This is a genomic window from Vibrio sp. L3-7 (assembly GCF_963898195.1).
In the GTDB taxonomy this organism is placed as follows: domain Bacteria; phylum Pseudomonadota; class Gammaproteobacteria; order Enterobacterales; family Vibrionaceae; genus Vibrio; species Vibrio echinoideorum.
Genome location: NZ_CAWQUW010000021.1, coordinates 1 through 46,601, shown reverse-complemented (window position 1 = coordinate 46,601; position 46,601 = coordinate 1). Strand labels below are relative to the sequence as shown.

Here is a 46,601-nt window from a genome sequence, read left to right as displayed (position 1 = left end):
GAGAGCTTAAACAACTAGTAAAAGAGTCTATAAGTACCTATAACAACATGAGGCCGCACCTTAGTCTCAGAATGAAAACTCCAAATGAGGTGCATGAAAAAAGCCAACAGCTGACGCTGTTGACTTAGTAGAAATACTGTCAACGTATTTTAGGACGAGACAACGGTAATTGCCATCTTTTTAAAGGCGTTTGGTGAAGTAGTGTCTTTCTGAGTTTTCAGGGAACTGCTCTAACGTAAATTGCAGTTGATAGCCGCGTTTGATGTAAAAAGGTTTGGCTTGAAAGCTGAATGTATCTAAGAAGCACGAATGGCAGCCTTTGGTTTTTGCGAAGTTTTCGGCTTCTAGCAGCAACTGACTGCCAAGCCCTTGTCCTTTATGCCCTGGTGACACCCATAGATATTTGACGATCAACCAATTTCCCCATATCTCCCCAACTAAACCACCTGTTTTAGCCCCATTGATATCTTTGGTGAAACACACGACATCACTATGGAATACGTTTTCCAGGTAGGGGGTGTTGTAGTTACGAAGCCCAGACCGAATTTCATCTATATCGGATTGAGTTGGGTTTGTGGTCAGTTCGATTTTCATGAGAATCCTTGTCTCGGGTTTCAGACGTGAGAGTAAGCGCTCTAGTTGAGTTAAGCGAAAGCGTAAAGGTTGTTTTTTATCTAAGCAACTCATAGATGCCTCACTTTTCTCACAATACATAATTGAACGAGTGTTCAGGTTTGTTATACTCAGTGGCAATACAAGGTGACCGTTTTATATACGGCCTGTTTTCAACTAGATTTTGGTATGACTATGAGCAATAAAATTCAACTCGATATTATTTCTGACGTAATGTGCCCATGGTGCGTTGTCGGTTACAAAAACTTAGAACAAGCGATAACCGAACTTGGCTTAGCTGAGCAGGTTGAACTTGAGTGGCAGCCGTTTGAGTTGAATCCAGATATGCCGCAAGAAGGTGAAAACCTGCGCGACCACATCATGAGAAAATACGGCTCTAGTGCAGAAGAGAGCCAAAGTTCCCGTGAGCAATTGGTTGCCCGTGGCCAAGCTGTAGGGTTCGATTTCAATTTCTACGACAGCATGAGAATGGTCAATTCACGTCACCTGCATGTGCTTCTCGATTTCGCGCTGGCGTATGGCAAACAGACTGAGTTAAAGCTACGTTTCTTTAATGCCCACTTTACGGAAGAGAAAGATCTTGCTGATTTAGAGGTCATCGCACAAGAACTTGAAGCGGTTGGTTTGGATTCTAACAAAGCGTTGAAGCGCTTAAAGAACGCCGATAACGTAAAGAAAATCGAAGCCCAAGAGTTTGAATGGCAACGCATGGGGATCTCAGCGGTTCCTACTGTGGTATTCAATCGTAAAAGTGCGGTAACCGGCGCTCAGACGGTGGAAACGTACAAGCAAATCCTTCAAGAGCTTATTGCGGAATCATAAGCCGATCATTGGTATCAATTAGAGTCTGAATTTCATGGAATCACTGTCACTCGCTCAAGCGCAAAAAATGGTACTGCTTTCGCAAAAATTGCCACCTAAGAAGCTACCACCTAAAAAACAACGCAATGGGGGCGCTTTGGCGAACACGCTGTTTGCGATTGAAAACCTTGGGTATGTTCAAATTGATACCATCTCTGTGATTCAGCGAGCTCACCATCATACGCTGTGGAATCGCAATCAAGACTACCAACTCAATCATCTTGATAAGCTGCTAGAGCGTCGAGAAGTGTTTGAGTATTGGTCGCACGCCGCCGCGTATTTACCCATGCGTGACTACCGTTTCAGCTTGCATCGAAAGAACGGGTTTGCGAGCGGTAAGCTTAAGCATTGGTATAAAAAGGATGATGCACTGATGGCGCATGTTCTCAAACGTATTGAGAGCGAAGGGCCATTAATGGCGAAAGACTTTGCAGGGGATAGACCAAACCCCGGCGGATGGGGCGGTAAACCTGCCAAACAGGCACTAGAGACTTTGTTTATGCAAGGTGACTTAATGGTACCGAGCCGAGTGAACTTCCATAAGGTGTATGACCTAACCGAACGAGTTTTGCCGAGTGGCATTGATACCTCTGAACCAACGGAACAAGAGTACATCGAGCATCTGATCATACGTTATCTCGAAGCCAATGGAGTAGGGATTGTGACGGAAATGAGCTATCTCCTCAAGAACACGAAACCATTGATACAGAAAACACTCCAACAGATGCTTGAAGACAAGCGATTGATAAAGGTCGATGTTCATGGTTGTGATTATTATGCCTTACCCGCTGCTTTTGAGCTGCTGAATCAGCCCCTTTCTAGAACCAAGCTTAAGATACTCTCGCCATTTGATAACCTGCTGATTCAACGTAAGCGAATGCAATCATTGTTCAACTTTGATTACCTTCTTGAGTGCTATGTTCCTGAAGCCAAGCGCCAGTTTGGTTACTTTAGTTTGCCGATTCTGTGGCAAGGTGAGTTGGTGGCACGAATGGATTGTAAAGTTGATAGGAAGAGTCGTTTGCTCAATATCCGTAATTTGGTTGTGGAAGCACGAATTAAAAACTATGAGTCGCTGGTTCATGCTTTATGCGATGAGCTAAAACACTTCATGGTGTTCAACCAATGCGATGAGATGATAGTCCATAACACCACACCTTCTGATCTTGGCAAGCGCTTAATGAGCCATTGGCAAACGGTTTAGCGGTTTTGTTGTTTAGAAAACGCTTCGTTACTTAGAAGCCTCTTTGCTAATTCGTCAGCGCTTAGTTACTCAGAAAGAGTGGCTAACAAGAATTCGACAAAGGTTCGGTTCTTCAACGACAGTTGCTTGGTCTTGTACAGTAAGTGAATCGGTTTTGGTAACGGTGCCATGCCGGGTAAGATCTCCAATAGCATCCCACGCTCAATTTCTTCTGCGACTAAGATAGTTGGTTGCAACAAAACGCCTACGCCTTGTAGGGCGGCATATCGCAATACATCCCCATTATTTGACATCAAACGCGCACACCCTTTATTCGGTGCGGTTTGAGTTGCTTGGTGATTCTGAGGTTCTCCGAGTTGAGGTTCACTATTTTGGATATGGCGGATGTGAGTATCACGTCCAATCACATCACGACGACTGCTATAGCTGAACCCAAGCGACGGGTGTTGTGCAAGGTCTTCCAACATGCTGATCTCAGCATGTTGGTTAAGGTATTCAGGAGCTGCGCAATAACACATCTCATAATCCCCTAAGTATCTTGCGACCAAGCTAGAGTCAGACAGGTCACCAATTCGCACAATCAAATCAATGTCGGAAGAATAAGGATCGACAAGGTCGTTGTTCAACACGAGTTCGACGTTGATTGTTGGGTGATTCGCGAGAAACTTCGCCACTATCGGGGCAAGTACCTTGTTTCCATAGGTGACAGGGCAGTTTATTTTTACCGTGCCTTGGGGCTGATTTTCCAAGGTTTGAATCAGATTCTCTGCATTGCTGATGTCTTCGATAATTCGCTTACATTCCCGATAGTAAAGCTGACCAGAATCGGTTAATGATTGCTTACGCGTGGTGCGGTGGATCAACTGAGAGTTGAGGCTTGTTTCAAGATAGTGAACATGTTTACTGATCATGGTCGCCGACAGGTTGAAGTGGTTTGCGGCGCTGCGAAAGCTGCCTTGCTCGACCACGTAAACGAAGACCTTCATGCTGGTTAACTTATCCATTAAACACTCTCAGTTGATAAATAATAAACAAAAGGTGAGTTTATCAATTATTAGGGGTTAATTATATTAATGGCAAACCGATAATTAACTAAAATAAGAGCGTGAAATGCCTCAAATGAACGAAACCATCTTTGTCACTGCCGAACTTAAGATAAAAACAAACATTGAACGTGATGCTGCAGTTGAAGCCATCGAACAGTTTTGCTTAGACATGCAAAGCGAACCTGGCTGCCTACAAGCAATTGCAACCTATGATCAAAGCCAAAGCGATCGTGTGATTTTGCTTGAGCAATACGCAAACCGTGAAGCAATTAACCAGCATTTTGTTATGCCTCATACCCAAGCGTTTATTGAGCGTGATATTGCTGAGTTGGTTCAAGCGTTCGAAACGCAACTTGAATCAGCTGAAACAAAAAAGCAGGAGCAGTAAGCCATGAAATGGGGAATATTAGGAACAAGCTTTATCTCAGGCGTAATGGCTGATGCGATCAAAGGCGATGCACAAAGTGAACTGTATGCCGTCGCAGGGCGCACAGAAAAAACACTCAATGAGTTTGCTGCGCAGTATCAGCCAACACTGACCTTCAACAGCTATGAAGCTTTGATTGAAGATGAGTCAGTCGACATCATCTACATCGCTCTGCCAAACCACGTTCACCACGAGTACGTGATTAAAGCCGCTCAAAAAGGCAAAGCGATTTTGTGTGAAAAGTCGTTATCGGTTGATATGGAAAAAACCGAGCAAGCTCTGCAAGCGGTCAAAGCGTCTGGTGTGTTCTTCGCTGAAGGTTTGATGTATCTAAACCACCCATTGATTGCCAAGCTTCATCAAGAGTTAGCTACAGGTGAGATTGGAGACGTGCGTTCAATTCAAGGGTCTTATGTAGCGGCGATTGATCAGTTTGTGAATCCTGCGAGTAAAGGCGCACTGTACAACTTGGGTTGTTATCCAATGTCGCTGATTCACTCTGTTGCGCAGCAGCAATTTGGCGAGAGCGTGTTCGATGAGATGCAAATTTCAGCAATCGGTCGACGAGGCCAAGATGGCAATATTTGTGAATCGTCGGCGATGATGCATTTTAATGACCGCTTTACCGCACAAATCCATACCGCAGAAGACCACGGCTTAAAGCATGGCTTCACGATTTTAGGTAGCAAAGGCTGTATCACACTCGAAACTAACCCATGGTTACCGACCGAAGAAAACTCGTTCACTGTTGAGATCTATGAAACGTCGACCCGTGAAGTGAAAGTCGAAGCGCAAGGCGATGGCTTCCATTATCAAGTGCGTAATATCCGCCAAGCGGTTGAGCGAGGCGACACACAACTGGCTGCGCCAATGGCTAGTCACCAAGACTCGCGCGTAATCATGAGGTTATTGACTGATTGGGAACAAGCGGTGAGCTAGTATCTTAGTAAAAGAAATACGACTCATATTGTTCTGTATGACTTGATAACAAAATCACGTAGAGATATATGAGCCGTATTGTTGGTTCTACTTACTTTTTGGGCGAGCTTACTTAAGCTACAGACGCTTTAAAGGCGGTATTGAATGCTTTTGCATTGGCACGAATCTCGTCGTCAGATAAGCCAGGCTTGTACAGTGACGCCCCTAAACCAAAGCCTTTTGCACCGATGTCTAAGTACGGTTTCATGCTCTCGACGGTAGGGTTGATTCCTCCTACAGGTAAGCAGATTGCCTCGGGAGGCAGTACGGAATTCAACGCTTTAAAGCCATCAAGGCCAAGCACTGAAACTGGGAATAGCTTTAACCCTGTCGCACCGGCAGCAAGTGCAGCGAACGCCTCTGTTGGCGTAACAACACCAGGGAAGCTGACGCAACCTGCAGCCGCTGACATTTTCACGACCTGTTCGTTGAAGTTCGGCGTTACCACTAAGTTTGCACCTGTATCAATCACAGCTTGTGCTTTTTCTGGTGTGGTAACGGTACCCGCGCCAATTAAATATTGATCACCGAAATGTTCGACTAGCATTTTAATGCTGGTCAATGCATCTGGTGAGTTCAATGGCACTTCAATCATTGAGAAGCCTTCCTCAATCAAAATCTGCGTCACACGAATACAATCTTCCGGTTCTACACCACGGATAATGGCAACGAGTGGTAAGTGATCACTTAGGTTAAAGTCTTTATTTGTCATTGTTCATTGCCTCTTTAATTTTTAACATTCCAGCGATGAAAGTGTCGTCGCCATTCACGTATTCGGTTGTTCTCTTTAGCTGACGACAGGCTTGGTCATAGCGTTCTGATAGAGCTTTTCCGCCCACCAAGTAGATGCTCTCTTGATGCAATTCTCGTACTTCGTTGCCGATTAACAGCCCTGATAAGTAATCAAACACTTCACTCTCTTCTAGATTGCCGAATAGACGATGCGTTCTGGCTTTGAAGAGCTGATTGGTGATTGACGGGTTCGAGCTTTCCTCTACCCCTTTTACAAAAGCAGCGTTGGAGCTGGCTTGTTTAGGTAAGCCACGCCCTAGGATTGTGTGTGTCGACAGTGCAGAAAAAAGTTCGCCAGTCATGTAGGTTGAAAACGAGACTAACTTACCCGCTTCAATATTTGCGTGTTTGCTGTGAGTACCCGGAAAGGCTGCTTCAAGCGTCGGTTTGCCTGCTAACTCAAGAAGTCCAAATAACTGAACCTCTTCACCACGCATGACGTCGTAGTGGCCATGCTCATCACAATGGCTGACACCCGGAATGATGGTGGCTGTTGCCCCCCAAGGGAGGTCGAATTGATGGGTGTTTTGAGCCAAGGACTCCACATTAGTTGGCGTGGAAACATAAGGGACGTTGACCCAGCCCTGTGCAGAACCAACCATACCTGCCATGTAAATGGGTAAGTGTTGATATTCGCCGAGCCACTCACTCAGTAATGATTCAAGCTCGGTTGCAAAGGCACCATCTTCAACCTGAAGCAGCCCCATTTTGCGTTCTGTTTTATCAACGACCTGTCCTTGTTCATCCATGGCAAAGGCACGAAAGTTTGTCGTTCCCCAATCCAGAATTAGCCAACTGATTTTGTTTTTTTGATTCATAATTACAGCTCACAGACGCGCCCTAAGGCGCGCAGTTTTAGGTTTAGTTGATGTACTTTTTATCGGTTTACTTTGTCGAACCGTTAACGTTTCGGGTCTAGCTAACTCTGTTTATTTAGTTAACTTTGCTTCTTTAGTTAACCTTGCCTCTTTAGTTAACTTTGCCTCTTTAGTTAACTTTGTATTGCTTGATGATGTCGGTCTTCACATCGACACCGATGCCCGGTTTGGTAGAGATTTGTACCTTGCCGTTTTCCATCTTGATGCCATCGCAAATGAGATCTTTGCGGAATGGGTGTGAAGATTGGTCAAACTCAAGCATTGGCTCGATAGGGTTAAGTGATAAGGGTGAACTTGGTAGTGAAGCAATAAACTGCAAAGAGGCCGCAATACCAATACCAGAACCCCACACGTGTGGAATCATCATGGTGTGGTTTGCTTGTGCCATTGCTGCAATCTTCTTACATTCCGTGATACCACCTGAAGAACATAGATCAGGTTGAATCACGTCTAACGCTCTCTGTTCAAGCCAAGGGCGGTAGCCCATTTTTCCGAACAGTTGCTCACCTGCGGCGATATAAGTCGTAGAAAGGTTCTTGATTTCTTGATAGCCAGCAATGTCTTCTGGAGCCAACAGCTCCTCTAAGAAGTACAGGTTGAACTCTTCTGTTTCTTTGATTATGCGACGTGCAGCAGCAGCGTTGTACGCCCCATTAGCATCAGCCATGATCTTCACATTATTACCAACGGCTTCACGAATTGAACGAATGAAGGCGATGTCTTCATCTACGCCAAATCCAATTTTGAGTTTGAACGCTTCAAAGCCACCATCGACATAGCGATGTGCTTCTTCAATAGCTGCTTCTGGATATTTCGCGTCTGCGACACGATAGAAGCCAGTAGCGTACGGGGTGACTTCCTTGCGGAAAGCACCGCCGATCAGTGAGTGAATCGGCTTATTGAGAGCCTTACCAATGACATCCCACAGTGCAATATCAACACCGCTGATCGCGTTCACCGCAGAACCACCTTGACCGTATGGGCGAGTCACGTTGTACATCTCTTCCCAAAGCACTTCCACGTCGAACGGGCTACGTCCGATCAGTAGCGGCTTAAAGGTATGTTCAATAAATGCCGCCGCAATGTGTGGGCTCTGTAGGCCGTGACACAGAGCTTCACCAAAACCAACAACTCCTTCATCAGTAACAATTTCGATGATCATTGAGCTACGGCTATGAACCCAGCCTTGTGCGAAATAAAATGGCGTCTCTAGTGGAACTGAGATTGCGTGTGGAATGACATCAATAATTTTCACAATAAATACCTTACTTAAATCAGAATCAGAGATATCTGAGGAATAAATACAATCAGCGTTAACGCGAACATCATGGCTAAGAAGAACGGGATAATGGCTTTAGAAAGTTTCTCAACAGAGACCCCTGAAACGCTCGAGCCAACAAATAAGTTTAGACCCAGAGGAGGAGTGATAAACCCGATAGCCAATGTCACCACCATGATGATGCCGACGTGTACTGGGTTGAAACCGAATAGCATGGCCACTGGAACCAAGATTGGCGTCAGAATAATGATTGCCGCAACGGTCTCCATGAAACAGCCGACGACGAGCAGTAGAGCTACCATCAAGATAATGAAGATCACCTTGCTATCAGAGAACTCAAGCATCGCGTTAGCAATTTGTGTTGGAATTTGCTCAAGTGCTAAGTACTTACCAAAGGCAGTTGCGGTACCCACAATCAACAACACAATCACGGAAGTAATCACCGATTTAGTGAAGATTTTTGGTAAGTCTTTAAAGGTAATTTCTTTGTAGGCGAATAGGCTCACAATAAGGCCATAAACCACCGCTACTACACTTGCTTCTGTTGGGGTGAAAATACCGCCGTAGATACCACCAAGAATGATTACTGGGATAAGCAGCGCGAGTTGAGCGTGTTTAAATTGAGCCCACACCTCTTTCCAGCTAAATGGTTCGTCTGATCCTTTGTAGCCTTTTTTCTTAGAGTAGATGTATGCCCAAGCCATCAAACAAAGCGATACCAAGATACCTGGGATGATGCCTGCAATGAATAAGTCGCCAATTGATACGCCTGCAGATACGCCGTACATCACCATTGGGATGCTTGGTGGAATCATGACACCAATCGCACCTGCTGCTGTGACAACCGCGGTTGCAAAGCCCTTATCGTAGCCGTACTTGATCATCGCTGGAATCATGATGCCGCCAACCGCCGCTACCGTAGCTGGGCCAGAGCCCGAGATAGCAGCGAAGAACATACATGTAATGATTGAAGCAATCGCGAAGCCACCCGTGATGTTTTTCACTAATGAGTTAGCAAAGTTCACCAAACGTTGCGAGATACCACCGCTGCCCATGATGTCACCCGCTAGGATGAAAAATGGTACTGCCATAATTGGGAAAGAATCGACAGAGGTGATTAAGGTACTCACAAGAAAATCAACGCTTAAGGTGCCGGTTGAAATAATGGTGAGTAGCGTTGCCATACCCAATGAGATAGCAATGGGCACAGAGGCAATAACGAGTAGTGCGAAAGTCGCAAACAAAATAAATACTGACATGATTACCTCCTATTTCGCTGTTTTGATGTCATCAGTGGTGGATACCATCTGTTGAATCAACCTGATTGATGTAAGTGCAAAGCCTACTGGGCCTGCTAGATAAACGATCCACATTGGCAACCCAAGTGCTGGTGATGTTTGACCTAAGTAATATAGGTTCGCCACCATCTGCGTTGATTTAAATAAAATAACAACAGAGAATGCTAAGAAGACGAAGTCCGAAAATAGGCTTAGGTACTTTTTTTCCTTCTCATCAATTAACATTGCGATGGCTTCTATTTTTATGTGGCTCTTTTTCGCGACAGCAAAGCTGATGCCGATATAAACTAACCAAATGAAACAATAGCGAGCTAACTCTTCAGTCCAAGCAATTGAATAATCGAATGTTCTGGATACTACTTGTAAGAATATTGCCGCCGTCATAACAACGAGCAGTATTACGGCTATCGTATTTTCAAAATACTTATCTAACCAATTCAACATAATAAGGTTCCTTGTTCACTTATTACTTAGACCTATTACTTGTTTATTATTTATTAATGATAGTTATTGAGGGTTAATCATCAAAATAGTCAGTATTAATAATGTAATGGTCTAAATGTTAAGTGATGGCTTAAGTTACTGAGCGGCTAATTCGTTTTCAGCTTTTTTAATTTGTTCTTGGAAAGCGGAGACAACATCTTTGCCAATGATTGGTGTGTATTTCTCAATAACGGGCTTAGTCGCTTCTTGGAAGCCAACCAGTGCTTCAGGTGTTAGCGTTACTACTTCCATGTTTTGTTTAATAACATCCAAGCTTTCAAGATTGACTCGACGGTTAACTTGACGCTCGTAGTCGCCAGCATCAATAGCGGCTTGGCGCAGAACCCTTTGATCGTGACGGCTTAGTTTGTTCCATGTCGCTTGGCTAACAATTAAAGCCAATGGTGTGTATACATGGCCTGTGTTTGATAAGGTTTCTTGTACTTCGAACAAGTTGTTCAGTGCGATATTCGGGTAAGGGTTTTCTTGCCCGTCAACCGTGCCTTGCTGCAGTGCTGTGAACAGTTCGTTGAAGGCCATCGGCGTTGGGGTTGCGCCCATCGCTTTCCATGCGTCTAGGTGAAGTGGGCTCTCCATAGTACGGATCTTTAGGCCTTTCACATCTTCAATCGATTTCACAGCACGACGTGAATTAGTTACATGACGGAAGCCATTTTCCCAGAAATCCAGGCCGACTAAGCCTTTTGACTCTAGTCTTTTCAGCATGTCGTCGCCAAATTCGCTGCGTAGCACTTTATCTGCGACATCTTCACTGGTGATCATAAAGGGAAGGTCGAACACATTGTATTCAGGGTAGAAGTTAGCCAGTGGACCCGTCGATGGAATAGATACGTCAAGTGTTCCTAATTGCAGCATTTCAATCGCCGCACGGTCATCACCTAATTGCGCTGAAGGGTATATATTCACCTTCAGTTCAGTAAATTTCTCAACAATTTCTTTAAACTTAGCAGCACCATCATAGATAGGGTGTTTATTATTAGAGCTCATGCTGAAACGTAATGTTTGAACTTGAGATTCACCTGCTGCAATACTCGATTGGTTATTTCCTTGAGAATTTGTAGCAATAGCTGCACCAATGATTGAGGCGACAAACACCCCACCAATGGCTAGAATTTTTCCGGTTCTAGACATAGTCGTACCTGATTAATTTATTATTTATATAAAGTGTACGTTACATACACCTGTAGGGTTAATTAAGTTGCTTGGATATTTTCTGACAATATTCAGTAATAACAGGAATTAACTCCGTCATTCTTTCGTCAGACATATATTCTTTGATACTGGTTACTGATATAGCCGCAATAATATTGTTATATTTATTTCTTATTGGTACAGCAACGCAACGTACAAGGTCTTCGTTATCTTCTAAGTCATAGCTATAGTCATGCTTAGAATATTCATTCATTCTTTTTAGCATCGACTCGAGGTCATGATTAGTTTGCGATGAAATAAGTCGAATCCATTCCATCTTTGGCATATCAATCATTAACGCTTTTCCAATCCCCGTTGCAGACATTGGCAGTCGGTCTCCCACTTGAGATCGCAGTTGAATTGCACGCTCTCCCGGGATTTTATCTAGGTAGAAGATTTGATCCTCATCTTTTATACCTAGATGGACAGTATCTTTAGTTTGAGCAGCAAGTTTGCGAATAAAGGGTTTCGCAATTTCTTTGAGAGGCATGTCTTGTTGGGCGCGGATACCAAGTTGAATCATTTTAGTACCTAGCACTAGACCAATCCCTTTCACTTCTCGGATATAGCGAGCTTCAATAAGGCCTTGGATAATTCTGTGCACCGTAGATTTCGGCAGCTGCAAATGTTCACACACATCTTTCAGTTGTCGATTGCCTTCAGCGATCGAGTCGATGACCGCGATTGCTTTTACCAATGCTTGATTACCTTGTAACTTGCTCATAAAGCCGCCTCTCGTTGTATGAGAGAAATATAGCGGTAGTTTGCTATTGATAATGTGACAACTATCAATATTCCACCTTGTGAAACAAGAGTCCCACATTGTGGAATTTATCAGTGGGAGTATAAATACTTTGCATTTGAAACCGCCACAGTGTCCAATGTCGGGTAATACGAAATTGACCGAAAAACCTTATTTTTTAAGGTGTTAAATAGGAAGGTTGCTTCATGCGCAAATCAGATAAGAAGACCGAAAATCAAATCAGAGACGTATTAACTGACGTTTGTGAAGATACATTGAAAAGCTACGATGGTTTTCTTTGGGTGACTCACGCCGTTAACTTCTCTTCTTTTCCACAAAGTTTGAAAATTGTCTGTGTATTCGATACGAATCAGGATAGAACGAACTTTTTGAATGGCGAAGGTCAACAGAATGTCTCTTCGTCTATCCAAAAAGCGTTCAATCAGGTTGGAATTCAATTGAAAAATATCGATAAGCATATTAGCTACGATACACAAGAAAACTGCGACCGTGACCATCAAGGGAAGTGGAATAAAAGGCTGTAAATGATTTTGATAGCCACCAGTTTGTTGGCCAGTTGGTATGACGTTCAGCTGTTTTTTCGTTTTTCGTTTCCCACTTTTAAGTTGTCTAGCTTTTAGTAAGCAGAGCATTGCGCCAATACTCGAGCGCTTTTCGGTGAGCATGACGCAGTGACTCGTTACTGGCAAATTGCTTCCTGTCTTGTGCTGTGACAAGTGGAGCATGTCTATTGAACGTGTGCGAATCGAAGTAAAAGCTCTCTGAGATTATAATAGAGCCTTATATTGAGCGAGTGGAATTACGGTAAGAACTCACGACGTTCAAATTGAGAGTGTGATATCGACTACTTAATTTCAACTCTGAACCTCGTTATAGTTACTGATTCAAATCACCCTCACCTAAATTGCGAAATTCTCATTATGAGAAAATGACACGCAGATTCCTGCCTGATCCCCTAACTTGTTTCACCATCAAAATTAAAATCATAAAAATTTAGTTTTCTCTCAATATTCTGATTTTTAATGGGTATTCACAGTCTTTTGTTATTGCGAATGAAACGGAGCCGTTTGGCGCTTGAACATTAAACCTTTCTAGCCGATACTTTTCTCGTATTTTGATTCCTAAATTGACACGTAAGTTGGCTGACTTCTCGTTTCGTACTTTGAGTAACGATTGTATCGATTAGGAAATTTAAATGATGAAAACCTACATTCTATGGTTACTAGCACTCATTCCTTCATATCTCTTTGCTAGTGGCTCTTTCGCTGCAGGTACCGCGATCGTGTTACCCGGATTACATGAACAAGGTGTTGATCTAAGCGACTCTCCAATGTCTGAACGTGATGTCATTGACTGGGAAATTACAAACAGTGACATCGTTTTTGGTACTTATTCAGACAAAGCTGACAACGAACAAATCACCGCGATCGGTTACATGTATAACCAGAAGTTGGAGATGAACTCGGGCTGGCTCGAAAATGACCTCCGTAACAGCACCGAATTAAACGGTACCAATTTTGAAGATTTCTTTCTTCACTTCTCTGAAGATTCTGTGATTGCAGAAGTAGATGAAACGCACGGTGAAAATACCCTTCTTAATCGCAAACCTATGATCGTTGGTTACACCGCGAGTGAAGACCATGCCGGTTTCTGGCTCTATCAAGCACCGCCTTGGGACGCCGATGTGTTTGAAAATTTTGATAACGGCGGAGCGCTTTATGTGTATCACTCCGAACCGTTCGATAGGCTGACGCTAAAATTCTCTCAATTTGCTACTGGCGGTAATTTTTGGCTTGAATATCCAACAGCAATCGATGCTCGTGGCCAGGTATCACAATGGGCAAAGTTGGACTTAAAGAAAGATAAAACGCTCAACATGAGTAAGAATCAGGCTGTGATTTGGACCCCTCCATCGGATTGGGTGAGAGCGACAACACATGATGGCAGCGGTGCAAGCTATGGTGGTGGTCAGCACTTTGGTTCTACCTTTGTGCTTGATGGTGGACGTTTGTATGTGGTGAGAATTCGTTGGCAAGGCGACAATGCTGAAGACAGACCTCGTCTCAAAGAGGTTAAGCTGAAAAACAGTTTTCCAGTCGTCCAGTTAACCGACGCCCCCGTTACAACACTCGATGGTAAGGCGATAAGTCAGTGGCGTAAGATCCGCGGCTTTGATGTGTCAGCTGATCTCAACCAAGACAATTATTTGTCACAGAGTGAATATAAAAATCGTACTAAAAAAAATGCGACCGCTCGCTTTCGTTGGGAGTCACGCGTCATTCCGTTTGGTCGAATGTGGAGTCAAAACTCTTCATGGGCGTTAACCAATGTTGCTAACTCTGACTATTTATCTGCGATGCACGTTTACCATCAAAAAAGTTGGGCAGAACAAGGCCTCAATGGCGCTTATAATGATGACACTAATAAACTGCTCGGCGAAAACCAGTTCTATGTTCACTCTGGCGGTAATATTCAGGAACTTGGTTCAATTGCAGGGTCAACGCAAGCCGATGAACTCTACAAAACGCAGTTTTCTAACTTCTTGAAAAATCTCTCATCTCTAAATAGTGATGCATTGATTGCTTTGAACATTGGAACCGCCAATCTACTTGGTCGAAATGGTCAATCTCATCTTGTTGAGGCTGGGTCCTTGTACCTCAGAGAGCATTATTTGTTCCCGTCTACAGGCTTTAGTGGCTATTCAGGTATCTCTAAATCTTGGGATAACTCTGCGCTAGCGTACGTTGACCAAAGTGTTATTTTTCAAGCAACCACACGCTTTGGTAAGGTGCAGTTTTTTGGTAACAGTGAGCCAAATTGGAAACACGACCAATACTCAGCCCTAGCGATTTACTATCTCAACCACCACACGCAGCACAGTTATTTCAATCAATGGAACAATGGTTATGTCTATGGCAGCGAAAATACTACGTCAGATAACTTTTGGAAGAGTGGGGTGCCAAAGAATATGGCTTACCAACCAAGCTCGTTGTTGGCGGTCAATTTAGGAGAGCCGGGCAATGTAATCCCTGATGGCTATGAGGCCATTCCGTTGATGCTGTCGACAAGCACACCAGTAGCTGCGGATTACACGATTGTGGGTGATTCATCGATGAATGAAGTGGTGCATGCTGATTTACCGAATGGATTGACTCACTTGTCGCCAACGTACACCTATTTCTTATATCAGTCCGAACGTTTAGTCGTTGCTGGTGGCCCTGAAGATATGGTACTTGCACGAGAGTTTGACAAGGGGCGAGTGCTGTATCGCACCGATTTCAATGGTAAGAATGTGAGTTTTTATGATACGTCAAAACTGACTATTACTCTGGATGTTCCAATGAAGCCTGTAGATGCAAACGGCAACATCGGGGAATATGTGAATGAAATAGAGATTGGTGGTTATGAAGGGCTGTTCTTGCTCTATTAGGTAAGTTTAAGCGAGTGGAATGGAACAACGATATTTGGATAAAACGAATGAGTGACAGAAGGAAGAAAGCCTACGCGAGGTAGGCTTTCTTTTTGGTTACTTAATTGCAGTGCAGAAGCTGACGTCTGAATGATGAGTTTGTGGATCGTAGCTATGGTAAAGCTCGAAACAAGGGCGGTCTTCAGTTTCAATACCAGATTCAATGACTTTGCTCATTAGGTCATCCCACGCTTTGGCGTATTGGCCGATTTCGGTAATCGTTTGTCTCATCACGGCATATTGACCACCGGGAAAACCCTTCAACTCGATACCGTTAGGTACTTCGACATCCTCTGGCACCATTAAGCAAATGTCTGTACGGCACTTATCTGTCGGTGTTATTTCTGGATTGTCATGATAAATAAAGATACAGCTATTGCTCGCCAATCCTTTCATTCCTGCCCACTGATAAAGACGACCGCTTGGTTCTTCATAACCGACACCATAAGGGCCTGTGACTCGTACATAAGCAAGTTTTGATGGTTCGAAATGTTGCGTTTTCATTGTCATACTCCATGTTGAAAGTTCGGAGTTAGTATATGAATTGCTCCCGGTTATTGCGTTTCCATTCTTGCGCAATGAGTGTCCAATCTTGCTACTTCGTGTTAGCTCTGAAAATGCTTGGTAATCCACACAATCCCGAAATGCGGTAGGGGTAAAACCAAAGTGTTGTTTGAATGCTTTGGCAAAGCTTTGAGACGATGAAAAACCATAATTCAATGCAATGTTGATTACGGGTTGTTTGGTCTTAAAAAGATCATTAGCTGCAGCTTCTAATCTCAGGCGCCGTATAAAGTCAGCGAGTGTTTCGCCTTGTAACGCTTTAAATGTACGGTGGAAATGGTAAGGCGAAAAGTTAGCTAATGTCGCTACTTCTGGCAGGTTCAACGGTTCGTTAAAGTGTTGTTCAAGATAACGAGTCACCGGAATTAAGCGTTTACGATAGTCAACTTTCATTGGTTTACTCAATGTCTTTCGGTCTATTAATTAGAGCAGAGCGTAACTTATCTCAATCAAGTTTAAAAACTGCGATGTTGAATTTGAGATTGAGTACGGAAATGACGAACGTTGGAAATATCGGCAAGCTGTAGACGGAATACAGTCATGGAATGAACCGAAAGCGACCACAGTAAATGAAGCACTAAAGTGTAGCGTTATTTTTACAATAACACCGTGTTCTATAAGATTTTTATTGCCCATTTCGTTGCGCTAAGTTGTTGAAAGCTTAGAATACTCGTTGAGTATCAATTGATAAAAAATAATATACCATCGTGTTGTTGGCGATATTTTCGGTGGTGGCCTATTTCAGGCTTTAAATCAATAATGGAGTGACGATTGAAAGGTTTTTCTTTGGTTGTTAAATGGCCTGGTTGGGGCTGTGTGTTAAGGGAAACCTTAAGGTTAGGTTTACATGCATTGATAGGCATCGCTGGTGTGATCGTTTCATTTCTGTGGATTTTGACGATCTCGCCTTTTGATGATCCTTATTTATCCCAAACTGATTATCAGCGCCTCGGGGAACAAGAAGATTTGATGTTGGCGTTGCTTGGTTGGGCGGGGGGGATATATTTCTTGTCAGTGGTTTTGCTTTATTTAGCCCGTTTGTTTGTTCGCAAAAGTAAATCCTGAAATGAACTGATGGCTTATTGTATGGTTTTCATTTAGTTAGTGCGTGATTTTTAGTTATAGATCTTTGATTTTTATAAGTAAGTGAATTCTATTTATAGCTGCGTGATGTCGATGGATTGATACGTGAAGCCTATGGAATTTGCTGCGTTGAGCAGTGCCATTTTTGTCTTGAACATCCTGGGTTGCATCTTTCTATCTGATTCTAAGAAACTGTTTACTCCCCACTTACTGCTTCGAACCATTAGATAATAACCATCATTATTGGGAGAGTTAACGGCGACGGCTGATTCTAGGTCACCACGTTTGAAGTGATGTTTAAATTCACGCAACAACATAAAAATTCCATTTTAGTTAGATAAAGAAAAGGGAGCTCATGCTCCCTTTTTTGTTGGCTGTTTAATTACAAGAATGCGCGGTATGGCAGTTCTGGGTCATTTTTGAAGATATCAGCAAAGCCACGGAAGTGCTGGTAGTGCATACGGCCTTTGTCTGTTGGGTAAGTGTATCGACCACCGACTTGCCAGAAGAAAGGTGCGAAGCCATATTGCAGACGCTCTTTCTTCATGTTCCAAAGCATTTCAATTTCACGTGGGTCGTTTTGGAAGTTAGCCCAGATATCGTGGTGGAAAGGAACCACGACTTCACAATCCAAAGATTCAGCGGCACGTAAAATGTCTGAAGACGTCATTTTGTCAGTCACGCCACGTGGGTTCTCACCGTAAGAAAGCAGAGCCACATCGATCTTGTGGTCGTTACCGTGTTTAGCGTAGTAGTTTGAGTAGTGTGAATCACCAGAGTGGTAAACAGAACCGCCGGTAGTTTCTACTAAGTAGTTCACTGCACGGTCGTCCATGCCGCCTAAGATCTCGGTATCTAAAGAAGAAGTGCCTTCAGGCAGTGTCACAAGTGCAGTACGGTCGAATGCGTCTAGAACTTTGATGTTCACGTCTTTGATCTTAATCTCGTCGCCAACTTTCGCGATAACACAACGATCTTCTGGCACACCCCATTTCATCCATAAATCAACACACGCTTTAGGACCAATGAATTTAACGTGATCGCCACAGTTTTGTAGAACGGCTGCCGCAACGTTGATATCAATATGATCGCCGTGATCGTGAGATGCCATAACTGCATCGATCTCTTTAATAGCGAAAGGGTCCAATGGGAAGATTGCAGTTCGTAGGTTAGGTTGAAGTGCCTCAACGCCACCCATTCGCATCATTTGGTGCTGGTTTTTCATTTTTTGAACTGCTTGAGTTTTTTTACCAGTACCACACCAGAAGTCCATTGATAGGTTTGCGCCACCTTCTGATTTTAGCCAAATACCTGTACAACCAAGCCACCACATAGAAAACGTATTAGGTTGCACGACTGTTTGTTCAATCTCTTCATTTAACCATGTACCCCACTCAGGGAATGTATTTAGGATCCAAGACTCGCGAGTGATTTCGTTTACATTGCTCATGATAATACCTTTTATTTCACTAATTTGATTAATTTTGGATGTAGGGAGCCGAGCGCCTTAATTTGGATTAAGGCACTGAGCTGAATTTATTATTATTTGTGGGCTAGTCTGCCCTGTGATTTAAACTAGGATGACTTGCGTCCCTTGAGCTTCAATCTGTTTTACGACTTCTGGATTAGCGTTTTTGCCTGTGATGACTATGTCTATTTGTTTGGTGTTGCAAAATAGCATTCCAGTACGTTGGCCAACTTTTGAACTGTCGACTACGACAACAAGCTTATCGACCTGTTCTAGCATTTGTTGTTCAGCCACAGCCGTTAACATGTCAGCTTTATACAGCCCGGCGTCAGTTAAACCCTTGCCTGAGGTAAACATCCAGTTTCCAGCGTAGCCACCTAATGAATTAGGGGATGGGTTTAGAAAGATGTTCTGTGCTTTGTTGTATTGACCGCCAATGATGATGACATCGTCATGATCTTCGTTGATCAAATAGCTTGCGAGTGGGAAGTAGTTTGTTACGATTTGAACGTCATCGCCACATAATTGCTGGCCCAGTAGAAAAGCAGTAGAGCCGCAGTTGATCACGATCGTATCGCCAGCGTCACACAGCCCAGCGGCTGCTTGTGCAATCTCCGCTTTCTCTTCATAGAACTCAGTGCTGTTGATATTGAGTGGTGACCATTTTCTCTTTTGAGTCTCTACTCGTTCTGCACCATTTCGAATTTTTCTCAGCCTGCCAACTTCATCTAGTTTAGCGATATCACGTCTTGCGGTAGCAGGTGAAACACTAAATCTATCAATGATATGTGAGACGTTGATCGTCTGCATATCTTCTAATAGCGACAAGATGCCGTTATGTCTTTGTACTTCATTCATTTTTATCACTCTTTATGTCGTTGTGACAATTTGATGATTACTTTTGATTTGTTTTGATTCTAATAATCACCATCGTGATTGTCAAACTACATCGCTATAAAAATCAGACTTCAATCACAATGTTTTATAAGTTGTTGATTTTATTGATATTGATGTTTTTGTGTGTGATCCCAAGCTCAATTAGGCACATTCTGGGTGTGGTTAATTGATATAAATCAAAGTAATCACAAGTGAGCATTGAATGATTACTTTTGATTGGTAAAGTCTAGTTCGTGAGCAAAACTAGACATCATCACATCCTACATACCATTAAAATTAAAAATTAATCAGGGGTAAAGATATGGAATTCTTATATGATATTTTCTATATTTTTTACAGTCAGGTAATGACCAAAGCACCATTGCTACTCGGTCTTGTTACTTGTCTGGGTTACATTCTACTCAAGCGTGACGCAACAACTATTATCTCCGGCTCTATTAAAACCATCGTTGGTTTCATGATAGTGCAGGTAGGTGCAGGAACATTGGTAGCAGGTTTCAAACCGGTTATTGAGAAAATGAGTGAGATTCATGGTTTGACGGGGTCTGTTATTGACCCGTACACCTCTATGATGTCGACTATGGAAACCATGGGTGACAATTACTCTTGGGTTGGATATGCCGTATTGCTGGCACTTGGGTTAAACATTCTTCTTGTTGCCTTCCGTCGTGTCACTGGTATCAGAACCATCATGCTTACGGGACATATCATGTTCCAACAAGCTGGCCTCATTGCCGTTTTCTACTTCGTGCTTGGTGCAGGTATGTGGGAAACCATCATTTATTCAGCAATATTGATGGCATTGTACTGGGGTATTTCGTCGAACATTATGTTCAAACCTACCCAAGAAGTTACGGGTGGGGCGGGTTTCTCTATTGGTCACCAACAACAGTTTGCGTCATGGGTAGCGACTAAAGTTGCACCAAAGCTTGGCGACAAAAATGACAGTGTTGATCACATCAAACTGCCTAAATGGTTACACATTTTCCACGATAGCATTGCAGCAACAACGTTAGTAATGACTGCTTTCTTCGGCATTATCCTTCTTTCATTTGGTCTTGATAACCTTCAAGACATGGCAGGCAAAACGCACTGGTTTATCTACATTTTCGAAACTGGTTTGAAATTCGCAGTGGCTATTCAAGTTATCGTGACGGGCGTTCGTATGTTCGTAGCGGAGTTATCTGAAGCCTTTAACGGTATTTCTCAACGTCTTATTCCTAATGCTGTTTTAGCAATCGATTGTGCAGCTATCTACGCATACTCTCCAAATGCAATGGTATTCGGTTTCATGTGGGGCGCTGTTGGTCAATTCACAGCGGTTCTTGCGATGTTAGCGTTTGATGCTCCTATCATGATCATTCCTGGCTTCATCCCAATGTTCTTCTCGAATGCCACTATCGGTGTATTTGCGAACCACTTCGGTGGCTGGAAAGCCGTCATGAAGATCTGTTTCGTGATGGGCATTATCGAAGTTGTCGGTTCAGCTTGGGCAATCAACATCTTTGCTCAATCGGGTACTGAGTTTAATGGCTGGATGGGCATGGCTGATTGGGCTCTGGTATTCCCACCTATTATGCAAGGTATCTCTAGTTCTAATATGTTCTTCTTCGGGATTTTAGCTTTGGCTGGTGTCTACATGTTCTTCGCTTCTAAACAGCTACGAGCAGAAGAAGACGCGGAAAAACAAGCTGAAACAATGACAGCAGTAACGCCAGAAGGCATTGAGATTGAAATTGCAGCACCACAACAATCGACAGCAACCGCTGAAGCGCCATCGGTTTCCACAACCACAGAATCTAGAGTATCGGTGGCTGACCAGAAACCGGTTCGTGTCTTAGTGTGCTGTGGTTCAGGACAAGGTTCTTCAATGATGTGCTCTAAGAAAATCAAAGAGTACTTGGACAAGAAAGGCATCCCAAGTTCGACATTTAACAGCGCCATTACTGATTACAAATCTCACCTTGGTTCATTTGACATCATCGTTACTTCAGTTGCTCTTGCAGCGAAGATTACGGGTTTGCCTGAAGGCAAGCAGCAGTTAGCGGTGAAGAACATGATTATGGTGAAAACTTTCGGTGACGAACTGGTTTCTATCATCGAGACCAACTTCCACAAATAATTAGAAACGGCTCAGTGGTACATCACCACTGAGTCAATAAAAACAATTATATAAGTGAGCAATAACATGAACCTGAAAGAATCTCTTATCCAAAACAACTCTATCCTGCTGAACGCAAAAGCAGTTGATTGGAAAGCGGCAATTAAGCTCGGTACTGACGCATTGGTCAAGGCAGGGATTGCTGAAGAACGTTACTACGAGGCGATTACCAAGGCAATCGGTGAAGAAGGCCCTTATATCTGTATTCATGACGCGTTCGCGTTGCCTCATTGTCGTCCTGAGGATGGCGTGATTCGCACTGGTTTTGCTTTAACCGTGCTTGAAACGCCGATTACTTTTGAAGGTGTTGATGAACCTGTTGATGTTCTGATCACGCTGGCGGGTAAAGACTCTGAAGAACACATCGAAGGCACGATGCAAGTCGCTAATTTGATTGAATTTGATGAAGACTTCTCAAAACTTCGCGCATGTAAAAGTCCTGAAGAGGTGGCGCGTTTAATTGATTCTGCACTGCTGCAAGCGGAAGCCGCGTAAGGAGGCAATTATGTCTAAATATAGCCAATTGAAACAACGTGTCTTAGACGCCAATTTGCAGCTTCCTAAGTACGGTTTGGTGACTTTCACCTGGGGGAACGTATCGGAAATTGATCGTGAGTGCGGTGTGATTGCGATTAAACCATCAGGTGTTGAATACAGCAACATGACCGTTGAAGACATCGTGGTGGTGGATTTAGAAGGCAAGGTTGTCGAAGGAAAGCTAAACCCTTCAAGCGATACCGCGACCCACCTAGAGATCTACAAAGCATTTCCAGCAACGGGCGGAGTGGTTCATACCCATTCACGCAGTGCCACTATCTGGGCGCAAGCTGGCATTGATATTCCAGCTTTAGGAACAACGCACGCAGACTACTTCTACGGTGATATTCCTTGTACACGCCGATTGTCACACCTTGAAATTGCCGATGAGTATGAGAAGAACACTGGTCTCGTAATTGTTGAAGAATTTATGCACAGAGACATTGATCCAATGGCCGTGCCAAGCGTCATTGTCGCAGGCCATGCACCCTTCTCTTGGGGGAAAGATGGTAACGACGCGGTTCACAATGCCGTGGTGCTAGAAGAGGTTTCTGCGATGGCTTTGGCAACTCGTTCATTAAATAGTGGAATCAAGATTCAACCAGAATTATCGGATAAGCATTATTTACGAAAGCATGGTGAAAACGCTTATTACGGTCAGCAGTAAGCTTGACCTTCAATCGTAACCGCATTAGTTGAGAGGACACTCTATGTATAAAGTGTTGGCGTTAGATCTAGATGGAACCGTGTTGCAAGACGATCACACCATTCATCCTGAAGTGAAAAAAGCGATTCAAGAAGTGAAGCAATATTGCCATGTCGTGATTGTGACTGGCCGACATCACACAGCTGCACGACCTTACTATTACGAGTTAGGGCTAGATACACCGATCATTTGTTGCAACGGCACTTATGTTTATGACTATCAAACTGAAACGGTACTGACTCAAAACGCGATAGATAAAGACAAAGCGCTGACCTTCATCGATATGGCAGATGAGTTTCAGCTCAAAATGGTCATGTACATTACGCATGCCATGACGTACTCCCATTACAACCCTTTTGCTTACATGTTGGCATTGGAAAGTTGGGCGGAAACAGCACCAGAACAACATCGCCCTCAAATTTACCAAGTGGAATCATTCATTGAGGCGGCTCAACAAGCCGAGCACGTTTGGAAATTTGTAGTAGAAGGGAACCAAGATTCCGTAGACCGTTTGATGCAACACCCATGGATAGAAAAGAACTTCAATGGGGAGCGTTCTTGGTCAAACAGAATAGATTTTGCTGCGATGGGAAACAGTAAGGGCCTACGCCTTGCTGAATACATTTCAGAGCTCGGTTATCAAGCCAACGACGTCATAGCTGTCGGTGATAACCACAACGATATATCCATGCTTAAGTACGCCGGACTAGGCGTCGCGATGCTCAATGCTGATGACATCGTCAAGTCACACGTTCAATGCGTGTGCTCAACAGATAACAACCATGATGGCTTAGCCCGTCTAATACGTGAACAATTTAAAGGATAACAACATGACTAAACCAATGATTCAGATCGCTCTAGACCAAACAAACCTTCCTGCTGCCATTGAAGTGGCAAACAACGTTGAAAGTTTTGTTGATGTAATTGAAGTCGGCACTATTTTGGCGTTTGCAGAAGGTATGACGGCGGTTTCTACGCTTCGTAAGAACCACCCAGACCATATCCTTGTGTGCGACATGAAGACCACCGATGGCGGCGCTATTCTAGCGCGTATGGCGTTCGAAGCGGGTGCTGATTGGATTACGGTTTCTGCTGCTGCACACATCGCGACCATTGGCGCGTGTAAGAAAGTAGCCGATGAGTTTAACGGTGAAATCCAAATTGAGATCTACGGTAATTGGACAATGGATGATGCTCAATCTTGGGTAGACTTAGGTATCTCACAAGCGATTTACCACCGTTCTCGTGACGCTGAATTAGCCGGTGTAGGTTGGACAGAAGAAGACCTTGTTAAAATGCGTGCATTGTCTGAATTGGGTCTCGAACTGTCTATTACTGGCGGCATCGTTCCTGAAGATATTTACCTATTTGAAGGTATTAAAGCAAAAACCTTCATCGCAGGCCGTGCACTTGCTGGTGACAAAGGTAAAGAAACAGCTGAAGCATTAAAAGCTCAGATCAATCGTTACTGGAACTAAGGTAGGGGCGTTATGTATCAAAACTTGTTACGCCACCGTGTAGGGCTTTATGAAAAGGCCCTATCTAACGAACTCAGTTGGGAAGATAAACTTAAGCAAACCAAAGAACTCGGCTTTGATTTTCTAGAGATATCGGTGGATGAATCAGACGAGCGTCGAAGCCGTTTAGATTGGAATGACGATCAAGTGTATGCCTTGCGTCGCCTTTGCGAAAAGTACGGCGTGCCGTTGCAATCGATGTGCTTGAGCGCGCATCGCAAGTTCCCCTTTGGTTCATCAGATCCTGCGATTCGAGAACAAGCTGTCATCCATATGGAGAAAGCGATCTCGTTGGCTTACAAATTGGGCATTCGTACCATTCAACTCGCTGGGTATGACGTTTACTACGAGCCTGCGGATAAGGTGACCCATCAGAGGTTCATTGAAGGCATGAAGCTTTCAGCACAATTGGCCGAAAGAGCGGGCGTTATGCTTGCTGTCGAGATCATGGATACTGATTACCTAAACTCTTTGAGTAAATTTGAAGTGCTGAGTCGAGAGATAAACTCACCTTATTTAACGGCATACCCTGACGTTGGCAACATCTCTGGCTGGAACTATGACATCGTGACTGAGCTGAAACTGAGTAAACCTCGTATTACTCAAATTCATCTCAAAGACACTTATCGAGTAACGGATGAGTACAAAGGGCAGTTCCGAGATCTGGTTATTGGTGACGGTGAAGTGGACTTCAACGCAATTTTTGAAACGTTGAAAGAGACAGAATGTGTCGTACCACTCGTGATTGAGATGTGGGCCCAGGATGAGCGTTGGAAAGAGAATATTCTCACGGCGCAAAAGCGTTTGAATGAGGTTTGTGTTCAAACGGGCGTACCGATATTGTTCGACCATTGACCAGTCGTTACTAACTAACCCGTCGCTATCAACGACTAGCCAGTTTCTCTTCGCGTTCTACATGCTCAGAATAGGAAGAGAAAATGCAGCATATTGCCCCCAATATGCTGCATTTTTATAGCTATGTGATGCTTTGCTTTTTCTTCTAAATAGTTTGTTAGTTCCCAACAAATCGTGTTTAGAAAAAGCGATGTTTAAACAGCAATCGTCACATGGTCACGGCCTACTTCAGCCATCTGAACTAGGTAGTCTGTGTGGTACTTTTTCTTGATGGTGATTTGGCTACCGATTTCAGCAACAATCTTTACTACTTCTAACGCGTCTGAAGGATGTAATGAAGACTCTTTTGTAATTTCGATGTTTACGCCCAAATTTGCCAATTTAATGATGTCGCTAGAGTGCATGATGATGTCCAAGATGTTTGATTTTCGTGGACTATATCATCTTCAATTTATGCAACTCTACTTGGTTTAAGTAAAAATGGGTGAGATGTGCTCAAAATATGATTTCAATAGTAAAACAACGGCTTTTATTGCATCACTTCGTTTAATTGTCGGATTGTTGAATAAGATCATATTAAGGCGATCATGAATAGGTTTTATGTATGGTGATTAGTAGTATGAGTCTCAAAACAAGACGAGAGATTGAGGATGCCAAAGTTAGATAAATATAAAGGAATTATTTTTGATCTCGACGGAACGTTGGTCAATTCTATGGTGGCGCACGCCCATGCATGGAAACAGACTTGCACGAAGTTTGATATTCCCTACGACAAAGAGTGGTTGGATCAACTTGGTGGGATGCCATCACGAAAGGTCACTCAAGAGATCCTCAAGCGTTATGATCTAGCCCTTGATGCTCAACAAATTACTTCGGACAAAATCGCTAACTTTGAGGCTATTGAGCACAAAGGGGATCTTATTCCAGAAACCTATGCACTCTTACAGCAACAGTATCAGTTGAAAAAGATAGGTATCGGCACTGGCGCTCAGGCAAAACATGCAAGAGCAATCCTAAAGACGACCGACATCCCATCAATGATACGCACGATTGTCACTTCGGATGACGTAGAGAATCATAAGCCAAACCCAGATACGTTTTTGAAAGTTGCTAGCCAGTTAGAGCTCGACCCGAGCGATTGTGTGGTGTTTGAAGATACGATCATTGGTCAGCACGCGGCGACATCGGCAGGCATGGATTGCTACATGGTTGAAAACGGACAGATAACTAAGTTTGTTCCTGCGAGCTAAACAGAATTTAACGATACAAAAATAACTAGGAAACAAATGGAACAATATCTTATCGCACCCTCGATAAGTTGCGTTCAATCAGAACGCGCATTAATGAATCAGGTCGAGATATTCGTTTAGAAGTCGACGGTAGTGTGAAAGTTAACAACATAAAAGAGATAGCTGAAGCGGGGCCCGATATGTTCGTTGCTGGGTCTGCTATTTTTGATAGTGAAGACTATCAGCGGGCAATTGGTGCGATGAGATCTGAGTTAGCTCAATTGAAATAAGTTCTAATCATCAGCTATACATAGGCTCGAAGTGCTCCGTTATGGAGGCTTCGAGTTTTTTTGTGCTCAATAAAAGTTAATTTTCAGAAAGGGTATACAAAAGTAAACAAGGCTTGAACGTTTTAAATTCATCAGTTTTCATCAACCGCGCGGCAAGATTTTTGTGTAATAAAACTACACATAACATTGACTTTGGTCACATAACGGCGCAAAATCAACCTAAGATCACATAACGATGAGAATGAAGAATGAATGCTACAGTAATCACAAATGAAAGCAGCCAAGTATTGGTAAAACCTTCTGTAATGAACGAAGTTCTTTTCTTTGCAAAATCGACGGCTCTTATGGGTGCAATCATCCTACTTGTTGCTTCTGCTTGGGTTTAATCTCTTAGATAAACCGACGTTAATTGTGATCAGTGATGGTGAATCACCATTCACTGATACGACTTAACATTGAAACAGCAGTAACCTATTTTATACCTTCTAGGCCTTCCTGGCCGATTTCCTAACTAAACCAGTTATCTATTACTTGTTGAAGTGCTTTGCTTTAGTGCGCTCCTTCAATTAGTTCAAATACGATGCTTTAAGCTAGACCAGTACAAAACTATCATCAATACATACGCTAATGCGGGCGCAATATAACTCGTGCTCAGCGAAAGCTCATCAATCAAACTCGCCTGTACGAATGGTAAAACAACCCCTCCAATTGAACACATAATGAGAATTGCTGCCCCTTGTGAGTTTTGCTTACCTGAGGCATGTAGCGCTTGTGCGTAAATGATAGGGTAGAGCGCAGAATTACATAACCCTACGACAAGCATCAAATAGCCAATCCAAACATAATTTTGATAGACCGCAACGGCGCTAATCAAAGCTGCAATAACGCAAGACAATGAGAAGAGATAGTGCTTATTTACTGTGCTTCCGAACTTGGCGAATAACACTCTTCCGACAAACATCAATACCCAATAAAGAGCGATGATCTGTGTTGCGAATACCAAACCAAGGTCGCCATATTGCTGGTCAGCAAGGTACGCAATAGTAAAAGTACCAAAACTGACTTCGACACCAATATACAACAATAGTACTAACGCCAATTTCATGAACTGGTGATTTTTAATCAGGATGGCTAACCCTCGCCAAAATCCAGTCATCTGTTTTGGTTTGATATCTGGGAGCGTCATTTTGCTAAAAAATATCAGTAAGCCGAAAAAGAACAGGGCGATGAGTAAGAACAGAAACGAAACTTGATGTGCGGTGTTGTCGACGTTAAAACTTGCTGCCACAAGAATGACAGCGGTAAGCACTAGCGGACCAAGCACAGTGCCAACAGAGTTCGATGCCGTTGCCACACTTTGACGTATCACGCTCTTATCGGGTGTCGAGAGTAGTGATACGTAAGGTGAACTCACTACTTGAATTGCTGACACACCTGAGGCCATCAATAAGATCCCAATGAGTGTTGGAATAAGCTCTTCTCCTCGTACTAAATATGCCATGGCTAGACAGCCCAGTAGGCACCATATCAAGCAGAACTTCAGCGTAGTTCTATAGCCAATTTTTGCCATAACGAATGACGTTGGAAGCGATACCGTGATTCGGGTGATAAAAAAGGCCATGGGAAATAACATCGCCATTTTATAGTCGAGAGAGAAAGCTTCTTTGTAATGTGGAATTAGCGAGTTACTTGAAACAGTAATTAAACCCCAGATAAAAAATATCAGCGACAGTAAGACCAGTGGGGCATCTTTTAAGAGGAATACTCTCATAGTGATTCCTTATCGATAGCGATAAAAAAAGCAGAAGACGATCTTCTGCTTTTCGATTAAGACTTTACGGTGTATGGCCTTTTTAGCCGTTAATCGCGCACAAAATTGATGTGATGAACATGAATATTGTATTTCTCAATGATCACTTTGGTCGCATGCATACTTTTGATTCGTTGTTCAGAATCTAAAGCGGCTGCCATTACTGATTCGTTTTCGTAGCTGTGTTGCATCATCAGCAGTAAATTCTTATGGCTTTCAGCTTCAATCGCTTCTGGCTTATTTAGTGTTAGCCCTTGGTTATTCGGGAATGTGCGAATAATAGGTGCTACTTCGTTTTCCATGTATTGGTAGAAGTCTTGTTTTTGTTCTTCAGTTAAATCAGCTTCGAAAAAAGCAGTGCGAAAAATAGTCATGGTGGTTCCCTTACAGTTCAAAGCCAGATTGGTTAGCGATAGATTTTAATGTTGCTTTTGCTTGTTTGATATCGTCTAACCAGTTGTCGTTTTGTGCCCACATTTCAATCACTAATGGTGCGCTGTAACCAATTTCAGCCAGTGTTTTGAAAATTGCAGGGAAGTCGACTTGACCTTCGCCGATAACAAGATCTCGGAACTGACCTTTGCAGGTTTCTGAAACTCGTAGCGTGTCTTTTAGGTGAACTTGCACTAGGTGATCACGGCTCAGCTTAAGCTCTGTACACACGTCGTAATTCCAACCAGAAATATTGCCGACATCTGGGTAAGCCATGAAGTAAGGCGATGGGATCTCTCGCTTTAACACTTCAAACTTGCTCAGTGAGTTCAGGTACGGAGTATCCATAATCTCAACACCCAGCATGACGCCTGCGCGTTCTGCCATTTTGGTGGCTTGCTGCATACCTTCAATGAAGCGAGCGTGTGTTTCAGCCGATTGCGGCTCGTAGTACACATCGTATCCCGCCATTTGAATGCAGCGAATACCAAGCTTGTAAGCCAATGAAATCGCTTTTTCCATGATGATCAGCGACTCAGTACGAATAGCATCATCCATTGAGCCAAACGGAAATTTACGGTGTGCGCTTAGGCACATGGATTGGAAAGGCATTTGGTGCTTTTCACATAGACGGCGAAGCTCATAAATTTCTTCGTCTGACCAATCTAAACGAGCGCGGCGCTCATCGGTTTCATCCACTGAAATTTCTACAAAGTCGAAGCCAGCTTCTTTGGCGTGAATCAAACGCTCTTCCCATGTAAGGGTGGTTGGCATCGCTTTTTCGTAAATACCTAATCTGAATTTGTTTTTAGAATCAAACATTCTTTTTCCTTAAAAGAGTTGTTGTTCTATACGCGTTGTTATGTCTTGAATTCTGCTAGCGATCTCTTCGTAGCCGAGAGCTTTCATTTTTGGCGTAAGCGAAGAGACGCTAACCGCGTATACAGGAGAATTGTTCTTGTCAAAAATAGGGACAGCAACACAAGAAATACCCGCTTCGTTCTCTTCATCATCGAGCGCATAACCACGACTCTTAATTTTATCGAGAACACCAAAAAACTGAGACTTGTCGAGAATCGTGTTTTCAGTTAACGGCTTCATCGTGCTGACATTGCGTTTCCAATAGGTTTCTCGAACGCTCTCAGAGCTAAATGCTAAGTAACATTTTCCTGCCGCTGAGCAGTACATTGGAGAATGCAGCCCTACGTAGGTTCGAGTTCTAAAGGAAGAGTTAACGGGTTCAAACTTGTCTTTAAAAATGATGTTGTCAGCATCAAAAGAGAGAAAGTTAACCGTCTCATTCACATCGTCGAGTAGCTCAGATAGGTATGGCTTAACTGTGCCAGTGACATCAGAGTTGATGGCAGCGTGTCCAAGCTGAACCAACTTCATTGTTAAGCGATATTCTTTACCTGAACACATTTGAGCAACATAACCAGAGGCTTCAAACGTTGCTAAAATACGGTGGACAGATGACTTGTTGAAGCCAGTCCCTTCAGACACTTTTTGTAGCGAAACGCCATTAGGATAATTCCCAAGGAATTCCAATACGGTCAGTGCTTTAGACAACGATTTAATTTGCTCACTCATATATGTGCTACCAGTGTTTACCTATTTCAATATGGAAGTTTTCTGCGATGTAACGTCCATTGCTACCGGCTAACGCTCGGCCAGCAATAAATGACTTTGCAGACAGATTCTTAAACAAATGCAGATCGTCAGGAACAATACCACCAGTGATGGATAGTTCAATTCCAATATCCGATAAATTCTGCATTTTATGTAAATCTTCTTCGGTCCAGCTCACACCAGCAAGTTCCGCATCACGAGAACGGTGATAAATTGCTTGTTTAATGCCCATGTCGAACCAAGCTTGTGCATCTTCCATTGTCCAGTGTCCGTACAGCTCAATTTGCACTTCACCGCCTAATTCATCGGTTACTTTTTTCGCTGAACGGATAGTTTCGATGTGTGCTGCCGCACTGACGGTGACCCAGTTAGCACCAGCATCCATCGCCAGACGCGTTAAAATAGCGCTGGCATCGGTGATTTTCATGTCACACACAATGATGTGATTTGGGTATTTCTCTCGTAGGGTTCTTACGCTGTCTACGCCATGAGCGAAGGCTAAAATAGTTCCAATTTCAATTACGTCTAACTTATCGGCAACATGCTCAATTGAGGCTAATGCTGTGTCGATGTCTGTCGCATCAAGTGCCATTTGTAGCAACGGCTTCGGTGATTTGAACAGGGGCTTAGATGATTCTAATAAAGATTTAGATGGTTTTAATACGGTGCTAGGCATCCATTTCATCCTCAAATTGTTTAAACAACTGCACCAGTTTTTGATAGTGCCTATATTTCTTTTGGTAAGTGTCGTAGTGTTCAGGATTCGGTTCGACACGTGACGCAGAATTAGTGATGGTTTGAGTACATTCTTCTAATGAAGCGAACTCACCCGCGCCGATCATTGCCATCATTGCGGCACCTAATGAGCCCGTTTCATCAACGTCTGATATTTCAACGGTCATTCCGGTAAGGTCCGCCAGCATTTGCATCCATACAGGACTAGATGCTGGTCCGCCTGTCACTTTCAGTATGTTGGCTTTTGGAAAGCGTTGACACATACGTTCAAGGTGAATGTTGTGACAGAATAAAATGCCTTCCCAAATCGCTTGAATTAGGTGGCCTTTGGTATGGTGTGATTGCAGACCATAGAAGCCTGATTTTAGGCCGAGTCCTTGGTTAGAGCCGTAAAGGAATGGTACGAAGTAGACACTGCTTGATGCCGGGTCTAATGCTTCCACTAAGGCTTGATTTTGCTGGTGGTTAAGCTGGCCATTTTCACCAAGGTAGTCAGCAAACCATTCATAGTTACCCGCTGAAGTCGGGCTCGCCTCATGAATAATGTACTCGTTATCGACGGCGTAATGGCCGTAAACAAAGTTGTGGCTTTCTTGCGTGACTTCCTTTGATATGCCAGACGTTACCGCCCATGTTCCCATTACGTAATTCAGGGTATCTTCTGAAGAGTTGATTCCAGAACATATCGCGGTAGACACCACATCAAACAAACCGCCGAACACAGGTGTACCTATTGCTAGGCCAGTTTCATTAGCAACGGCCGCAGTGATTTTCCCTGCTTGCTGTTGAGGTTTTACAACGGGTGGTAGCGCATCCCAAATTTCTTCGATGCCAAAGGTTTCTAGAAGTGCTTTGTCATACTCACCAGTAATGGAGTTGAAAAAGTTACTCTCTGAAATATTGGTGAGCTCTGCAGCGACTTCGCCCGTTAAGCGGTATCGAAGGTAGTCGTGAGACATCATCACTGCGCCAATGTTGTTGTATCGTTCAGGATCGTTCTCTTTGATCCAGCGAATGATCGATACAGGGTGACCTGTCCAAAGTGTCTGTAGCGTCGTCGGGTAGATCTCTTGTGCTTTGCCTTGATCTAGCCACTCTTTAACGATAGGCAGTGAGCGAGAGTCAGAAGACATAATGCCGTGGCCAAGGTTTTGTCCTTTTTTATCAAGAAGGTAAACGCCTTTGCCTTGGGCTGAAATGCTCAAGCCTTTGATAGAGGTTGCTTCTACTTTAGTAGCCTCTAAAAGCTGCTTAATGACATCGACAGCGTTACCCCATAGTGCGTTTAGGTCGCGTTCTACCCAACCTTGTTTTTCGTTGATGACGCTCGCCGATACGCGGGCAAGACCTTGTTGTTCACCTTTTGCGTTAAACAACGCGGCTTTCATAAAAGTCCCGCCAGAATCAATTCCAATGTAGTAATTCATTATTTGGCTTCCAGTAAATCGTTGTGAATCTTCACCACCAGTTTTCTTACCGGTTGGCTGTCATCATTTTCAATATTGGTGATATGCACGATATTTGGCGTGAATAAATAAAATTGACTGCGTTTTGCATGAATGAAGCTGAGTTCAATTCCTGGGTATTCGTAAAACTGAAGGTCACGTTCTTGGTTATAAGGCTGCGCGTTGCTGTGTTCGCCAGTGTCTATAGCCCATGCCATCACTTCAGAACCTTTAAGAATTATCTGTAGATCAGAATGGTATTTATGGACTTCAGGTTGGAAGTTTCCTAAAGGTTCTTTGTCGTATTCCAATACAACAAACCATGCCTGTTTTGAATCAAAGCCAGGAAGCTCGTGGCGACCTAATGCGAGTTTTTCTTGGTCGAGACTGTTCAAGTACTCAAGCACGTTTTGAATAACGACAGGGTACGACTTGCTGATCTGCGTAGGTTGAGTATTTCCGACTAACATAAAAATTCTCTTTAAATATAAACAGCTTAATAAAGCCGATGCTTTAAATTAATGGGCACCAAATAGGTCTTGTAAAAGCATCGCTAACCCTGTCTTATCGTCATTGTTTTTAGGCGTGATCAGGTTGGCTGAGCTTTTTACGGTGTCATCTGCGTTTTGCATTGCGATGCCAAGCCCTGCAGCTTTAAGCATCGAAATGTCATTGTGGTTATCACCAATCGCGACACACTGCTCTAGGCTGATACCGAGCGGCTCAATGTAGCGAGTCAATGCATTACCTTTACTATTGCCTGTTGCTGCGAAATCAACGCGATCAACCCAAGAACGTTCGCCATTGAAGTTATCTTTAACGAAGGGAATCTCTGCGAATGTGTTTACTTCACCTTCAACGACAAACTTCCACACATAGTCTGAGATTTGAGCTTCATGTTGGAAGTCGTCGACCTTTTGAATGTTGGGTCGCTGGCTTTCTGGAAAGGTTTGAGACCACGTCAGTAGCGCTTCCATGTATTCAATAGGGCGTGCTCTCGAGTAGAGCATTGCATCACGCACATACATCACCATCTTCAGATCATGAGCCTGGGATAGGATGATAAACTCAGCCGCAATTTCTTTGTCGATGGCGTTTTCTTGAATGACCGTATCGTTCTGGTAATCAAAGATGTAAGTGCCATTGCAACAAATTATTGGAGTCGATAAACCAAGCTGATCGTAATAAGGTTTTGCCGCGACATGATGGCGACCCGTAACGATAACCACATGAGTGTGTTGAGCGACTTGTTTGATGGCTTCGACTAACTCTTGGCTAATCGTGTGCTGCGAGTTGAGCACCGTCCCATCGAGATCGAGAGCCAGTAGCTTATGCTTATACAACTTATGCGGTGATGACTTATGCATGTGCGAGGCCTTACTTCTGTCCGTAGTATGAATTCTTACCGTGTTTACGGTTGTAATGCTTGTCGAGTAGCTCTGGTTGAATGGCGGCTTCTGGACTGATAGCACGAGTGGCTGTTGCCATGGCTGCAATCTCTTCCATTACCACAGCATTGTGCACAGCGTCTGAACCATCCTTGCCCCATGTAAATGGTGCGTGTCCTGCGATGATGACACCTGGCATTGCCTGTGGGTCGATATCGCGTTGCTTGAATTCTTCGATAATCACTAAGCCAGTGTTTTTCTCGTAGTCAGACTCGATCTCAGATTTCGTTAGCAGGCGAGTACAAGGCACATCACCGTAGAAGTAATCGGCATGTGTGGTTCCAAGCGCTGGAATGTCTCGGCCGGCTTGTGCCCAAATGGTGGCGTTGCGAGAGTGTGTGTGAACAATGCCGCCAATGGTTGGGAAGGCTTTGTAAAGTTCAACGTGCGTAGCCGTGTCGCTTGAAGGGTTCAGCTTGCCTTCAATGCGGTTGCCTTCTAAATCCAGAACAACGATGTCATCTGCCGTCATTACATCGTATTCAACACCTGACGGTTTGATTGCAATCACGCCACGTTCGCGATCGATTTCAGAGACATTGCCCCAAGTGAAAGTCACTAAGCCATATTTAGGAAGTTGCAAGTTTGCTGCGAACACGCGTTCTTTTAATTCTTGGTATGTTTGTTGTTCTTGAGACATTGTGTTTGCCCATGTTGTATTGAGTTAATGACGAGCGGATTGCCTAGCTAAATTCCCTAATTAAAAGAGGACTAGGCAATCGCACTCCATCGCGTTACTTAGCTGCTAGCTTGATCTTGTTGATCATCACATCGCCATTTTTCTCGATGTAAGCGCTCCAAACCGGTTGGATAGCTTGTTGGAAAGCTGCGCCATCAACGTCACGGTTAACTTGCATACCGTTCGCTTCTAGTTGAGCAATCATCTTGTCTTCTTTCTGGATGCTTAGCTCACGTTGCATTGCAACTGCTTCTGCAGAGACTTCTTCAATGATTTTTTGCTCTTCATCCGTTAGCTTGTCGAACTTACGTAGGTTCATAGTAAGAACCAGTGGCGAGTATGCGTGTTGTGTAAGGCTTAGGTACTTTTGTACTTCATCAAATTTGAAAGACAGCGTTACAGAAATTGGGTGGTCTTGAGAGTCAACAACGCCTGTTTCAAGTGCAGTATAAAGTTCAGATACTGGAAGTTGCTGCGGGTTAGCACCGAGCTCATTGAACATGTCGTTTAGCGCTTTCGAGCCATTCACACGCATTTGTAGGCCTTCAACATCTGAAGGAACACGAATAGGTTTTTCGTTGTTGGTCATGTTGCGGTAACCATTTTCAGGGAAACCAAGACCTTTAAGACCGAATTTTTCAAAGTTCGCTAACACTTCTTTACCCGGCTCGCCGTCCAGTACTTTGTATGCTGTTTGACGATCTGGGAACATGAACGGCAGAGTGAAGGCTGCTGATTCAGGCATTAGGCCGTTGTAGTTGTTCAAGCCAACCATCGCTAAATCAACGATGCCAGCACGTGAACCATCAATCATTTGCTTATCACTGCCCAATTGACCTTGTGGGTAGATGTTTACTTTGATTTCGCCGTTTGAACGAGCTTCAACTTCCTTCTTAAAGAACAAAGATAGGTCTTGTTGCAAATCCGACTCTGGTGCAGCGTGCGCCAGTTTTAGAGTCGTAGCGGCAAAAGCGTTAGCGCTCATAGCGATTGTGGATGCGATTAGAGTGAGTTTTAGTAGGGTTTTCATTATTATTTTCTCCGTCGAGGATTAACCAATGACAAACGACATTGGCACAGTGATGATGCCTGGGAAGATGACAAACAGTGTGAGCAGAGCCATGTAAGCTGCGATGAAGGGCAATACACCTTTCACTGCGGTCGACATTGGTACTCTCGCTACACCACACACTACGTTTAGTACGGTGCCTACAGGAGGCGTAATCAAGCCAATTGAACAGTTAATAACGAACAGTAGGCCGAAGTACGTTGGGTCAATTCCAGCCATCTTGATGACAGGCATTAAAAGGGGTACAAGGATTAGAATCGTTGGGCTCAAGTCCATAACCATGCCGACACAAAGTACGAGCAACATAATTACTGCCATTAATAGGCGTGGGCTATCCACCAGTGGACCTAACATTTCTGCGAGTTGTTGAGGAAGCTGAGCAACAGTAATTAGCCATGCTGCAACCATTGCACAACCCACCAAGAACATAACCATTGCGGTCGAGCGACCTGCGTTCAGTACGATGTGGTAGAACTTTTTAATCGAGAGCTCTTTGTACACAAACGTAGAGATGAAGATTGCGTAAGTGGCGGCGACTACTGCGGCTTCTGTTGGTGTAAAGATGCCGAAGCGAATACCCACAATGATGATGACTGGCAGCATCAAGGCCCATACACCTTCTCTAAGTGCTGCGCGCTTTTCTGCTTTTGTCGCTTTTTCTGATGTTGCTAGGTTCTCTTTGCGAACTGTCCAGCGCCATACAAACATCAATGTCATACCCATTAACAGACCCGGAACGATGCCGCCTAGGAATAGGTTTTTGATCGAGATACCGCCAGCAACACCGACAAGGATCAGAGGAATTGAAGGTGGAATGACGGGTGCGATGATACCGCCTGAAGCAAGTAAGCCCATTGAGGGTGCTTCTGGGTATTTCGCTGCTTTCATCATTGGGTAAAGAATACTGACCAAGGCTGCTGCATCTGCTACAGCTGAACCAGAAAGGCCAGCAAGCAGTACCGAAGTCATGATAGCAACGTAACCCAAGCCACCTTGACGGTGTCCTACGTAAGTGGTTGCTAGGCGAACAATACGCTGTGACAAACCACCCGATGCCATGACTTCACCCGCAATGAGGAAGAATGGAATGGCAAGCAGAGTGAAGCTGTCGACACCATTAATTAAAGACTGCGCAAGAATGTCTGCACTAAAGAAGTCCATGTGAAGCATCAGCGCCATTGAAGACAGTAACAGTGCAAATGCAACAGGAAGACCAAGTAAGATTGAGACAATCAATACCGATAAGAAAATGGCTAACGTCATTATTCTTTCTCCTCATCTAAGCTATCTAGCTGCCAGTCGGGCTTGAAGATTCGCATAAAGGCAATCACGCCCATTAACAAACCTGACACCACACCGGCTAAGTAAAACAATGCTGAAGGAAGCCCTGTAAGCTGAGAAATATCTGACCAATTAGACATCATTTGACGGTATGACCCGACGTAAAGCATGCCTACAGAAATCAGTACTATTACCCAGCAGATGCGTCTTAATACGGGTACTGCTTTTGGGAAAAGTCGTTCAGAAAATTCCGCAACAGCGAGGTGTTCACCTCGGCGCAGCACAACGGCAGCACCGAGCATGACAACCCATACAAGACCAAGGCGAGATAGTTCTACAGAGGGACGAAGACCAGAAGAAAAGCCATAACGTAAAACTACGTTAGTAAATACGAGCGCAACCATGCAGGTCAGAATGACCGCCATGATGACATCGATACTTTTCCAAATACTCTTTAATACACTTTGCATAAAGCTTTCCCTACCTTTGGCTAATTACAGAGACGTAATTTGTTCCCAAATTCCATCGTTAATTTCAATGCCGCCAGCTGCTTCGTGTTTCTTGATGAAGTTTTCAATTTCAGAACCGGCAATCATCACTGAACCCGTTTCTGCAGGCTCTGACTCAAGTACGTAATCGCGGATGCGCTTCATCTCTTGTGCGTAAGTGCTTTGATCCATGGTCTTGCTTAAGTCGATAGCGATAAGGAATTGAGATACACCAAACTCGCCACCCATATCTTCAGTTAGTGCCGGTACTGAGTGGCCGCCAGTGATTGCCGTTAGCATCATGTCGAGTACGATTGCCATTGATGAACCTTTCCAAAAACCCATTGGAAGTAGGCGTTTGTTTTCCCAAAGTACATGCGGGTCTTTGGTGAGTTCACCTTCGTTGTCAAAGCCACCAACAACAGGTAGTTCTTTGTCAGCAAGTACGAAGTTTTGTAGCTGGCCGTAAGAAAACTGGCTCATTGAGCAGTCCACAACGACTGGCGGATCGCCCGCAACCGCCATGATGAGAGGGTTTGAACCAATACGGTGATCTTTACCACCCCATGCTGGCATTACCGCAATAGAGTTGGTTGAAGCGATGCCTGCGAAACCTTCGCGCGCCATTTTTAGTACATAAGCACCACCACGCATCCAGTGGTTAGAGTTACGCATGCCGACCATACCAATGCCGTAATCGCGTGCTAGTTCCATTGCTCGTTCTGCACAGATAAGTCCGTTAAGAACACCGGGGCCGTAGTTGCAATCCCATTGCTCTAAAGCACCCATGCTGTTTACGCATTCTGGCTCTGCATTTAGTTTGATTTGACCTTTGTCTACTTGGTCAATAAATACAGGGAATCGGTTGATGCCGTGCGAGTAAGTGCCTTCATTTGCCATCTCTACGAATCCAGCCGCAAGCTTGGTTGCCATCTCTGGTTTCATGTCGCGAGCTAAAAGAATTCGCTCGTATTCTTGTTGTAGTTTTTCTGTTGATACTAAAGGCATCTGTGTTCTCCGATAAATTGAATTCCATAATACGGAATCAATTATTGTTATTATTCCGAAAAAATACTGTGAGCAAAGTTATGAAATAATTTCTTATTAAGTTTTTCTCTAATAACTGTTAACTGGTTAGAAAGTGAAACAAAAAGATTCAAAGATTCCGTAATGTGGAACAATTGATGTGACCTATATTGGGTTTCAATTAAATATCCGTGGCAAATTGGACATTGTTTCGACCCAACTTTGCAAAAATCGGAGGGATTAGTGAACAGTAACTTTACTGATCACTCTTTTACCGTCGTCGAAACTAAAAGAAGCGTCACAACAAATGGTTGTTTTGGGCTGTTCTGGTAGAGGGCGTTTTATACTATTTGATGGGATTTCTCTGTTTTAAGCTCATCTACAACTCTTAACGGAACGACACTATGAAAATTGTTATTGCACCAGACTCGTTTAAAGAGTCTTTATCTGCCGTATCGGTGGCAGCGTGTATCGAAAAGGGCTTTCGTGAAATCTTCCCAGACGCTGAATACGTAACATTGCCTTTGGCCGATGGCGGTGAAGGGACTGTGGATGTATTGCTCCAAGGGCTTGTTGGTGAAAAGCGACATAGCCAAGTCGAAGGGCCGTTAGGGCAACCAGTCAATGCAGAATGGGCAATGCTAGAACCGTCGGATCAGAATCCTAAGAAAACGGCTTTAATTGAGATAGCCGCTGCCTCTGGTTTGGATTTACTTAAATCAGAACAGCGTAACCCGTTAATAGCTTCTTCATTTGGTACAGGGCAATTGATCTTAGAAGCCATTGAACAAGGTGCTGAGAGCATTATTTTAGGATTGGGTGGCAGTGCGACCAACGATGGTGGTGCAGGTATTGTTCAAGCGTTAGGTGGACGCTTGTTAATTAGTAAAGGGCAAGATGGCAAAGGGCAAGATAGTACTGGACAAGAGCTTGGCCGAGGTGGTGCTGCACTTGCAGAATTAGCATCAATAGATCTTACAGGTTTGGATTCGTGCTACGCAGATGTCGAGTTGATTGTGGCATGCGATGTTGATAATCCATTGTGTGGCGATAACGGTGCCAGCCATATATTTGGTCCGCAAAAAGGGGCGACCCCCGAGCAAGTACTGATGCTTGATACTGCACTTGCGAACTTTGCAAAAATTGCTGAATCGCAAGGTTGTGTTAGTGGCGATGAACCCGTTCACAAGCGCGCTGGTTATGGCGCGGCTGGTGGCTCGCCGATGGGACTTGGTTTGCTATTCAACATGCAAATTAAACCCGGTATCGAGATGGTACTGGACGTTTTGCAAGCCGATGATGTGTTGAAAGGTGCCGACCTTGTGATTACCGGTGAAGGGCAGATGGACAATCAAACTCTGCAAGGAAAAACACCTTATGGCATTGCCAAACGTGCGAGCTTTCAGGGCATTCCAACCATAGGAATTGCCGGATCTTTAGGCACCGAAGTAGAAGCGCTTTACGGCGAAATGAGCAGCTTGTTTGGGACTGTAAGATCGCCACAAACTTTAGAAAAAGTATTACAAGAGGCGGAGCTTAACTTAACAAGAACGGCAAGAAATATCGCAGCGACTTTACGGTTAGGTCACAAAATATCTCAAAAATAGTGGGCTTCTACAAGGTAGGCTGCGCCTAGCTTTGGTTTGCTGCGTGTTGTAAGTTCATGATTATTATATTGTAAATATTCTTATCAATATTAAATGATTATGATTTAGATCATTAACTTGATAGGTTTTATCCATGATGACGATAATTACAAACGATTATATTTTACTTTGAGTCAGGCTTATTCTATATCCTTAATTGCTGCGTGGTTTTGTGTGATGAATAACCACCATACAGAAGTGAAGGTGCAGCAAAGATGCTGTACCTAAATGGTAATAAGGAATTGATGATGAGTAAAAAACTAACTACAGCTGCGGGTTGTCCTGTTGCTCATAACCAGAATGTTCAAACTGCGGGTAAACGCGGTCCTCAACTTCTTCAAGATGTTTGGTTTTTAGAAAAGATGGCGCACTTTGACCGCGAAGTCATTCCAGAGCGCCGTATGCACGCGAAAGGTTCAGGCGCTTACGGTACATTTACTGTTACGCATGACATCACCAAATACACCAAGGCAAAACTGTTCTCTGAAGTGGGTAAAAAGACCGACCTGTTTGCACGTTTTACGACAGTAGCGGGCGAACGTGGCGCAGCGGACGCGGAGCGTGATATTCGTGGTTTTGCATTGAAGTTTTATACTGAAGAAGGCAACTGGGATATGGTGGGTAACAACACGCCAGTATTTTTCCTTCGTGATCCTCTTAAATTCCCAGACTTAAACCACGCCGTTAAACGTGACCCGCGCACAAACATGCGCAGCGCGAAGAACAACTGGGATTTCTGGACCTCTCTACCTGAAGCACTTCACCAAGTCACCATCGTAATGAGTGACCGTGGTATTCCTGCTACTTACCGCCATATGCACGGTTTTGGTAGCCACACGTTCAGCTTTATTAACGCAGACAACGAGCGTTTCTGGGTGAAATTCCACTTCAAATCTCAACAAGGTATTAAGAACCTGTCTGATGCAGAAGCCGGACAATTGATTGGCAATGATCGCGAAAGCCACCAACGCGATTTACTAGATAGCATCGACAATCAAGACTTCCCTAAATGGACACTGAAAGTACAAGTGATGCCAGAAGCGGATGCAGCGAAAGTGTCTTACAACCCGTTCGACCTGACTAAGATCTGGCCACACAAAGATTACCCATTGATTGAAGTGGGTGAGTTTGAGTTGAACCGTAACCCGCAAAACTTCTTCGCTGAAGTTGAGCAGTCGGCATTCAACCCTGCCAACGTGGTTCCGGGTATTAGCTTCTCACCAGACAAGATGCTGCAAGGTCGCTTGTTTGCTTACGGTGATGCACAGCGTTACCGTTTGGGCGTTAACCATCAGCACATTCCAGTGAACGCTCCTCGTTGCCCAGTTCACAGCTACCACCGTGATGGCGCGATGCGTGTCGACGGTAACTTTGGCAGCACATTGGGTTATGAGCCAAACAACGAAGGTCAATGGGCTGAGCAACCAGATTTCGCTGAACCAGCATTGAACCTTGATGGCGCAGCAGCACACTGGGATCATCGCGAAGATGAAGATTATTTCTCGCAACCGGGTGACTTGTTCCGCCTAATGACACCAGAAAAGCAAGCGATTCTGTTTGATAACACTGCTCGTAACCTAGGCGGCGTGCCAAAAGAGATTCAATTACGTCACCTAAGACACTGTTACAAAGCCGATCCAGCTTACGGTGAAGGCATTGGTAAACTGCTTGAAATCGATGTAAGCGAATTTAAGTCGTAATCAATAAACTCGTTTAAATAGTCGAAGGCCGTTGAGTTAATCACTCAATGGCCTTTTTTGATCATGCTTTGTATTAGTTGGTATCTATTCAGTTAGCCGCTCCAATTGCTTGAAATTTCGCTTGGTTTCTATTGATAGTTTTTACCTATCGAATTGATAAACATATCCCATTATCTTTATAAGATGGACGGGATTATCCTACGGCTATCAGTTTATAAAGTAATAGAGTTTGAGATGAGTAAAAGCGCATTAATCGTTGAAGGTGGGGCTATGAGAGGCATCTTCGCAGCTGGAGTGTTGGACGCCTTTATGGAAGACGATTTCCGTCCTTATGATTTTGCTATTGGCGTTTCTGCGGGCGTGTCGAACCTTGTTGGTTACTTATCTCAAGCGCCTAAACGCAGCTATCATGTGATTACCACGATGGCGACTGACAAGACGTTTTTTAACCCTGCTCGCTTTGCCAAAGGGGGTAACTTGGTGGACGTTAAGTGGTTGTGGGATGAATCAAATCAACGTTATCCCCTAGATTGTGGTGAACTGTTTTCAAGTATCCCACTCATTGCTGCTGTAACAAATGTCGATACGGGCAGTGCAGACTACTATCATATCAAGCCAGAAAACCTTTCTAACGTTGTGGAAGCGACCACCGCTTTACCTATTGCTTACCGCGAAACGCCGTGCTTCTCTGGTGGTTGTTATACCGATGGTGGTGTAGCCGATTCAATTCCGGTTCGTGAAGCCTATCGTCGCGGCGCACGAGACATTACGGTGATTCTTTCTCATCCTTTGAGTTACCGAATGAAGCCTCAAAAGCACCAATGGATGCTGAAAAAACTATTAAAGAAATTCCCTCACATTGCAGAATCGATGGCTGTGCGAGCTGAAAACTACAACCAATCTTTGGAGTTCATTCGTAATCCACCAAAAGATGCGACCATCAAGGTGATTGCGCCACCTGAAGCGTTCGCGGTTAAGCGATTAACCATGGATCAAACTGTTCTGGCCGCAGGCTATTATATGGGCGTGAAGGCAGGTGCAGAACATCTGGCTATTAGAAAAGGTACCTATGGATTAGACATCGAGGATTGCCATTTCTGCATCTAGCTCTGCTTTCGATATTGGCATAACCCAAAAAGCCACGCTGTTCATTAAGAATTAGCGTGGCTTTCTATTTCTAGATTGAGTCTATTACTAACTCAGTCTGCTATTAACTCAAGTTGTTGTTAAACCAGTTCGTTGCCGCTGGTGTTGCCTGTAAAAAAGGCATCGACGCTGGTTAGCGTTGTATTAGCAATGTTGAACAGAGCATCTTTAGTTAAGAAGGCTTGGTGACCTGTGAACAACACGTTGTGACAAGCGGATAGGCGACGGAATACATCGTCCACAATCACATCGTTAGATTTGTCTTGGAAGAACAGTTCTTTCTCGTTGTCGTAAACATCAAGGCCAAGCGCGCCAATCTTGCTTTGCTTCAGCGCTTCAATGGCTGCAGTTGAATCAAGCAGTTCACCACGACTGGTGTTCACGATCATTACGCCATCTTTCATTTTGCCAAATGCCGTTGCATCCAACAGGTGATAGTTCTCTTTGCTCATTGGGCAGTGCAGAGAAATCACGTCTGACTCTTGGTAAAGCTCGTCGAGTTCTACGTATGTAGCGCCCAGTTCTTTTGCCAATGGGTTCGGGTACGGGTCGTAGCACAAGATGTTCATGCCTAAACCTTTCAGGATACGCATCGTCGCTAAGCCAATTTTTCCTGAACCAATTACACCGACAGTTTTACCGTGGAAGTTAAAGCCCACCAAGCCCTCAAGAGAGAAGTTTGCGTCACGAGTACGTTGGTACGCTTTGTGTAGTTTACGGTTCAAACACATCATCATACCGACCGTGTGCTCTGCTACTGATTCTGGAGAATAAGCAGGGACACGGACGACTTGCAGACCAAACTCTTTGGCTGCGTCTAAGTCGACTTTATCAAAGCCCGCACAGCGCATCGCAATCAGCTTAGTGCCGCCTTTTGCTAGAATCTCTAGCACATCTCGCGATAGGTCATCGTTTACAAACGCACAAACGACTTCGTTGTCGTGCGCCATTTTTGCTGTTGTTGTAGTGAGTCGAAAGTCGTGAAAATGAAACTCAGCGTTGAGTTCGCCTTTTGCAAGTTCGAATGATTTTTCGTCGTATGACTTTGAGCTAAAAAAAGCAATGTTGAGCATAGCTTCCTCTCTTACCTAAAATGTGAAGACCCAAAATTTTATTATCTAAAACCGGGTTCAAACTAATAACTCTGTTCAGTGTGCTAGAGTTTTTTTGTCTTGTCTATCACCATTAGCCATTGTAATTATTATGGTTAATTGGGTTTTGTTCTTCGTTTTTTAAACATTGAAAATCGCATTACGAAGTAGCTAGCTCATAAGTTCATTCATATTGAATCGATCTTACTTTCGAGTATTAAACATTTTCTTGGTTTCTTTTTCTGACCAGAAGTTAATATTGAATTGAGCATCGTCACTAAGTTCGATACGGTGCCAATATTGCGGAGGACTTGTCGCAAATTGTCCTGCATTGATGACTACGGTGACTTCTGGTTCTGTCGCATCTGCGTCCGCAAAACCGTGGTAGGTAACTGTACCTTCCATAACACATAATTGACCGAATACACCCTCTGCGGTGTTGTGGTGACTGATTAACGCGGCAGGCACGTTATCTTTAGTGAAGAATGGTGTTGAACGTTGAATCTTCCAATGTGAAGGAATACGTAAATGACTCATATAAAACCTCTCAGACTTTCATACTTTATGTAATGGACGTATCAAGTGCACTATTGCCCCTCAATACTTGTTAACTTTATTACCAGTAGTTTTCGCTACTAAATTGACCTGGCTTCTTGCGTAAGTGTTTTTGTAATCCCAACGATATTAGTGCTTCGCTCGTGTCTCGAACCATTTGGGGATTACCGCAAAGATAGAAGAAACTATGTCTTTGGTTGATAGTGATAGACGAGGCTCGCTCGAGGTCGCCTCCAAGTAACAAGCTTGGGATTCGTCCGCACAATGTTCCGGTGATTGATTCTCTAGAAATAATTGGCACATATTTTAGTTTCCCTTGGAATTGATAGACAAGCTGAGTGATACGATCTCGATAAGTCAGGTCTTGTTCTGTTCTTACTGCGTGAACCAGCACAAGATTGTTGAACTGAGTTGTTTTTTCTGACCCCGCATCTGTGTCTTTCTGCTGTTGTATTTGCATACTTTCGAGCATAGAGATAAATGGACCAACCGCGGTTCCTGTCGATAGCATCCATAGATCGTCTGCGATCTCAGGGATCTCATCTAATGTCATAAATCCACTAGGGTCTTTGCCGACAAATATGTCATCGCCGACCTTCAACTCATGAAGTTGAGGAGAGAGCTGGCCGTTTTGATCCTTAACAATCAAAAACTCTAAATGCTGATGACCTTTTGTGTGTTCTGGCGCATTCACCATTGAATAAGCGCGTCGAACAAACTCATCTTCACTGTTGAGTAAACCCAACTTTGTGAATTGGCCCGCTTGGTAGGGTGAGACTGGTGCACTGACTTGAAGCGAGAACAATTGATCGGTCCACTCTGTCTTGTGTGTTACTTTTCCTGTTACCAAACCATGAGGAATATCTGTCATATCATCACCTTTATGTAGAGAAGTTATCTCATTAAGGATACTCAACTATCTTACTTTTTGGAGTTGCATGTACCATGCCAATAATGAGAATGCTTATCAATACTGAATTGTTAAGAGGGGGTTTCTTTTAATAGAGTCAAAAGCACACGCTTATAGTAGAGTCTTAATGACCATTTATGGTCTTTTAGATTCTTATTTGAAAGTTAGGTCTTGGTGGCTTTGCTATGGCTAATTTTGAATTGAGCTTGAAAGGTAAGGAATCTGAATGATTCCTTACCTGAACAATCGCAACTTCACTCTCGTCAGAATAAGTCCCTGACTGACCTAACTTCTGCTCTACAATCTAAACACGGGTGTTTGTTGAACACTTTCATGCTGTTTTCGGGATTTTAGATACACTCATCCTGCGAAATGCCTAAATTGACCTGATTTGGGATTGAACCAGAGCATGGTGGACCAGCTCTGACAGCGGCTCCCCAGCCCTAAAGCGAAGAAACGTTAAACGGTGCCCACAAAGAATGCACTCAAACGGATCAACCTTCACATATCCTTTCAACATGGCGGCGTAGCCGGGCATTTCAGGTGCGTCTTTAGGGGCGATGCCTAAGGCATCGTAGATCTTAGGGAGCATCTCACCACGACGTCGGTTTGATAGAAAACCGAAGTATCGAATCATTTTGAAGTGCTTATCTGGAATATGCTCAATCATGCGCTCTATCAGTGCTTTTGGACTCAAAATGAGGGATTCCGTCCGACCATTCCTATGGTTGAGGTAATCAAACGTCACCAAGCCTCCCTGGAAGTTATGTCGTAAACGCGACGCCGATATAGGTGGGCGTTTTAGGTATCGGCCGAGGTAAGTCATGGTGGGCGTCACGTTGGCCGTTTTCTTTGCAAAGTGCAGCTTCCATCGGCGGCAA

At 43.8% G+C, this 46,601-nt stretch carries 49 protein-coding genes and 1 pseudogene; 19 read left to right on the top strand and 31 right to left on the bottom strand.

From position 1 onward, the window contains the following. Window positions 1-180: 180 nt before the first annotated feature. Window positions 181-594 (bottom strand): GNAT family N-acetyltransferase, encoded by a 414-nt coding sequence (locus AACW75_RS14860; RefSeq protein WP_145572245.1) that lies wholly within the window; start codon window positions 592-594, stop codon window positions 181-183. 213 nt (window positions 595-807) lie between these two features. Here AACW75_RS14860 and AACW75_RS14855 point away from each other — a divergent pair, with 213 nt between their 5' ends. Both AACW75_RS14855 and AACW75_RS14850 read left to right on the top strand, forming a co-directional pair. Next, window positions 808-1,455, top strand: a complete 648-nt coding sequence (locus AACW75_RS14855) for a DsbA family oxidoreductase (RefSeq protein ID WP_145572244.1) — start codon at window positions 808-810, stop codon at window positions 1,453-1,455. A 34-nt stretch (window positions 1,456-1,489) separates the two neighbouring features. After that, window positions 1,490-2,698 (top strand): winged helix-turn-helix domain-containing protein, encoded by a 1,209-nt coding sequence (locus AACW75_RS14850; RefSeq protein WP_145572243.1) that lies wholly within the window; start codon window positions 1,490-1,492, stop codon window positions 2,696-2,698. A 65-nt stretch (window positions 2,699-2,763) separates the two neighbouring features. Here AACW75_RS14850 and AACW75_RS14845 read toward each other — a convergent pair whose 3' ends face one another. Next, window positions 2,764-3,702 carry a LysR substrate-binding domain-containing protein gene (locus AACW75_RS14845; RefSeq protein ID WP_145572242.1) on the bottom strand — a complete coding sequence of 313 codons (939 nt, stop codon included), beginning with the start codon at window positions 3,700-3,702 and terminating at the stop codon, window positions 2,764-2,766. Window positions 3,703-3,808: 106 nt separating this feature from the next. Between AACW75_RS14845 and AACW75_RS14840 the strand changes: the two genes are divergently transcribed. Beyond that, window positions 3,809-4,132: a putative quinol monooxygenase gene (locus tag AACW75_RS14840; protein WP_145572241.1), complete on the top strand. Its 324-nt coding sequence runs from the start codon at window positions 3,809-3,811 to the stop codon at window positions 4,130-4,132. 3 nt (window positions 4,133-4,135) lie between these two features. Further along, window positions 4,136-5,110: a Gfo/Idh/MocA family protein gene (locus tag AACW75_RS14835; RefSeq protein ID WP_145572240.1), complete on the top strand. Its 975-nt coding sequence runs from the start codon at window positions 4,136-4,138 to the stop codon at window positions 5,108-5,110. A 112-nt stretch (window positions 5,111-5,222) separates the two neighbouring features. Here the strand turns inward: AACW75_RS14835 and AACW75_RS14830 are convergent, their stop codons facing one another. From AACW75_RS14830 to AACW75_RS14800, 7 genes are all read right to left on the bottom strand, one after another. Next, entirely contained in the window at window positions 5,223-5,861 is a 639-nt protein-coding gene (locus AACW75_RS14830) for a 2-dehydro-3-deoxy-6-phosphogalactonate aldolase (RefSeq protein ID WP_145572239.1), read from the bottom strand. Beyond that, the gene (locus AACW75_RS14825) at window positions 5,851-6,759 is read right to left on the bottom strand and encodes a 2-dehydro-3-deoxygalactonokinase (RefSeq protein ID WP_145572238.1); all 909 of its coding nucleotides are present in this window, start codon (window positions 6,757-6,759) and stop codon (window positions 5,851-5,853) included. The genes AACW75_RS14830 and AACW75_RS14825 overlap by 11 nt, the downstream gene beginning before the upstream one ends. Window positions 6,760-6,928: 169 nt before the next feature. Further along, on the bottom strand, window positions 6,929-8,074 hold the full coding sequence (locus AACW75_RS14820; protein WP_237297851.1) for a mandelate racemase/muconate lactonizing enzyme family protein: 1,146 nt from the start codon (window positions 8,072-8,074) through the stop codon (window positions 6,929-6,931). Window positions 8,075-8,088: 14 nt separating this feature from the next. After that, a complete protein-coding gene (locus tag AACW75_RS14815; RefSeq protein WP_017089487.1) occupies window positions 8,089-9,357 on the bottom strand; it encodes a TRAP transporter large permease in 1,269 nt (422 codons plus the stop codon). Between the two features lie 9 nt (window positions 9,358-9,366). After that, entirely contained in the window at window positions 9,367-9,840 is a 474-nt protein-coding gene (locus AACW75_RS14810) for a TRAP transporter small permease (RefSeq protein WP_102540160.1), read from the bottom strand. Window positions 9,841-9,975: 135 nt separating this feature from the next. Then, window positions 9,976-11,031 (bottom strand): TRAP transporter substrate-binding protein, encoded by a 1,056-nt coding sequence (locus AACW75_RS14805; RefSeq protein WP_237297850.1) that lies wholly within the window; start codon window positions 11,029-11,031, stop codon window positions 9,976-9,978. 58 nt (window positions 11,032-11,089) lie between these two features. Further along, window positions 11,090-11,815: an IclR family transcriptional regulator gene (locus AACW75_RS14800; protein ID WP_186437228.1), complete on the bottom strand. Its 726-nt coding sequence runs from the start codon at window positions 11,813-11,815 to the stop codon at window positions 11,090-11,092. Window positions 11,816-12,039: 224 nt separating this feature from the next. Here AACW75_RS14800 and AACW75_RS14795 point away from each other — a divergent pair, with 224 nt between their 5' ends. Then, window positions 12,040-12,378 (top strand): Fis family transcriptional regulator, encoded by a 339-nt coding sequence (locus AACW75_RS14795; protein ID WP_145572234.1) that lies wholly within the window; start codon window positions 12,040-12,042, stop codon window positions 12,376-12,378. A gap of 674 nt (window positions 12,379-13,052) precedes the next feature. Beyond that, on the top strand, window positions 13,053-15,284 hold the full coding sequence (locus AACW75_RS14790) for a hypothetical protein (protein ID WP_145572247.1): 2,232 nt from the start codon (window positions 13,053-13,055) through the stop codon (window positions 15,282-15,284). Window positions 15,285-15,380: 96 nt separating this feature from the next. On the opposite strand, the gene AACW75_RS14785 is transcribed toward AACW75_RS14790, so the two are convergent. After that, window positions 15,381-16,280, bottom strand: coding sequence for an AraC family transcriptional regulator (locus AACW75_RS14785; RefSeq protein WP_145572233.1), 900 nt, complete (start codon window positions 16,278-16,280; stop codon window positions 15,381-15,383). A gap of 378 nt (window positions 16,281-16,658) precedes the next feature. Here AACW75_RS14785 and AACW75_RS14780 point away from each other — a divergent pair, with 378 nt between their 5' ends. Beyond that, a complete protein-coding gene (locus AACW75_RS14780) occupies window positions 16,659-16,952 on the top strand; it encodes a hypothetical protein (RefSeq protein ID WP_145572232.1) in 294 nt (97 codons plus the stop codon). Window positions 16,953-17,044: 92 nt separating this feature from the next. Here AACW75_RS14780 and AACW75_RS14775 read toward each other — a convergent pair whose 3' ends face one another. From AACW75_RS14775 to ulaR, 3 genes are all read right to left on the bottom strand, one after another. Beyond that, window positions 17,045-17,287: a hypothetical protein gene (locus tag AACW75_RS14775; RefSeq protein WP_017072610.1), complete on the bottom strand. Its 243-nt coding sequence runs from the start codon at window positions 17,285-17,287 to the stop codon at window positions 17,045-17,047. Window positions 17,288-17,352: 65 nt separating this feature from the next. Further along, window positions 17,353-18,420 (bottom strand): L-ascorbate 6-phosphate lactonase, encoded by a 1,068-nt coding sequence (ulaG, locus tag AACW75_RS14770; protein WP_017072609.1) that lies wholly within the window; start codon window positions 18,418-18,420, stop codon window positions 17,353-17,355. A 120-nt stretch (window positions 18,421-18,540) separates the two neighbouring features. Next, the gene (gene ulaR / locus AACW75_RS14765) at window positions 18,541-19,296 is read right to left on the bottom strand and encodes an HTH-type transcriptional regulator UlaR (RefSeq protein ID WP_017072608.1); all 756 of its coding nucleotides are present in this window, start codon (window positions 19,294-19,296) and stop codon (window positions 18,541-18,543) included. A 340-nt stretch (window positions 19,297-19,636) separates the two neighbouring features. Between ulaR and AACW75_RS14760 the strand changes: the two genes are divergently transcribed. The 6 genes from AACW75_RS14760 to AACW75_RS14735 all read left to right on the top strand — a co-directional run bounded on the left by AACW75_RS14760 (window position 19,637) and on the right by AACW75_RS14735 (window position 25,111). Further along, window positions 19,637-21,457, top strand: a complete 1,821-nt coding sequence (locus tag AACW75_RS14760; protein WP_145572230.1) for a PTS ascorbate-specific subunit IIBC — start codon at window positions 19,637-19,639, stop codon at window positions 21,455-21,457. Between the two features lie 66 nt (window positions 21,458-21,523). Further along, window positions 21,524-21,991 (top strand): PTS sugar transporter subunit IIA, encoded by a 468-nt coding sequence (locus tag AACW75_RS14755; protein ID WP_145572229.1) that lies wholly within the window; start codon window positions 21,524-21,526, stop codon window positions 21,989-21,991. 10 nt (window positions 21,992-22,001) lie between these two features. Further along, window positions 22,002-22,700 carry an L-ribulose-5-phosphate 4-epimerase gene (locus AACW75_RS14750; RefSeq protein ID WP_102551390.1) on the top strand — a complete coding sequence of 233 codons (699 nt, stop codon included), beginning with the start codon at window positions 22,002-22,004 and terminating at the stop codon, window positions 22,698-22,700. Between the two features lie 43 nt (window positions 22,701-22,743). Then, on the top strand, window positions 22,744-23,565 hold the full coding sequence (locus AACW75_RS14745; RefSeq protein ID WP_145572228.1) for a pyridoxal phosphatase: 822 nt from the start codon (window positions 22,744-22,746) through the stop codon (window positions 23,563-23,565). Window positions 23,566-23,569: 4 nt separating this feature from the next. Continuing rightward, the gene (locus AACW75_RS14740) at window positions 23,570-24,217 is read left to right on the top strand and encodes a 3-keto-L-gulonate-6-phosphate decarboxylase UlaD (protein WP_102387944.1); all 648 of its coding nucleotides are present in this window, start codon (window positions 23,570-23,572) and stop codon (window positions 24,215-24,217) included. Window positions 24,218-24,229: 12 nt separating this feature from the next. Beyond that, window positions 24,230-25,111 carry an L-ribulose-5-phosphate 3-epimerase gene (locus tag AACW75_RS14735; RefSeq protein WP_145572227.1) on the top strand — a complete coding sequence of 294 codons (882 nt, stop codon included), beginning with the start codon at window positions 24,230-24,232 and terminating at the stop codon, window positions 25,109-25,111. Between the two features lie 194 nt (window positions 25,112-25,305). Here the strand turns inward: AACW75_RS14735 and AACW75_RS14730 are convergent, their stop codons facing one another. Further along, entirely contained in the window at window positions 25,306-25,515 is a 210-nt protein-coding gene (locus tag AACW75_RS14730; protein WP_017072601.1) for a hypothetical protein, read from the bottom strand. Between the two features lie 246 nt (window positions 25,516-25,761). Between AACW75_RS14730 and AACW75_RS14725 the strand changes: the two genes are divergently transcribed. The 3 genes and pseudogenes from AACW75_RS14725 (at window position 25,762) to AACW75_RS14715 (ending at window position 27,016) form a co-directional block, all read left to right on the top strand. Beyond that, entirely contained in the window at window positions 25,762-26,361 is a 600-nt protein-coding gene (locus AACW75_RS14725) for an HAD family hydrolase (RefSeq protein ID WP_145572226.1), read from the top strand. Window positions 26,362-26,417: 56 nt separating this feature from the next. Further along, a pseudogene (locus AACW75_RS14720) lies at window positions 26,418-26,630 on the top strand (ribulose-phosphate 3-epimerase); the annotation flags it as partial. 248 nt (window positions 26,631-26,878) lie between these two features. Continuing rightward, the gene (locus AACW75_RS14715) at window positions 26,879-27,016 is read left to right on the top strand and encodes a hypothetical protein (RefSeq protein WP_017072598.1); all 138 of its coding nucleotides are present in this window, start codon (window positions 26,879-26,881) and stop codon (window positions 27,014-27,016) included. A gap of 185 nt (window positions 27,017-27,201) precedes the next feature. On the opposite strand, the gene AACW75_RS14710 is transcribed toward AACW75_RS14715, so the two are convergent. From AACW75_RS14710 to yiaK, 13 genes are all read right to left on the bottom strand, one after another. After that, window positions 27,202-28,401 (bottom strand): MFS transporter, encoded by a 1,200-nt coding sequence (locus AACW75_RS14710; RefSeq protein ID WP_145572224.1) that lies wholly within the window; start codon window positions 28,399-28,401, stop codon window positions 27,202-27,204. A gap of 89 nt (window positions 28,402-28,490) precedes the next feature. After that, window positions 28,491-28,814: a hypothetical protein gene (locus tag AACW75_RS14705; RefSeq protein WP_017072596.1), complete on the bottom strand. Its 324-nt coding sequence runs from the start codon at window positions 28,812-28,814 to the stop codon at window positions 28,491-28,493. 10 nt (window positions 28,815-28,824) lie between these two features. After that, window positions 28,825-29,694: an L-ribulose-5-phosphate 3-epimerase gene (locus tag AACW75_RS14700; protein ID WP_145572223.1), complete on the bottom strand. Its 870-nt coding sequence runs from the start codon at window positions 29,692-29,694 to the stop codon at window positions 28,825-28,827. Between the two features lie 9 nt (window positions 29,695-29,703). Beyond that, complete coding sequence (locus AACW75_RS14695) at window positions 29,704-30,462, bottom strand: IclR family transcriptional regulator (protein WP_017072594.1); 759 nt, start codon at window positions 30,460-30,462, stop codon at window positions 29,704-29,706. A gap of 7 nt (window positions 30,463-30,469) precedes the next feature. After that, complete coding sequence (locus AACW75_RS14690; protein WP_261378914.1) at window positions 30,470-31,177, bottom strand: 3-keto-L-gulonate-6-phosphate decarboxylase UlaD; 708 nt, start codon at window positions 31,175-31,177, stop codon at window positions 30,470-30,472. Further along, window positions 31,170-32,663 (bottom strand): FGGY-family carbohydrate kinase, encoded by a 1,494-nt coding sequence (locus tag AACW75_RS14685; RefSeq protein WP_145572222.1) that lies wholly within the window; start codon window positions 32,661-32,663, stop codon window positions 31,170-31,172. Before AACW75_RS14685 ends, AACW75_RS14690 begins: the two co-directional genes overlap by 8 nt. Next, window positions 32,663-33,151, bottom strand: coding sequence for a YhcH/YjgK/YiaL family protein (locus AACW75_RS14680; protein WP_145572221.1), 489 nt, complete (start codon window positions 33,149-33,151; stop codon window positions 32,663-32,665). The genes AACW75_RS14685 and AACW75_RS14680 overlap by 1 nt, the downstream gene beginning before the upstream one ends. Window positions 33,152-33,199: 48 nt before the next feature. Beyond that, the gene (locus AACW75_RS14675; protein WP_145572220.1) at window positions 33,200-34,048 is read right to left on the bottom strand and encodes a Cof-type HAD-IIB family hydrolase; all 849 of its coding nucleotides are present in this window, start codon (window positions 34,046-34,048) and stop codon (window positions 33,200-33,202) included. Between the two features lie 10 nt (window positions 34,049-34,058). After that, complete coding sequence (locus tag AACW75_RS14670; RefSeq protein ID WP_017072589.1) at window positions 34,059-34,769, bottom strand: L-ribulose-5-phosphate 4-epimerase; 711 nt, start codon at window positions 34,767-34,769, stop codon at window positions 34,059-34,061. Window positions 34,770-34,863: 94 nt separating this feature from the next. Continuing rightward, on the bottom strand, window positions 34,864-35,838 hold the full coding sequence (locus tag AACW75_RS14665; protein ID WP_017072588.1) for a DctP family TRAP transporter solute-binding subunit: 975 nt from the start codon (window positions 35,836-35,838) through the stop codon (window positions 34,864-34,866). Window positions 35,839-35,859: 21 nt separating this feature from the next. Further along, window positions 35,860-37,140: a TRAP transporter large permease subunit gene (locus AACW75_RS14660; protein WP_017072587.1), complete on the bottom strand. Its 1,281-nt coding sequence runs from the start codon at window positions 37,138-37,140 to the stop codon at window positions 35,860-35,862. Further along, a complete protein-coding gene (locus AACW75_RS14655) occupies window positions 37,140-37,628 on the bottom strand; it encodes a TRAP transporter small permease (RefSeq protein ID WP_012600147.1) in 489 nt (162 codons plus the stop codon). Before AACW75_RS14655 ends, AACW75_RS14660 begins: the two co-directional genes overlap by 1 nt. 24 nt (window positions 37,629-37,652) lie before the next feature. Then, window positions 37,653-38,654: a 3-dehydro-L-gulonate 2-dehydrogenase gene (gene yiaK, locus AACW75_RS14650; protein WP_017072586.1), complete on the bottom strand. Its 1,002-nt coding sequence runs from the start codon at window positions 38,652-38,654 to the stop codon at window positions 37,653-37,655. A 422-nt stretch (window positions 38,655-39,076) separates the two neighbouring features. On the opposite strand from yiaK, the gene AACW75_RS14645 reads away from it, so the two are divergent. The 3 genes from AACW75_RS14645 to AACW75_RS14635 all read left to right on the top strand — a co-directional run bounded on the left by AACW75_RS14645 (window position 39,077) and on the right by AACW75_RS14635 (window position 43,125). Then, window positions 39,077-40,279, top strand: a complete 1,203-nt coding sequence (locus tag AACW75_RS14645) for a glycerate kinase (protein WP_145572219.1) — start codon at window positions 39,077-39,079, stop codon at window positions 40,277-40,279. Window positions 40,280-40,566: 287 nt separating this feature from the next. Then, window positions 40,567-42,018 carry a catalase gene (locus tag AACW75_RS14640; RefSeq protein WP_145562545.1) on the top strand — a complete coding sequence of 484 codons (1,452 nt, stop codon included), beginning with the start codon at window positions 40,567-40,569 and terminating at the stop codon, window positions 42,016-42,018. 234 nt (window positions 42,019-42,252) lie between these two features. Then, a complete protein-coding gene (locus AACW75_RS14635) occupies window positions 42,253-43,125 on the top strand; it encodes a patatin-like phospholipase family protein (protein WP_145572218.1) in 873 nt (290 codons plus the stop codon). Window positions 43,126-43,244: 119 nt separating this feature from the next. On the opposite strand, the gene AACW75_RS14630 is transcribed toward AACW75_RS14635, so the two are convergent. From AACW75_RS14630 to AACW75_RS14615, 4 genes are all read right to left on the bottom strand, one after another. Continuing rightward, window positions 43,245-44,237 carry a 2-hydroxyacid dehydrogenase gene (locus tag AACW75_RS14630; protein ID WP_017072582.1) on the bottom strand — a complete coding sequence of 331 codons (993 nt, stop codon included), beginning with the start codon at window positions 44,235-44,237 and terminating at the stop codon, window positions 43,245-43,247. A gap of 222 nt (window positions 44,238-44,459) precedes the next feature. Then, window positions 44,460-44,792 (bottom strand): DUF1971 domain-containing protein, encoded by a 333-nt coding sequence (locus AACW75_RS14625; protein WP_017072581.1) that lies wholly within the window; start codon window positions 44,790-44,792, stop codon window positions 44,460-44,462. A gap of 79 nt (window positions 44,793-44,871) precedes the next feature. After that, on the bottom strand, window positions 44,872-45,681 hold the full coding sequence (locus AACW75_RS14620; protein WP_145572217.1) for a ferredoxin--NADP reductase: 810 nt from the start codon (window positions 45,679-45,681) through the stop codon (window positions 44,872-44,874). A gap of 415 nt (window positions 45,682-46,096) precedes the next feature. Beyond that, window positions 46,097-46,601: transposase (locus AACW75_RS14615; RefSeq protein ID WP_237297849.1), on the bottom strand; the 505-nt coding region annotated here is incomplete at its 5' end.

Bases quoted from the DNA above. Each gene is read 5' to 3' on its own strand.
- AACW75_RS14840 (WP_145572241.1), top strand. From the start codon at position 3,809: ATGCCTCAAATGAACGAAACCATCTTTGTCACTGCCGAACTTAAGATA.
- AACW75_RS14830 (WP_145572239.1), bottom strand. From the start codon at position 5,861: ATGACAAATAAAGACTTTAACCTAAGTGATCACTTACCACTCGTTGCC.
- AACW75_RS14785 (WP_145572233.1), bottom strand. From the start codon at position 16,280: ATGAAAGTTGACTATCGTAAACGCTTAATTCCGGTGACTCGTTATCTT.
- AACW75_RS14825 (WP_145572238.1), bottom strand. From the start codon at position 6,759: ATGAATCAAAAAAACAAAATCAGTTGGCTAATTCTGGATTGGGGAACG.
- AACW75_RS14795 (WP_145572234.1), top strand. From the start codon at position 12,040: ATGCGCAAATCAGATAAGAAGACCGAAAATCAAATCAGAGACGTATTA.
- AACW75_RS14635 (WP_145572218.1), top strand. From the start codon at position 42,253: ATGAGTAAAAGCGCATTAATCGTTGAAGGTGGGGCTATGAGAGGCATC.
- AACW75_RS14685 (WP_145572222.1), bottom strand. From the start codon at position 32,663: ATGAATTACTACATTGGAATTGATTCTGGCGGGACTTTTATGAAAGCC.
- AACW75_RS14660 (WP_017072587.1), bottom strand. From the start codon at position 37,140: ATGACGTTAGCCATTTTCTTATCGGTATTGATTGTCTCAATCTTACTT.
- AACW75_RS14640 (WP_145562545.1), top strand. From the start codon at position 40,567: ATGAGTAAAAAACTAACTACAGCTGCGGGTTGTCCTGTTGCTCATAAC.
- AACW75_RS14725 (WP_145572226.1), top strand. From the start codon at position 25,762: ATGCCAAAGTTAGATAAATATAAAGGAATTATTTTTGATCTCGACGGA.
- AACW75_RS14645 (WP_145572219.1), top strand. From the start codon at position 39,077: ATGAAAATTGTTATTGCACCAGACTCGTTTAAAGAGTCTTTATCTGCC.
- AACW75_RS14620 (WP_145572217.1), bottom strand. From the start codon at position 45,681: ATGACAGATATTCCTCATGGTTTGGTAACAGGAAAAGTAACACACAAG.
- AACW75_RS14760 (WP_145572230.1), top strand. From the start codon at position 19,637: ATGGAATTCTTATATGATATTTTCTATATTTTTTACAGTCAGGTAATG.
- AACW75_RS14700 (WP_145572223.1), bottom strand. From the start codon at position 29,694: ATGTTTGATTCTAAAAACAAATTCAGATTAGGTATTTACGAAAAAGCG.
- AACW75_RS14790 (WP_145572247.1), top strand. From the start codon at position 13,053: ATGAAAACCTACATTCTATGGTTACTAGCACTCATTCCTTCATATCTC.
- AACW75_RS14715 (WP_017072598.1), top strand. From the start codon at position 26,879: ATGAATGCTACAGTAATCACAAATGAAAGCAGCCAAGTATTGGTAAAA.
- AACW75_RS14845 (WP_145572242.1), bottom strand. From the start codon at position 3,702: ATGGATAAGTTAACCAGCATGAAGGTCTTCGTTTACGTGGTCGAGCAA.
- AACW75_RS14750 (WP_102551390.1), top strand. From the start codon at position 22,002: ATGTCTAAATATAGCCAATTGAAACAACGTGTCTTAGACGCCAATTTG.
- AACW75_RS14625 (WP_017072581.1), bottom strand. From the start codon at position 44,792: ATGAGTCATTTACGTATTCCTTCACATTGGAAGATTCAACGTTCAACA.
- AACW75_RS14690 (WP_261378914.1), bottom strand. From the start codon at position 31,177: ATGCCTAGCACCGTATTAAAACCATCTAAATCTTTATTAGAATCATCT.
- AACW75_RS14630 (WP_017072582.1), bottom strand. From the start codon at position 44,237: ATGCTCAACATTGCTTTTTTTAGCTCAAAGTCATACGACGAAAAATCA.
- AACW75_RS14670 (WP_017072589.1), bottom strand. From the start codon at position 34,769: ATGTCTCAAGAACAACAAACATACCAAGAATTAAAAGAACGCGTGTTC.
- AACW75_RS14860 (WP_145572245.1), bottom strand. From the start codon at position 594: ATGAAAATCGAACTGACCACAAACCCAACTCAATCCGATATAGATGAA.
- AACW75_RS14740 (WP_102387944.1), top strand. From the start codon at position 23,570: ATGACTAAACCAATGATTCAGATCGCTCTAGACCAAACAAACCTTCCT.
- AACW75_RS14835 (WP_145572240.1), top strand. From the start codon at position 4,136: ATGAAATGGGGAATATTAGGAACAAGCTTTATCTCAGGCGTAATGGCT.
- AACW75_RS14800 (WP_186437228.1), bottom strand. From the start codon at position 11,815: ATGAGCAAGTTACAAGGTAATCAAGCATTGGTAAAAGCAATCGCGGTC.
- AACW75_RS14855 (WP_145572244.1), top strand. From the start codon at position 808: ATGAGCAATAAAATTCAACTCGATATTATTTCTGACGTAATGTGCCCA.
- AACW75_RS14810 (WP_102540160.1), bottom strand. From the start codon at position 9,840: ATGTTGAATTGGTTAGATAAGTATTTTGAAAATACGATAGCCGTAATA.
- AACW75_RS14655 (WP_012600147.1), bottom strand. From the start codon at position 37,628: ATGCAAAGTGTATTAAAGAGTATTTGGAAAAGTATCGATGTCATCATG.
- ulaG (WP_017072609.1), bottom strand. From the start codon at position 18,420: ATGAGCAATGTAAACGAAATCACTCGCGAGTCTTGGATCCTAAATACA.
- yiaK (WP_017072586.1), bottom strand. From the start codon at position 38,654: ATGCCTTTAGTATCAACAGAAAAACTACAACAAGAATACGAGCGAATT.
- AACW75_RS14665 (WP_017072588.1), bottom strand. From the start codon at position 35,838: ATGAAAACCCTACTAAAACTCACTCTAATCGCATCCACAATCGCTATG.
- AACW75_RS14745 (WP_145572228.1), top strand. From the start codon at position 22,744: ATGTATAAAGTGTTGGCGTTAGATCTAGATGGAACCGTGTTGCAAGAC.
- AACW75_RS14680 (WP_145572221.1), bottom strand. From the start codon at position 33,151: ATGTTAGTCGGAAATACTCAACCTACGCAGATCAGCAAGTCGTACCCT.
- AACW75_RS14805 (WP_237297850.1), bottom strand. From the start codon at position 11,031: ATGTCTAGAACCGGAAAAATTCTAGCCATTGGTGGGGTGTTTGTCGCC.
- AACW75_RS14815 (WP_017089487.1), bottom strand. From the start codon at position 9,357: ATGTCAGTATTTATTTTGTTTGCGACTTTCGCACTACTCGTTATTGCC.
- AACW75_RS14705 (WP_017072596.1), bottom strand. From the start codon at position 28,814: ATGACTATTTTTCGCACTGCTTTTTTCGAAGCTGATTTAACTGAAGAA.
- AACW75_RS14735 (WP_145572227.1), top strand. From the start codon at position 24,230: ATGTATCAAAACTTGTTACGCCACCGTGTAGGGCTTTATGAAAAGGCC.
- ulaR (WP_017072608.1), bottom strand. From the start codon at position 19,296: ATGAATGAAGTACAAAGACATAACGGCATCTTGTCGCTATTAGAAGAT.
- AACW75_RS14775 (WP_017072610.1), bottom strand. From the start codon at position 17,287: ATGTTGTTGCGTGAATTTAAACATCACTTCAAACGTGGTGACCTAGAA.
- AACW75_RS14850 (WP_145572243.1), top strand. From the start codon at position 1,490: ATGGAATCACTGTCACTCGCTCAAGCGCAAAAAATGGTACTGCTTTCG.
- AACW75_RS14695 (WP_017072594.1), bottom strand. From the start codon at position 30,462: ATGAGTGAGCAAATTAAATCGTTGTCTAAAGCACTGACCGTATTGGAA.
- AACW75_RS14730 (WP_017072601.1), bottom strand. From the start codon at position 25,515: ATGCACTCTAGCGACATCATTAAATTGGCAAATTTGGGCGTAAACATC.
- AACW75_RS14675 (WP_145572220.1), bottom strand. From the start codon at position 34,048: ATGCATAAGTCATCACCGCATAAGTTGTATAAGCATAAGCTACTGGCT.
- AACW75_RS14710 (WP_145572224.1), bottom strand. From the start codon at position 28,401: ATGAGAGTATTCCTCTTAAAAGATGCCCCACTGGTCTTACTGTCGCTG.
- AACW75_RS14755 (WP_145572229.1), top strand. From the start codon at position 21,524: ATGAACCTGAAAGAATCTCTTATCCAAAACAACTCTATCCTGCTGAAC.